At 71.2% G+C, this 55,426-nt stretch carries 55 protein-coding genes (1 of these 55 cut by a window edge); 17 read left to right on the top strand and 38 right to left on the bottom strand.

Annotation, left to right across the window (positions count from 1 at the left end):
• Positions 1-185: 185 nt before the first annotated feature.
• Positions 186-1,397, top strand: coding sequence for a TerD family protein (locus tag AC068Z_RS29425; RefSeq protein WP_478562975.1), 1,212 nt, complete (start codon positions 186-188; stop codon positions 1,395-1,397).
• Between the two features lie 61 nt (positions 1,398-1,458).
• Here the strand turns inward: AC068Z_RS29425 and AC068Z_RS29430 are convergent, their stop codons facing one another.
• The 8 genes from AC068Z_RS29430 to AC068Z_RS29465 all read right to left on the bottom strand — a co-directional run bounded on the left by AC068Z_RS29430 (position 1,459) and on the right by AC068Z_RS29465 (position 11,097).
• Positions 1,459-2,475 (bottom strand): 1-aminocyclopropane-1-carboxylate deaminase, encoded by a 1,017-nt coding sequence (locus tag AC068Z_RS29430; RefSeq protein WP_478562105.1) that lies wholly within the window; start codon positions 2,473-2,475, stop codon positions 1,459-1,461.
• A gap of 19 nt (positions 2,476-2,494) precedes the next feature.
• A complete protein-coding gene (locus tag AC068Z_RS29435) occupies positions 2,495-3,139 on the bottom strand; it encodes a GntR family transcriptional regulator (protein WP_478562108.1) in 645 nt (214 codons plus the stop codon).
• Between the two features lie 114 nt (positions 3,140-3,253).
• Complete coding sequence (locus AC068Z_RS29440; RefSeq protein ID WP_478562111.1) at positions 3,254-4,837, bottom strand: TROVE domain-containing protein; 1,584 nt, start codon at positions 4,835-4,837, stop codon at positions 3,254-3,256.
• Between the two features lie 351 nt (positions 4,838-5,188).
• A complete protein-coding gene (locus AC068Z_RS29445; RefSeq protein ID WP_478562114.1) occupies positions 5,189-6,637 on the bottom strand; it encodes an alkaline phosphatase PhoX in 1,449 nt (482 codons plus the stop codon).
• A 160-nt stretch (positions 6,638-6,797) separates the two neighbouring features.
• Positions 6,798-7,280, bottom strand: coding sequence for a Pycsar system effector family protein (locus AC068Z_RS29450; RefSeq protein ID WP_478562117.1), 483 nt, complete (start codon positions 7,278-7,280; stop codon positions 6,798-6,800).
• 139 nt (positions 7,281-7,419) lie between these two features.
• A complete protein-coding gene (locus tag AC068Z_RS29455) occupies positions 7,420-8,778 on the bottom strand; it encodes a serine/threonine-protein kinase (RefSeq protein ID WP_478562120.1) in 1,359 nt (452 codons plus the stop codon).
• Positions 8,779-8,894: 116 nt separating this feature from the next.
• A complete protein-coding gene (locus AC068Z_RS29460) occupies positions 8,895-9,566 on the bottom strand; it encodes a Crp/Fnr family transcriptional regulator (RefSeq protein WP_478562123.1) in 672 nt (223 codons plus the stop codon).
• Between the two features lie 109 nt (positions 9,567-9,675).
• Positions 9,676-11,097 (bottom strand): hypothetical protein, encoded by a 1,422-nt coding sequence (locus AC068Z_RS29465; protein WP_478562126.1) that lies wholly within the window; start codon positions 11,095-11,097, stop codon positions 9,676-9,678.
• Positions 11,098-11,451: 354 nt separating this feature from the next.
• Here AC068Z_RS29465 and AC068Z_RS29470 point away from each other — a divergent pair, with 354 nt between their 5' ends.
• Positions 11,452-13,281, top strand: coding sequence for an endonuclease/exonuclease/phosphatase family protein (locus AC068Z_RS29470; protein ID WP_478562129.1), 1,830 nt, complete (start codon positions 11,452-11,454; stop codon positions 13,279-13,281).
• Positions 13,282-13,292: 11 nt separating this feature from the next.
• On the opposite strand, the gene AC068Z_RS29475 is transcribed toward AC068Z_RS29470, so the two are convergent.
• The 7 genes from AC068Z_RS29475 to AC068Z_RS29505 form a co-directional block, all read right to left on the bottom strand.
• The gene (locus AC068Z_RS29475; protein ID WP_478562132.1) at positions 13,293-14,033 is read right to left on the bottom strand and encodes an SRPBCC family protein; all 741 of its coding nucleotides are present in this window, start codon (positions 14,031-14,033) and stop codon (positions 13,293-13,295) included.
• A gap of 3 nt (positions 14,034-14,036) precedes the next feature.
• Complete coding sequence (locus AC068Z_RS29480) at positions 14,037-14,633, bottom strand: ArsR/SmtB family transcription factor (protein ID WP_478562135.1); 597 nt, start codon at positions 14,631-14,633, stop codon at positions 14,037-14,039.
• Between the two features lie 63 nt (positions 14,634-14,696).
• Entirely contained in the window at positions 14,697-15,377 is a 681-nt protein-coding gene (locus AC068Z_RS29485; RefSeq protein WP_478562138.1) for an antibiotic biosynthesis monooxygenase, read from the bottom strand.
• 159 nt (positions 15,378-15,536) lie between these two features.
• Entirely contained in the window at positions 15,537-15,962 is a 426-nt protein-coding gene (locus tag AC068Z_RS29490; RefSeq protein WP_478562141.1) for a DUF3618 domain-containing protein, read from the bottom strand.
• On the bottom strand, positions 15,959-16,378 hold the full coding sequence (locus tag AC068Z_RS29495; RefSeq protein ID WP_478562144.1) for a phage holin family protein: 420 nt from the start codon (positions 16,376-16,378) through the stop codon (positions 15,959-15,961). Before AC068Z_RS29495 ends, AC068Z_RS29490 begins: the two co-directional genes overlap by 4 nt.
• Before the next feature lie 52 nt (positions 16,379-16,430).
• Positions 16,431-17,132 (bottom strand): hypothetical protein, encoded by a 702-nt coding sequence (locus AC068Z_RS29500; protein ID WP_478562147.1) that lies wholly within the window; start codon positions 17,130-17,132, stop codon positions 16,431-16,433.
• Positions 17,129-17,266: a hypothetical protein gene (locus AC068Z_RS29505; RefSeq protein ID WP_478562149.1), complete on the bottom strand. Its 138-nt coding sequence runs from the start codon at positions 17,264-17,266 to the stop codon at positions 17,129-17,131. The genes AC068Z_RS29500 and AC068Z_RS29505 overlap by 4 nt, the downstream gene beginning before the upstream one ends.
• 166 nt (positions 17,267-17,432) lie before the next feature.
• Here AC068Z_RS29505 and dapA point away from each other — a divergent pair, with 166 nt between their 5' ends.
• The gene (dapA, locus tag AC068Z_RS29510; RefSeq protein ID WP_478562152.1) at positions 17,433-18,326 is read left to right on the top strand and encodes a 4-hydroxy-tetrahydrodipicolinate synthase; all 894 of its coding nucleotides are present in this window, start codon (positions 17,433-17,435) and stop codon (positions 18,324-18,326) included.
• On the opposite strand, the gene AC068Z_RS29515 is transcribed toward dapA, so the two are convergent.
• Both AC068Z_RS29515 and AC068Z_RS29520 read right to left on the bottom strand, forming a co-directional pair.
• Positions 18,327-19,541 carry a WD40 repeat domain-containing protein gene (locus AC068Z_RS29515; protein ID WP_478562155.1) on the bottom strand — a complete coding sequence of 405 codons (1,215 nt, stop codon included), beginning with the start codon at positions 19,539-19,541 and terminating at the stop codon, positions 18,327-18,329.
• Positions 19,538-20,083 (bottom strand): SigE family RNA polymerase sigma factor, encoded by a 546-nt coding sequence (locus AC068Z_RS29520; RefSeq protein ID WP_478562978.1) that lies wholly within the window; start codon positions 20,081-20,083, stop codon positions 19,538-19,540. Before AC068Z_RS29520 ends, AC068Z_RS29515 begins: the two co-directional genes overlap by 4 nt.
• Positions 20,084-20,219: 136 nt before the next feature.
• Between AC068Z_RS29520 and AC068Z_RS29525 the strand changes: the two genes are divergently transcribed.
• Complete coding sequence (locus AC068Z_RS29525; protein ID WP_478562157.1) at positions 20,220-20,723, top strand: HAD domain-containing protein; 504 nt, start codon at positions 20,220-20,222, stop codon at positions 20,721-20,723.
• Between the two features lie 98 nt (positions 20,724-20,821).
• Here AC068Z_RS29525 and dapD read toward each other — a convergent pair whose 3' ends face one another.
• The 5 genes from dapD to AC068Z_RS29550 form a co-directional block, all read right to left on the bottom strand.
• Positions 20,822-21,811 carry a 2,3,4,5-tetrahydropyridine-2,6-dicarboxylate N-succinyltransferase gene (gene dapD, locus AC068Z_RS29530; protein WP_478562160.1) on the bottom strand — a complete coding sequence of 330 codons (990 nt, stop codon included), beginning with the start codon at positions 21,809-21,811 and terminating at the stop codon, positions 20,822-20,824.
• A gap of 82 nt (positions 21,812-21,893) precedes the next feature.
• Positions 21,894-22,805 (bottom strand): CU044_5270 family protein, encoded by a 912-nt coding sequence (locus tag AC068Z_RS29535; RefSeq protein WP_478562163.1) that lies wholly within the window; start codon positions 22,803-22,805, stop codon positions 21,894-21,896.
• 2 nt (positions 22,806-22,807) lie between these two features.
• Positions 22,808-23,398, bottom strand: coding sequence for an RNA polymerase sigma factor (locus AC068Z_RS29540; RefSeq protein WP_478562166.1), 591 nt, complete (start codon positions 23,396-23,398; stop codon positions 22,808-22,810).
• A gap of 104 nt (positions 23,399-23,502) precedes the next feature.
• A complete protein-coding gene (locus tag AC068Z_RS29545; RefSeq protein ID WP_478562169.1) occupies positions 23,503-24,042 on the bottom strand; it encodes a TetR/AcrR family transcriptional regulator in 540 nt (179 codons plus the stop codon).
• On the bottom strand, positions 24,042-24,362 hold the full coding sequence (locus tag AC068Z_RS29550; protein ID WP_478562171.1) for a DMT family transporter: 321 nt from the start codon (positions 24,360-24,362) through the stop codon (positions 24,042-24,044). Before AC068Z_RS29550 ends, AC068Z_RS29545 begins: the two co-directional genes overlap by 1 nt.
• 208 nt (positions 24,363-24,570) lie before the next feature.
• Between AC068Z_RS29550 and AC068Z_RS29555 the strand changes: the two genes are divergently transcribed.
• A complete protein-coding gene (locus AC068Z_RS29555; RefSeq protein WP_478562174.1) occupies positions 24,571-25,344 on the top strand; it encodes an AbfB domain-containing protein in 774 nt (257 codons plus the stop codon).
• Between the two features lie 70 nt (positions 25,345-25,414).
• Here AC068Z_RS29555 and AC068Z_RS29560 read toward each other — a convergent pair whose 3' ends face one another.
• From AC068Z_RS29560 to AC068Z_RS29595, 8 genes are all read right to left on the bottom strand, one after another.
• Entirely contained in the window at positions 25,415-25,747 is a 333-nt protein-coding gene (locus AC068Z_RS29560; RefSeq protein ID WP_412487170.1) for a metal-sulfur cluster assembly factor, read from the bottom strand.
• A complete protein-coding gene (gene sufU, locus AC068Z_RS29565; RefSeq protein WP_478562179.1) occupies positions 25,744-26,211 on the bottom strand; it encodes a Fe-S cluster assembly sulfur transfer protein SufU in 468 nt (155 codons plus the stop codon). Before sufU ends, AC068Z_RS29560 begins: the two co-directional genes overlap by 4 nt.
• 19 nt (positions 26,212-26,230) lie before the next feature.
• The gene (locus AC068Z_RS29570) at positions 26,231-27,487 is read right to left on the bottom strand and encodes a cysteine desulfurase (protein ID WP_478562182.1); all 1,257 of its coding nucleotides are present in this window, start codon (positions 27,485-27,487) and stop codon (positions 26,231-26,233) included.
• Positions 27,484-28,248, bottom strand: coding sequence for a Fe-S cluster assembly ATPase SufC (sufC, locus tag AC068Z_RS29575; RefSeq protein WP_478562185.1), 765 nt, complete (start codon positions 28,246-28,248; stop codon positions 27,484-27,486). The genes AC068Z_RS29570 and sufC overlap by 4 nt, the downstream gene beginning before the upstream one ends.
• Before the next feature lie 7 nt (positions 28,249-28,255).
• Entirely contained in the window at positions 28,256-28,576 is a 321-nt protein-coding gene (locus AC068Z_RS29580; RefSeq protein WP_359693280.1) for a non-heme iron oxygenase ferredoxin subunit, read from the bottom strand.
• Positions 28,573-29,760 (bottom strand): Fe-S cluster assembly protein SufD, encoded by a 1,188-nt coding sequence (sufD, locus tag AC068Z_RS29585; RefSeq protein ID WP_478562190.1) that lies wholly within the window; start codon positions 29,758-29,760, stop codon positions 28,573-28,575. The genes AC068Z_RS29580 and sufD overlap by 4 nt, the downstream gene beginning before the upstream one ends.
• A gap of 61 nt (positions 29,761-29,821) precedes the next feature.
• Positions 29,822-31,243, bottom strand: coding sequence for a Fe-S cluster assembly protein SufB (gene sufB, locus AC068Z_RS29590; RefSeq protein WP_478562193.1), 1,422 nt, complete (start codon positions 31,241-31,243; stop codon positions 29,822-29,824).
• Positions 31,240-31,950, bottom strand: coding sequence for a helix-turn-helix transcriptional regulator (locus AC068Z_RS29595; RefSeq protein ID WP_478562196.1), 711 nt, complete (start codon positions 31,948-31,950; stop codon positions 31,240-31,242). The genes sufB and AC068Z_RS29595 overlap by 4 nt, the downstream gene beginning before the upstream one ends.
• 173 nt (positions 31,951-32,123) lie before the next feature.
• Between AC068Z_RS29595 and AC068Z_RS29600 the strand changes: the two genes are divergently transcribed.
• Genes AC068Z_RS29600 through AC068Z_RS29615 form a run of 4 tightly spaced genes read left to right on the top strand, consistent with a single transcriptional unit; the run spans position 32,124 to position 35,698 of the window.
• Complete coding sequence (locus AC068Z_RS29600) at positions 32,124-32,921, top strand: AAC(3) family N-acetyltransferase (protein WP_478562199.1); 798 nt, start codon at positions 32,124-32,126, stop codon at positions 32,919-32,921.
• A 45-nt stretch (positions 32,922-32,966) separates the two neighbouring features.
• A complete protein-coding gene (locus AC068Z_RS29605) occupies positions 32,967-33,890 on the top strand; it encodes an ABC transporter ATP-binding protein (protein ID WP_478562202.1) in 924 nt (307 codons plus the stop codon).
• The gene (locus AC068Z_RS29610) at positions 33,887-34,654 is read left to right on the top strand and encodes an ABC transporter permease (RefSeq protein ID WP_478562205.1); all 768 of its coding nucleotides are present in this window, start codon (positions 33,887-33,889) and stop codon (positions 34,652-34,654) included. Before AC068Z_RS29605 ends, AC068Z_RS29610 begins: the two co-directional genes overlap by 4 nt.
• Positions 34,655-34,708: 54 nt before the next feature.
• Complete coding sequence (locus AC068Z_RS29615) at positions 34,709-35,698, top strand: COX15/CtaA family protein (RefSeq protein ID WP_478562981.1); 990 nt, start codon at positions 34,709-34,711, stop codon at positions 35,696-35,698.
• A 7-nt stretch (positions 35,699-35,705) separates the two neighbouring features.
• Here AC068Z_RS29615 and AC068Z_RS29620 read toward each other — a convergent pair whose 3' ends face one another.
• The 3 genes from AC068Z_RS29620 to AC068Z_RS29630 all read right to left on the bottom strand — a co-directional run bounded on the left by AC068Z_RS29620 (position 35,706) and on the right by AC068Z_RS29630 (position 38,264).
• Positions 35,706-36,812, bottom strand: coding sequence for an amidohydrolase family protein (locus tag AC068Z_RS29620; RefSeq protein ID WP_478562208.1), 1,107 nt, complete (start codon positions 36,810-36,812; stop codon positions 35,706-35,708).
• A gap of 70 nt (positions 36,813-36,882) precedes the next feature.
• Positions 36,883-37,215 carry a hypothetical protein gene (locus AC068Z_RS29625; RefSeq protein ID WP_478562211.1) on the bottom strand — a complete coding sequence of 111 codons (333 nt, stop codon included), beginning with the start codon at positions 37,213-37,215 and terminating at the stop codon, positions 36,883-36,885.
• A gap of 80 nt (positions 37,216-37,295) precedes the next feature.
• Positions 37,296-38,264 (bottom strand): heme o synthase, encoded by a 969-nt coding sequence (locus tag AC068Z_RS29630; protein ID WP_478562214.1) that lies wholly within the window; start codon positions 38,262-38,264, stop codon positions 37,296-37,298.
• 341 nt (positions 38,265-38,605) lie between these two features.
• On the opposite strand from AC068Z_RS29630, the gene tkt reads away from it, so the two are divergent.
• Genes tkt through pgl form a run of 5 tightly spaced genes read left to right on the top strand, consistent with a single transcriptional unit; the run spans position 38,606 to position 45,197 of the window.
• Positions 38,606-40,693, top strand: a complete 2,088-nt coding sequence (gene tkt, locus AC068Z_RS29635; RefSeq protein ID WP_478562216.1) for a transketolase — start codon at positions 38,606-38,608, stop codon at positions 40,691-40,693.
• A 33-nt stretch (positions 40,694-40,726) separates the two neighbouring features.
• Complete coding sequence (tal, locus tag AC068Z_RS29640) at positions 40,727-41,845, top strand: transaldolase (RefSeq protein ID WP_478562219.1); 1,119 nt, start codon at positions 40,727-40,729, stop codon at positions 41,843-41,845.
• Positions 41,846-41,848: 3 nt separating this feature from the next.
• Positions 41,849-43,372, top strand: coding sequence for a glucose-6-phosphate dehydrogenase (gene zwf / locus AC068Z_RS29645; protein WP_478562222.1), 1,524 nt, complete (start codon positions 41,849-41,851; stop codon positions 43,370-43,372).
• Entirely contained in the window at positions 43,369-44,418 is a 1,050-nt protein-coding gene (opcA, locus tag AC068Z_RS29650) for a glucose-6-phosphate dehydrogenase assembly protein OpcA (protein ID WP_478562225.1), read from the top strand. Before zwf ends, opcA begins: the two co-directional genes overlap by 4 nt.
• Positions 44,415-45,197 carry a 6-phosphogluconolactonase gene (gene pgl / locus AC068Z_RS29655; RefSeq protein ID WP_478562228.1) on the top strand — a complete coding sequence of 261 codons (783 nt, stop codon included), beginning with the start codon at positions 44,415-44,417 and terminating at the stop codon, positions 45,195-45,197. Before opcA ends, pgl begins: the two co-directional genes overlap by 4 nt.
• Positions 45,198-45,257: 60 nt before the next feature.
• Here pgl and AC068Z_RS29660 read toward each other — a convergent pair whose 3' ends face one another.
• The 5 genes from AC068Z_RS29660 to AC068Z_RS29680 all read right to left on the bottom strand — a co-directional run bounded on the left by AC068Z_RS29660 (position 45,258) and on the right by AC068Z_RS29680 (position 51,781).
• Positions 45,258-46,097: a carbohydrate ABC transporter permease gene (locus AC068Z_RS29660; protein ID WP_478562231.1), complete on the bottom strand. Its 840-nt coding sequence runs from the start codon at positions 46,095-46,097 to the stop codon at positions 45,258-45,260.
• Complete coding sequence (locus tag AC068Z_RS29665) at positions 46,094-47,455, bottom strand: carbohydrate ABC transporter permease (protein WP_478562234.1); 1,362 nt, start codon at positions 47,453-47,455, stop codon at positions 46,094-46,096. Before AC068Z_RS29665 ends, AC068Z_RS29660 begins: the two co-directional genes overlap by 4 nt.
• A 6-nt stretch (positions 47,456-47,461) precedes the next feature.
• Positions 47,462-48,787 carry an ABC transporter substrate-binding protein gene (locus tag AC068Z_RS29670; protein ID WP_478562237.1) on the bottom strand — a complete coding sequence of 442 codons (1,326 nt, stop codon included), beginning with the start codon at positions 48,785-48,787 and terminating at the stop codon, positions 47,462-47,464.
• Between the two features lie 38 nt (positions 48,788-48,825).
• Positions 48,826-50,427 (bottom strand): glycoside hydrolase family 13 protein, encoded by a 1,602-nt coding sequence (locus AC068Z_RS29675; RefSeq protein WP_478562240.1) that lies wholly within the window; start codon positions 50,425-50,427, stop codon positions 48,826-48,828.
• 91 nt (positions 50,428-50,518) lie between these two features.
• The gene (locus AC068Z_RS29680) at positions 50,519-51,781 is read right to left on the bottom strand and encodes an ABC transporter substrate-binding protein (protein ID WP_478562243.1); all 1,263 of its coding nucleotides are present in this window, start codon (positions 51,779-51,781) and stop codon (positions 50,519-50,521) included.
• A gap of 138 nt (positions 51,782-51,919) precedes the next feature.
• Between AC068Z_RS29680 and AC068Z_RS29685 the strand changes: the two genes are divergently transcribed.
• The 3 genes from AC068Z_RS29685 to AC068Z_RS29695 form a co-directional block, all read left to right on the top strand.
• Positions 51,920-52,435, top strand: a complete 516-nt coding sequence (locus AC068Z_RS29685; protein WP_451724824.1) for a PadR family transcriptional regulator — start codon at positions 51,920-51,922, stop codon at positions 52,433-52,435.
• Positions 52,432-53,184, top strand: coding sequence for an ABC transporter ATP-binding protein (locus AC068Z_RS29690; protein WP_478562247.1), 753 nt, complete (start codon positions 52,432-52,434; stop codon positions 53,182-53,184). The genes AC068Z_RS29685 and AC068Z_RS29690 overlap by 4 nt, the downstream gene beginning before the upstream one ends.
• 183 nt (positions 53,185-53,367) lie before the next feature.
• Positions 53,368-55,426, top strand: the 5' portion of a protein-coding gene (locus AC068Z_RS29695; protein ID WP_478562250.1) for an ABC transporter permease. Its footprint extends 242 nt past the window's final position; the window shows 2,059 of its 2,301 coding nt (coding positions 1-2,059); the start codon lies at positions 53,368-53,370; its stop codon lies off the right edge, out of view.

The raw sequence follows: 55,426 nt of genomic DNA on the forward strand, positions 1-55,426 counted from the left end.
CCAAAAAAAACACTCTTCCCCCCCCCCCCCCTCTTCCTATCTCGCCGTGGGGGAACTCCCGGCACTGGGGGGCGGCAGCCGCCAGGGGGGGGCGGGGGCGGCGCCCCGGACCCCCCATCCCCCGATCGGTCCCCTGGTAAGGGAACGGTAAAGCGGCCCCGCTCGTTCAATGGGGCATGACAGCTATGACCCCCGGCTCGAACATCCCTCTCTCCACCGCGCGCGTGACGGTGGACGTCGCCGCCCCGGTGCGGCTCGACGTATCGGGCCTGCTGCTCACCGCCGACGGCAAGGTGCGCTCGGACGACGACTTCATCTTCTACAACCAGCCGAACGGCCCGGGTGTCACCTACCGCTCGGGCGGCGGCTCCGCCCCCGACGCGATCATGGTCGACACCACCACCGTGCCCCCCGGCATCGAGAAGATCGTCGTCACCGCCAGCCCGGACGCCCCCGGCCAGACCTTCCAGGGCATCGAACCCACGGCGACCATTCGCAACGCCGACGACAACAGCGTCCTGGCCACCTTCACCCCGCCCCAGCTCGGCACCGAGACCGCCCTGGTCATCGTCGAGATCTACCTCCGCAACGGCGCCTGGAAGGCCCGAGCGGTCGGCCAGGGCTACGCCAACGGCCTCGCCGGCATCGCCACCGACTTCGGCGTGACGGTCGAGGAGCCGGCCCCGGCCCCGGCGAGCGCCCCCGTCGCCCCGCCCCAGCCCACCATGCAGCCCCCGGTCGCCCCGCCCGCCCAGCCCGCCCCGCAGATGGCGACCCCGCCGCCCCCGGCCGCGCCCCCCGCTCCCGCCCCGGGCGCCGGAAAGATCAACCTCGACAAGGGCCGGGTCAGCCTCCAGAAGAACCAGACGGTCTCCCTCATCAAGGGCGGCCGCCCGCTGCTCTCCTCGGTCAAGATGGGTCTCGGCTGGGAGCCGGCGTACCGCGGCAAGGACATCGACCTGGACGCGTCGGTCATCGCCTACGGCCCGCAGCGCAACCACATCGACAGCTGCTACTTCGGCAAGCTGCAGATCGTGAACGGCGCGATCCGGCACTCCGGCGACAACCTCACCGGCGAGGGCGGCGGCGACGACGAGGTCATCACCGTGGACCTGGGCCGCCTCCCGCAGGACGTCACCGGCCTGGTCTTCACCGTGAACTCCTTCTCCGGCCAGAAGTTCACCGAGGTCGCCAAGGCCTACTGCCGCCTCATGGACGGCACGACCGGCGAGGAGCTGGTCCGCTTCGACCTCACCTCCGCCGAACCCCAGACCGGCGTCATGATGGCCAAGCTCATCCGCCAGTTCTCCGGCGAGTGGGAGATGACGGCCATGGGCGACTTCGTGAAGTCCCGCACGGTCCGCGGCATGGTCAAGCCCGCGGCCCAGGCGCTCTAGCGACCTTCCGGGCGCCCCTCGGCAGCGGGGGCGCCCGGCACCGGGGCGCCCGGCGCCTGTGTCAGAACAGCGCGCTGTACGCGTTCAGGGCCGGCTGCCCTCCCAAGTGGGCGTACAGCACCGTCGCGTCGCGCCCGATCTCGCCGCGCTCGACCATGTCGATCAGCCCGGCCATCGACTTCCCCTCGTACACCGGATCCGTGACCATCCCCTCGGTCCGTGCCGCGAGCCGCATCGCCGCCAGGGTCGTCTCGTCGGGGATGCCGTACGTGCCCGCGTGATACCGCTCGTCCAGTTCGACGTCCGCCAGGGCCGGTTCCTCGCGTACGCCGATCAGGCGGCCGGTGCCCTGGGCGATCCGCGCGATCTGCTCCCGGGTCCGGGCGGGCGCGGCCGAGGCGTCCACGCCGATGACGCGCCGGGTCCGTCCACCGGCCTCCTCCAGCGCGCGGAACCCGGCGATCATGCCGGCCTGGGTCGACCCGGTGACCGAGCACACCACCACGGTGTCGAAGAAAACCCCCAACTCGCGCTCCTGCTCGGCGACTTCGTAGGCCCAGCCCGCGAAGCCGAGACCGCCGAGCGGATGGTCGGAGGCGCCGGCGGGAATGGCGTACGGCCTGCCGCCCGTCTCCTCGACCTCCTTCAGCGCCAGCTCCCAGCTCTCCTTGAAGCCGATCCCGAATCCGGCCCGCACCAGGCGCACCTCGGCTCCGGCCAGCCGGCTGAGCAGGATGTTGCCGACCTTGTCGTAGACCGAGTCCGGCCAGTCCACCCAACTCTCCTGCACCAGGACGCACTTGAGCCCGGCGCGGGCCGCCACCGCGGCGACCTGGCGGGTGTGGTTGGACTGCACTCCGCCGATCGAGACGAGGGTGTCGCAGCCCTTGGCCAGCGCGTCGGCGACCAGGTACTCCAGCTTCCGCGTCTTGTTCCCGCCGTACGCGATCCCGGAGTTGCAGTCCTCCCGCTTGGCCCACAGCGAGGCACCGCCGAGGTGGGCGGTGAGGCGCTCCAGCGGGTGCACCGGTGAGGGTCCGAAGAGCAGGGGGTAGCGCTCGTAGGAAGCAAGGGACATAGGGTCCTCCCTGATCGACTCAGTCGGCGGCCAGCTCCTCCAGCCCCCGCCAGATCTCCGCCGTGACCCGGACCGCCCGGTCCACGTCGCCGGCGGCACACGCCTCGATCAGCCGCTCGTGCAGTCCCGCCGAGCGGCAGCTCCCGCCCTCACCGAAGCGCTGCCGTTCCAGACGGCGGATGAGCGGGGTGTAGCGGGCGACGGTGGCGGCGGCCGCGCGATTGCCGCTCACCCGCACCAGCACGTCGTGCAGCGCGTCGTCGGACCGCAGGGCGAGGTCCACGTCCCCCACCGTGACGGCGGTGGCGAAGCGGGCGTTGGCGGCGCGCATGACCTCCACGTCCGCGGCCGTCAGCCGGGGCACGGCGACCCGCGTCACCAGCTCGTGCATGGCCCCCACGACGGCCGCCGCGTCCCGTACGTCGGCGGCGACGACCGGGGTCACCCGGGTGTAGCTCTGCGGCTTGCTCTCCAGCAGCCCCTCGTCCACCAGCCGCGCGAAGGCCTCCCGGACCGGCGCGCGGGACAGCCCGAGGCGCTCGGCCAGCTCCGCGTCCCGCACCACCGCGCCCGGCTCGATCTCGCCGGTCACGATGGCGTCCCTGATGGCTGCGTAGGCGCGGTCCCTGAGCAGGGTGCGGCCCACCGGTCGGATGGCCTCCACGAACTGAAATGTTAGATGTCAGTTCTGCCGATGAACAGAGTGCGGGCCACTTGGGAGACAGCGAAGTGGCCCGCACCCCCGTGAAGTGCGGGCCACGCTCATGCGGCTCGGGGCTCAGGCAGCCCAGGGCCAGTCCGCGTCCCGGGCGGCCTCGAGCAGCGGCACCATCCGGAAGCCGGCGTCCGAGAGGCCGCCGAACGTGTGCCGGTTCCCCTCGCCCGACGGGCCGTGGCCCGCGCGGTAGCCGGCGAGGTTCCAGGTGTAGACCGGGATGTGCGCCGGTACCTGCTCGGTCGGGCCGCCGTGGCGGTTGTGCGCGTACTGCTCGTCCGTGACGATCAGCACCCGGTCGTGCTTGCGGTAGTGCCGGCGCACCGCGTCCGTGGTGTCGGTGCCGCCCAGGTCCCCGAAGCGCTCCAGGATCTTCAGCACGGACTCGCCCTTGCGGTACTTCACCCGGTTGCTCGACGTACCGAACTCGACGAGATCCGCGTCCGCCGCCCGCAGAGCGAGCGCCGTGCCGAAGATCGCCGCCGCGTCGGCCCGGTTGAGCTCGGAGCGGTCCGAGAGCCGCGAGTAGAACATCGAGCCCGAGCGGTCGACGAGTACCAGGGTCCGCCCGGCCAGCGCGGGCACCTGGGCCAGCGAGTGGCCGAGCGCCTGCTCCAGCGGGTACGACCAGCGCAGCGACGGCGCGTGCCGGTACGCGGCGAGGTAGCGGAAGGGGAACTGCCGCGACCGTACGACCTCCGCCGGGTCGCTGATCCGGGCGGCGACCCGGGCCGCCACCTCGTCCGAGACACCGGCCTCGTCGAAGTTGCGCAGGTTCCGCACCAGCGCCATCGGGCCCATCGACGGGATGACGGCCTCCCAGGCCGCCTTGTCCATCGGGCCCTGGAGCCAGCCGGCCAGCGCCTCCCACGTCATCCCGGCCGCCGCGAGCCGCTCGGCGCCGCCGTCCGAGGTCAGGACCGCGCGCCGGTCCGCCACGGGCAGCGCCATCAGCTCGCGGTGCGCGACCAGCGTCCGGCTGGACGCGGGCGGCACCGCGGTGTCGGGGTTGTGCCGGCGGTCGAGGGCGTACTGGAACAGCTCGCCCTGCCACGCCTTCGCCGGGTCCGGCGCCGCGTGCACGAGGTTGAGGATGTCGCCGAAGCGGTAACCCCTGGACGCGGTGTCGTACTTCAGCAGCGACTTGCCGCTGTACAGACGTCGTACGGCGTCGGCGATGCCCCGCTTCACGGGCTTGGGGACGTTGCGGCCGTACCGTGCCGTCCAGTACGCGAGCAGCTCGCCGGGCTCGTCGGGCCGCTGCAGCACCGAGTCGACGACCTGCCGGTTCGAGGGTCCCTCGGTCGCGCCGGCCTCCAGGCGTGCCTTCACGTACTCGGCGGCGCCCACGACGGCGGCGGTGCGGAGGTTGCCCTCGCCGCGCAGCCAGCCGAGCAGGCCCGCCGTCCACTCCGGGTCGGTGACGGCCAGCTCCCGGACCAGGGTCTGGAACCGGTCGTCGCGGTCGGCGCCGGACTCGTAGAAGGTCTGCTGCGAGACGAAGTTGGAGACAGCGAGCAGGAAGAGCTCGGAGCGCGCGTCGCGCTCCCGGCCGCGGCCGCCCTCGTACGTCCGCAGCACGCGGCCGGTCGAGGTCACTCGCGAAATCGGCTGAGCCTTCGCGGTCCGGATGTTGAAGCGGGACATGCTGAAATCCCCCCGAATTCATGTCTGTTGTTTCGGAGGAAGGCACAGCGAATGGTGGATGCCCGAGATCAGAAGTCGGCGACGGAACAGTCAGATGCTCTACCCGATTGAGCTACATCGACCCGAAGTCGATGACGGGACTCGAACCCGCAACCCTCCGATCCCATGAAGTAACCGTTGCCTGCGCACCGGGCACCCACCATGAGCTGCGCCTCCCGAGATCAAGTCGGCGGCGGCATGGATTCTTTGAGAGAGAAGTAGCCGCTGCCATCGCACCGGGAGGTGCGTGACGTCGTGATCTCACTGTAGGAGGGGCAGCTTCGGTGGGGCGAGCCATTTAATTCCGGGGAATTACCGTCCCTGGCGCTTCCACGGACCCGTGATGGCGAGCATGATGCCCGGGTCCTGGATGTTGGCGTACAGGGTGCGGCCCTTGGGCGAGAAGGTGACGCCGGTGAACTCGCTGTACTCGGGCTCCTCCTCGGTGCCGATGTTCAGCTCGTTGCGGGCGATCGGGTAGGTGCGGCCGCGGTCGGTGGCGCCGAAGAGGTGCTGGACGCCCTCGCCGTCCTCGGCGATGATCAGGCCGCCGTACGGGGAGACGGTGATGTTGTCCGGGCCGTCGAAGGCGCCGTCCTCGCCCGGGTCGGCGTTCACGCCGAGGAGGACCTTCAGGGTCAGGGTGCGGCGCTTGGGGTCGTAGAACCAGACCTGGCCGTCGTGCGGCCGGCCGGGGCTCTCGGACCGGGCGTAGGAGGAGACGATGTACGCGCCGCCGTCGCCCCACCACATGCCCTCGAGCTTGCGGCAGCGGGTGATCTGGCCGGCGGTGAACTGCTTGCGCACGGACGTGGTCCTCGCGTCACGGTCCGGGACGTCGATCCAGTCCACGCCGTAGACCGTGCCGATCTTGGTGGCGCGGGAGAGGTCGTCCACGAACTGGCCGCCGGAGTCGAAGCACTTGAAGGCCTGGAGCTTGCCCGCGTCGTCGGCGAGGGTGCGGAACCTGCCGCGGCCGTGCTCGTAACCCGCGGGCGGGGTCCAGCGGAACAGCAGGCCGTTGGGGTTGGAGGCGTCCTCGGTCAGATAGGCGTGGCCGCGCTTGGGGTCGATGACGACGGCCTCGTGGGCGTAGCGGCCGAGTGCCTTGATCGGCTTGGGGTTCTTGTTGGCGCGCCGGTCGATCGGGTCGACCTCGAAGACGTAGCCGTGGTCCTTGGTCATGCCCCGGGTGCCGGCCTTGTCCTCGGTCTCCTCGCAGGTGAGCCAGGTGTCCCAAGGGGTGCTGCCGCCGGCGCAGTTGGTGGAGGTGCCGGCGATGCCCACCCATTCGGCGACCTTGCCGCCGGGGCGCACCTCGACGACCGTGCAGCCGCCCGCGGCGGCCGGGTCGTAGACCAGGCCCTCGGCGAGCGGGACGGGGTGGTCCGCGTCGGCGTAGGCGCCACCGATCTCGTGGTTGTTGACCAGCAGGGTGGTGCCGCGCGGGCCCGCGAAGGCGGCGGTGCCGTCGTGGTTGGAGGGCGTGGACTCGCCCGACTCCAGCGTCGTCCTGCCGGTGTGGGTGATGACGCGGTACGAGAACCCGGCGGGCAGCGCGAGGATGCCGTCCGGGTCGGGGAGCAGGGGCCCGTACCCGATGCCGATGTGCCGGCTCGCCTCGTCCGCGCCCTCGGTGACAGGCTCGGTGGAGGCGAGGGCGTTCGGGGCGGTGGCGAGGGCGCCGACACTGCCCGCCAGTGCCACACCGGCTCCGGTGATCGCGGATGTTCTGGCGAAGTCCCTGCGGGTGAGCGACATGCTGTCTCCTGTGACGGTGGGTGTGCCGTGGAGGGTGGCGGACCTCGGTTCGGCGTCACCGTCCCGCCCCCAGCTGAACGGCAGTTGAACTCCGGGCGGCCGCACCGGACCGGGTTCCTGCCATCCGGCCGGAGCCGCACCGCAGCCGACGACCGCTGCCTCACATGCCCAGCACCGCCACCGCGACCCCGCAGCACAGCATCACGCCCGTCCAGGGCATGGCCCGCAGCAGATGGCGGTTCTTGGCGTGCGCGATGACGCCCAGCAGGCGTGCCATGTCCCAGAGTTGGGCGCACAGCTCGTGCGGGTCGGCGGCCGGCGGGATGTCCAGGCCCATGAAGCCGAACGGGCTGAGCGGCAGCGGCACGCGCAGCCGGGGCCGCATGGCCCGGGCGAGGTGGTAGCCGGAGACCACGAAGGTGACGGCGAACAGGGCCAGGGCGGCGTCCGTCAGGGGCCCTTGCCGGTGCCGGTCGCCGTTGCCGAGCGTGGTCACCACGGCGACCACACCCCCGGTGTGCACCACCAGCATGCTGTTGATCTTCGCGTCGGCCTCCTGGACGTAGCCCTGGAAGGCCGACAGCGCCCCCAGACCCGCGGCCACGGCGATCTCCATCGCCCGCCCACCCCCGTACTCCGACATCGACGCCCCCTGCCCGGCTTCCGTGTCACCAGGGTGCGGCGCCCGGGATGGTGAAGCGGTGTCGCCCGTCAGGTGACGGGGAGGCTCCGGGGCGCGGGGGTGGACAGAGGCGCGCGTTCGGGAGCGGCCTGGGGGCTGGTCACCGTGCCGTCCACTCCTGTATCCGGTCCCCCGGCCGGCAGGCCGCCGGCACCGGCGCACCGCCCTCGACGCCGGCCGTGAGGCAGTCGTCCGGCCGTGCCCCGTTGTGGAGCCGGAAGGAGCCCTCGCCGCCGGGCACGGGTACGGCCCACCACTCCTGGGCGGCCACGTCCGCGTACGCGCCGAGCGACACGCGCCCGGTGGCCGGGTCGAGGGTGAGCGCCTGCTCGTCGCCCGTGGTCAGCCGCAGCCGTCCGCCGCCCACCGGGCTCCACCGCCAGTTCCGCCCGGCGCCGTCCCGGTCGTCCACCAGCCTCACCCCCGTGGCATCGGCGGCGAGGACACCGCCGTGACCCACATTGCCGACGACCCCCCGCTCGTCCTCGGCGGCCGTGGACGGCACCGGCAGTGCGGGCCGCCCGATCTCCGAGCGGGAGGTCGCGGGGCCAGGACGGTCGGGAGTGGGCGACGCCGTCTCCGCCGCCCAGACCGAGGCGTCGACGGTCCCGGAATCGCCGGGCGGCCGGCTGAAGGACAGCGTGCCGACGAGCGCGGCCACCGTGAGGGCCGCCATGGCCGGGGCGACCAGGGAGGTCAGCACCAGCCTCGGCGTCCACTTGACGGCCCGCAGGATGCGGCGGCTCCGGGGTGCAACGGTTCTGCCGACCCGGCGCCGCAACCTGGCGAACAGTGAGGAGTTGACCGCCCGGCGCACCTCTTCCGCGGTGCGGCCGGGGGCGGTGATGTAGGCGTTCCGCTTCTTCTTGTGCTTGTCGAGCACCTCGACGGGCTGAAAGCCGGCCGGATCGACACCGGCCGCCCAGCCTCCGCCCACGGTCTGGTCGTACACGTACTGACTGACGATGACGACGAGCTGCTGTTCGGCGAACTCCCGCTGGATCCACTTGGCCTGCCGGCTGTCGACCAGCCGCTTCGTCTCGACCGCCCCCTCCCCCGCGGTGCCGAGCGCGCTGTCCGCCGCGAGGGCGGTGGCGACCGCCAGGCGGACCCGGAGCAGCATCGCGGGTTCCCGGCCGACGTTCTGCTTGGCCAGGGTGTCCTGGAAGGCCGCGACGAACTTGGAGACCACGAGGCTCATCCGCCGGCTGGGCCACAGGACCAGGAAACCGTCTCCGTCCTTCTGGAAGCCTTTCCACTCCGCGCGCAGCACATCGGGCATCTGTGCGAGCGCCTCCACGTACGCCCCGTAGAGCGCCGCCTGCGCCTTGACCATCTCTGGGCCGGCGAAGCTGCTGTAGTCGCCCAGATCGGCGCGTACGAATACGGCATCGAAGACATCGTCGCCGTCTGGATCTGACCCGAATCCGTCACCGGAACCGGACGCGTTGCCTTGCAAGTGCGTGTGACCTCTCCTGACGGAGGACGAAGTCCCATGAGGTGGTGACAGCAGGTGAATATCACACCCGAACGAAGGGTCGCCACCTGCTTCCCGCCCCCCTCACACCCCTGCCTTCACTCCTCTTCGGCCACCGCCCGAAGCCCCGTCAGATCCGTGACGATCAGGCGCCGGTGGTGAGCGTCCACGAGATCACGCAGCTCCCGCAGGGCCCGGTACGCGGTGCTCTCCGAGACCCCGATCAGCTCGCCCCACTCCATGTGCTTGAGGTCCATCGGAAGGATTACCTCACGACCGCGCACCGACTGCCCGAAGTCGTCGGCCATCTCCACCAGGACCCGGGCGAGCCGGACCGTGGGACTACGGCGGTGGAAGTCGACCCGTCGCCGGGTCGCGGCGGCCAGCTTCCGGCTGACGGACTCCTGCAGCCGCAGCAGCACCTCGGGGTGCTCGGCCTTGACCCGTTCGAAGTCCGCCCACCCGAGCCGAAGCGCGGTGACGGGCTCACTCCCGCAAGCGATGACGGAGGCACTGCGGGGCGCCCCGCTCATCCCGGCGAGTTCCCCCACCAGATCCCCGGACATCCGTACGGCGACGAGGGTCCACCCTCCGCCGGCGAGGGAGGCGATGACCTTGACGTAGGAGGAGAGCAGGGCGAAGACGTCGGATCCTGGTTCGCCCTCGGCGACAAGAAGGGAGCCACGGGGAAAGGTGAGGACCTCCCCCCGCTCGGCAAGGGCCCGTCGGGCCGCGGGAGTCAGTCCCCCGAGGAAACTGGAGGCCCGCACTCCGACTCCCTGAAGGGTCGCGGGGCTGTATCGATCTGCGGCTCCGCCGCGTGGGCGCGACCAGCCTCAAACAACCCGCAGCCGCCAACGCACCCCACACCCCACCCCCTCAGCCCTGCGACCGGGCCTTGAAGGCCGCCTTCCGCGCCTCCTTGGCGATCCGCTTGTCCGGATGCAGCCGCCCCATCGCCTCCAACACCTCCGCGGTGGCCGGATGTTCGACCCGCCAAGCGGCCGCGAAGAACCCACTGTGCTGCTGAGCCAGCCCCTCCACAAGGGCCTGGAGCTCGTCGGAGTTGCCCTCGGCCGCGAGCTGCGCGGCAACCGTGTCGATGGTCAGCCAGAACACCATCGCCTCGGACGGCGTGGGCACGTCCGAGAACCCGCGCTCGGTCAGCCACACCCGGGCGAGCCCGCCCAACTCGGCGTCGTCGAGCACCTCCCGCAGCGCGGGTTCGGCCTCCGCCCCGACCAGCGACAGAGCCTGCTGACACCGCAGCCTGCGCAGCGGCCCCCCGGCATCGGAGCCCCGGGCGGCGGCCAGCAACTCCCGTGCCGCGGGCAGGGACTGGCGTGCCGTCAGCCACTGTTCCGTCTCGGCCTGCGCGGCACCCGGCGGATAGGAGGCCGTGCCGTCCAGCAACGCGTCGGCCCCCTTGTCCGCGAGCTCACCGACGGCGGGCGCCGCGAACCCCGCCTCCAGCAGCCGCGCCCGCAGGCCGTACAGGCCGAGCGGGGTCAGCCGCACCATGCCGTACCGGGACACGTCCGTCTCGTCGACCGGCGCGGCGGGTTCCTCGTCGGCGTCCGCCATCAGCGCCTCGTCGACCGGCTGGTACTCGACGAGACCGACCGGCGCCAGCATCCGGAACTGGTCGTCCAGACGCATCATCGCGTCGGAGACCTGCTCCAGGACGTCGTTGGTGGGCTCCCCCATGTCGCTGGGCACGATCACCGAGGCGGCGAGCGCGGGCAGCGGCACCGGGGCCGCGCCGGGCCCGTCCTCGCCGACGGTCAGCAGGTACAGGTTCCCGAGCACGCCGTCGAGGAAGTCCGCCTCGGCCTCGGGGTCCCAGTCGAGCTGGGAGAGATCGATCTCGCCGCCTTCGCCCATGGCGTCGACGAGGTCGTCGAGGTCGGGTACGGAGGCGTCCGCGAGCACCGTCTCCAGGGCCGACAGCCACACCGCGAGCACGTCGTGCGGGGCGCCACCGGTGAGCACGGCCAGGTCCTCGCCCGCGGTGACGGTGCCCTCCTCCTCGTCGGCGATCTCGACGAGCCCCGCGTCGACGGCGACCCGCCAGGCCTCGCTCGCGTGGGCGGCGGCCTCGTCCCCGGTCAGGCCGAGGAGTTCGGCGGCCGCGGGGAGCTGTTCCTCCGCGAGCCCGCCGCCGGCGTCGACCCGGGTGTCGGGTCCGGCCCAGCGGGCGAGCCGGGCGGCCCGGGAGAGCAGGGGCGTGGACAGCGCGTCCCGCGCCAGCTCCGCTTCGGGATGCAGCCGCACGGGCGGCAGGGAGGAGCTGTCTGACATGGGCTGGTTCTCCTAGGGCGCGTCGTACCACTCAGCCGCTCAGCCTAGACCGCTTTGGCCCCATGCCGCCCGGTTCATCTACCCGTTGGCCTGTGTACATGGCCGAAACCTTGACAAGTGGCCTGACCAGGCAGGAGATTACGCGCGTAGAAATTCATAGGACACCTGTTCACCGAATCTCTACGCGCGTCGCACCAGCCCCATCGGTCGCGGCGCGTTCCGTGTGCCACGGCGGCCCCACCGGTCGCGGCGCCCGGAGTGCCGCAGCGCCCCACCGCGCCCACACGTTCAGCGTCACCGCACCACCGCACCACCCTCGTCCCGGCACCCACGCATGTCCCCGGAGGGATCCCGTTGCCGAGCAAGTCGTCCACGCGCCTCGCCGCGCTCACCGTCGCCGCTGTCTGTTCCGCGGCGTCCACCATCGCCCTGACCACCCCGGCGCACGCCGACTCGGTGCGCATCCATGACATCCAGGGCAGCACCCGCATATCCCCGTACGCCGGCCAGCAGGTCACCGACGTGACCGGCATCGTCACCGGTGTGCGCACCTACGGCTCCTCCCGCGGCTTCTGGATCCAGGACCCGAACCCGGACGCCGACGCGGCCACCAGTGAGGGCGTCTTCGTCTTCACCAGCTCCACGCCCAAGGGCGTCGCCGTCGGCGACCTGGTCACGGTCTCGGGCACGGTCTCCGAGTACGTCCCGGGCGGCACCTCCTCCGGGAACCAGGCGCTGACCGAGATCACCAAGCCGACGACCACCGTCCTCTCCAGCGGCAACGCCGTCCCTGCCGCGACCGTCATCGACGCCAAGTCGGTGCCGAGCGCCTACGTCCCGGCGGGCGACAGCGCCGCGGGGAACTCGGTCAACGGCCTGACCCTGCAGCCGTCGAAGTACGCCCTGGACCTGTACGAGTCCCTGGAGGGCATGAACGTCCAGGTCTCCGACACCCGCGTCGTCGGCGCCACCGACCCCTACACCGAGCTGTGGGTCACGGTGAAGCCGTGGGAGCACCGCAACCGCCGCGGCGGCACGGTGTACGGCTCCTACGCGTCGCAGAACACCGGCCGGCTGCAGATCCAGTCCCTCGGAGCGGTCGCGGACTTCCCGAAGGCGAACGTCGGTGACACCCTCGCCGGTACGACCGCGGGCCCGCTGGACTACAACCAGTTCGGCGGCTACACCCTGGTCGCCGGCCGGCTGGGCACCCTGGAGAGCGCCGGGCTCGAGCGGGAGACCACCGAGAAGCAGAAGAACGGCGAGCTGGCGGTCGCCACGTACAACGTCGAGAACCTCGACCCGGCCGACGCCACGTTCGAGGAGCACGCCTCCGCGATCGTGAACAACCTGAAGTCGCCCGACATCGTGTCCCTGGAGGAGATCCAGGACAACAACGGCGCGAAGAACGACGGCACGGTCGCCGCCGACCAGACGATGCAGAAGCTGATCGACGCGATCGTCGCGGCGGGCGGTCCCCGCTACGACTGGCGCTCGATCGACCCGGCGAACAACACCGACGGCGGCGAGCCGGGCGGCAACATCCGCCAGGCCTTCCTGTTCAACCCGGAGCGGGTCTCCTTCACGGACCGCGCGGGCGGCGACGCCACGACGGCCGTCGGGGTCACCGAGGTGCGGGGCAAGGCCGCGCTGACGGTCTCGCCCGGCCGTATCGACCCGGCGAACTCGGCGTTCGCCAACAGCCGCAAGCCGCTGGCGGGCGAGTTCGTCTTCCGTGGCCGCACGGTCATCGTGATCGCCAACCACTTCAACTCCAAGGGTGGCGACCAGGGTCTGACCTCGCAGTACCAGCCGGTCCCGCGCAGCTCGGAGACCCAGCGGCACCAGCAGGCGACCGTGGTGAACGCCTTCGTCAAGGACATCCTCGACACCCAGAAGAACGCGGACGTCGTCACGCTGGGCGACATCAACGACTTCGAGTTCTCCGAGACCACCAAGATCCTGGAGGACGACGGCGCCCTGTGGTCGGCGGTCAAGTCGCTGCCGCGCGGCGAGCGTTACTCCTACGTCTACCAGGGCAACAGCCAGGTCCTGGACCAGATCCTGGTGAGCCCGTCGATCCGGCGCGGCTGTGACTTCGAGTACGACAGCGTGCACATCAACGCGGAGTTCAACGACCAGATCAGCGACCACGACCCGCAGGTGCTGCGCTTCAAGCCGTAACTCCGGCTCGGTCAGGGCTGGTTGAACACGCCGTTCAGCCAGCCCTGCCACTCGCTCTCGCACTGCGCGATCTCGGCCTCCGCGCCCTGCGCGAAGTTGTGCAGGGAGATGCCGACCGGGTAGCCCCAGTGGTTGCGCCCGAAGATCCGGGTGAGCGCGCGGTCCGTGCGCAGCCCGATGAAGTAGGGGTTGCGGAAGTCGACGACGGCGTCGAAGGTGTCGGGCCCGTGGACCGTCACCTCGGCGCCGGCGGTGACGCCCTCCTCCAGCCCCAGCGCCCGGGCGACGACTTCCAGCGCGTCGGCGGCCTTGGACGCCTTCGGCCCGTCGAAGGTGGCGAAGGCGGCCTGGCGGGGCGCGAAGTGGGTCAGGTACTCGCGCAGGGTGTGCAGGTAGAAGTCGGTGTGCTTGGCGGCGCCGTCGTACTGGTTGTCCCAGTCGTCGACGAAGATCCCGCTGTGCACGTACCGCACCCAGGCCCGCTTGCCGTCGTCGCGCGGCTCGACGGTGTAGTCGAGCTGGTTGACGGTCTGCTCGGAAATGCCCTCGACGTCCTCGACGCGGTTGGTGTAGCGGTGCGGCGGGTCCCAGGCGGTGACCGTGGACCCGAAGGGCCCCTTGCCGCCCTCCCGGGGCTCCGGCGGCTCCATGGGCCACAGGTACCCGCTGGTCCCGGCCGTGACCGCGGTCCACACCTCCGCCGGGGTGGCGTCGACCTCGAACTCCCGGACGATCTCGAATTCCTTGGACATGATCTACTCCAACTCGGTCCGCTTGAGGGTGGGGTGGACGGCCACGACGATCCGGTGGTCCCGGCCGCCCTCGGCGTCCGACGCGTCGTACTTCTGGATCAGGCCGGTGACACCGGCCGTCAGCTCCTCGACGAACGCGGCCCGGTCGGCGGCCGAGGCGAAGCGCACCTCGCCGTCCAGCGCGTACGTGGCGAGCCGCTTGCGCGCCTTCGTCGCACCGGTGATCAGCGCGCCGACGTCACGCACCAGCCGGGCACCGAGCGCCAGCAGCCAGCGCGCCGACAGCTGGTCCCGGAACCGCTCCGGGTCCGGCTGCACGGCGGCCAGGGCGAGCGGCGAGATGACGTACGACGCGGCGGTCGCGCGCATCAGCCGCTCGGTGACATTGCCCTTGCGGCGCTCCCCGGCCAGCTCGACCAGGCCGTGCCGCTCCAGCGTCTTCAGGTGGTAGTTCACCTTCTGCCGCGGCAGCCCGACCTTCCCGGCCAGCATGGCGGCCGAGGCAGGCCCAGCCGCCAGCTCGGCCAGCAGCCGGGCCCGTACGGGGTCCAGGGAGACGGCCGCCGCCTCGGGGTCCTCGATCACGGTCACGTCCAACATGTCTCCACCCTCCCACCGAAAACTTTTTTTGTCGAGGAGGGTGGAGTTGTCGGTGGGCCGGGGTCAGGGCACCAGCCCCAGAGCGTGCCGGTACCGGCTGCCGGTGAACCCCTTGATCCCCGGGTAAGTCCGCACGCGGGCCCACTCCGGGGTCTCCGGGGCCTCGATGGCGGCGTCGTAGGACTGATCGTTCTCCCACTCGGCGTAGTTGAGGACGTGGCTGCCGTCGGTGCTGAGGTGGAAATGGGCGGAGATGAGGCCGGGGTCGCCGATGGGGCCGCCCAGGGCGGTGAGGACGGTGTCGACCCAGTCGCCCCGCTTGTCGGCGGCTTCGGGCTCGAAGTCGATCCGGACGGTGACGATCAGACCGGGCACACGGGTGTCACCGGCGGCGCGGAGGCGGCTGCGGTGGAGCCGGTACCGGTCCAGGCGCACCCGCTCGATCCCGGGCACGGCGGTGTCGATCTCGTCGTTGCGCTCCTGCCGGCGCGTCTTGAAGAAAGCCTCGTAGCCCTGCTCGTCGCGCCACTGGGAGTAGTGCATGAGCGTGCTGCCGTCGTGCCCGGCGTAGACGTGGTAGCCGAGCAGGTCGGGGCTGCCCCAGGGCCGCCGCTCCCAGGTGCCTGCGATGGCCTCGACGGTCCGCTCCTGGCGCTCGGGGGTTCCCACCCGCCAGGTGCTGAAGAAGGGCGCCCCGGCCTCGGGCCGGGCGGGGTCGGGGTGGACATCGGTACGGCGGGTCATGGCCGGCCTCCAGTACGTCGGTGATCGGTACGGGGACCAGCCTCCGACCTCAAGCTTGGTTGAGGTCAAGTGGCGCAAACGCGGGGCATGTTGGGCCGCGCACGACGACGGGCGGCGCGGCTCCGGTCACCCCCGGAACCGCGCCGCCCGTACTCCGCCTCAGTGCCTGCCGCGGCGCCTCATCGCCTGTACGGCGATCACCGCGCCCACCACCGCGCCGGCCACCAGGACCGGCCGCGGGTGCCGCAGTCCGTTCTGCACCGCGCTCCGGACAGGAAGGGGCACCCGGTGCTCCACGGCGTGCCCCGCCCGGGTCGCCTGGTCGTGCACGGTGTGCCCGGCCCGGGTCGCCGTGTCCTGTGCGCTGTGCCCGGCCTGGACGGCGCTGCTGCGCAGCTGCACCGTCAGCGCGCCGGCCCGGTCCCTCAGGTCGGCGGCGCGGGCCTTGGCGCGGCCCTTCACGTCCGCCTTCTCGGCCAGCTCCTGGACGGTGCCGCCGAGTTGCTTCCTGGTCTGCTGTATCTGCCGGCGCAGCTCGTCGGGGCCCTTGGCCCCGGTCACGTCCGGTACTGACTTGTCCGTCATCGGTGTGCCCTTTCCCTGATCTCCTCGACATCGGCCCTGACGCTGTCGAGGGTCTCCTCGGGCGTGGGCGGTGCGGCGCGCCTGAGCTGGGTACGACCGGTCGCGCCCAGCACGCCCGCGACGGCGAACAGCACCGCCGTCACGATCAGCGCCGCCGCCCAGACGGACAGCGTCAGCGAGAGAGCGGCGACGGCCGTACCCGCCAGGGCGAGCACGCCGGCGTAGGCGACGGCGCCGGCCGCGCCCAGCAGTCCGCTCCCGCGCCCGGCGCGCCGGGCCTTCTCGGCCAGCTCCTCCTTGGCGAGGGCCATTTCCTGTCGTACGAGCAGGGACAGCTGCTCGGTCGCCTGCCCGACGAGTTCACCCACGGAGTGCCGCTCGTCGCGTGCGGGCCCGGGGGCCGTGGTCCCGGTCACGGTGTCCGCCTCCTCTCGGCTCGGAACACGCGGGTACCCCGAACGGCCTCCGCTATCCCTGTCCTTCGCCACCCCGCCCGCGCTCACCGAGCGCCGCCAGCTGCGTCTGGAACCAGTCGAGGCGGGCCTGCCACAGGGCGGCCTCGGCGGCCAGTTCGGGCACACCGAGGTCAGCCCCGGAGGAGAGTTCGGGCACCTGGGGTCCCGCCACCGCGGCCCCCGCCCCGGCGATCACCCGCACCCCCTCCCCGGCGAGCCGGGCGAACGAGGCGAGCGAGACCGACGTACGGCCGCGCAGGCAGCCCGCGCAGGAGGGCCCGAGCCCTCGCCAACCGGGCCGCCCCCACCCCGCGTCGGCCAGCGCCACGGCGACCGCGCCGCAGCCGCACGGCCCCACCGTCACCACGCGCACCCGCTGCCGGGCGTAGCGGAAGCCCAACTCGAAGCGGAGGTACCGCCCCAGCACCGAGACCTCCAGCAACACGGCCGCCCGATGCTCGGCCGTGCACAGCAGCGCCTCGGCGGCCGTGCGGTCGTGCACACAGTGGAAGCCGCAGTCGCACCGCCGGTGCGGCGAGCGGTGCCGGAAGCCGTACACGCAGGACGCGTCGGCCAGCACCCCGTACGGCAGCGCCCCACCGAGCGACACCCCGGTGAAGCCGGCCCGGGAACCGTCGTGCGCCAGGACCGCGTGGGCGATCTTGTATCCGGTCGGCGGCTCCGCAGGGCGTTCCTCCGGAAGCCGCAGCCTCATCGGGCGGCCGGGACCTCTTCGGGGGCCCGCGCTTCCTTGATCTCCTCGATCGTCTCGGGCTGTTCGAGCTCTTCCTCGTGGACCCGGGGCCGCTCCTCCGCGACTCCGGTGGCGAGTGCCTTGCCGAGCTTCATGACGCCTCCAGGACCAGGGGTCGTTGACCGTCCGGCCCATAGTGACCCATGGCACCCCACTTTGGACATAGGGCCTTTCCACAGCCCAGACCTCACAGCAACGCTTAGCGATATCTCGTAGGAAATTTAAGTGGAGCTTCAGAGTGGCCCTGTCGAGACTACTGTCATGACGACCACGCGCTCCCCCTTCGGCCGCGCCCTCTGCGCCATGATCACGCCCTTCACCGAGGAGGGCGCGCTCGATCTCGACGGCGCGCAGCGGCTCGCGGACCGGCTGGTGTCCGACGGCTGCGAGGGCCTGGTGCTCTCCGGCACCACGGGCGAGTCGCCGACCACCACGGACGAGGAGAAGGCCCGCCTCGTCCAGGCGGTGAAGGAGGCGGTCGGCGCGCGGGCGTCGGTGCTCGCCGGAGTCGGCACCTTCGACACCCGGCACACCGTCGAACTGTCGCTGGCGGCCGAAAAGGCGGGCGCGGACGGCCTGTTGGTGGTGGCGCCCTACTACAGCAGGCCGCCACAGGACGCGCTGGAGGCGCACTTCCGCGAGATCGCCGACGCCTCGGGCCTGCCGATCGCGGTCTACGACATCCCGGGCCGCACCGGTGTCCGCATCGAGGCCGACACCATGCTCCGGCTCGCCGAACACCCGAGGATCGTGGCGGTGAAGGACTGCTCCTACGACTTCCTCGCCGCCCAGAAGGTCATCGGAGCCACGGAGTTGGCGTACTACGCGGGCTGCGACGAACACAACCTCGCGCTGTACGCGGTCGGCGGCGCGGGATACATCAGCACGGTGTCCAACGCGGCCGCGGCCCCCCTGCGCGCGGTCCTCGACGCGTTCGACGCGGGCGACACGGCGCGGGCGGCCCGCATTCAGCGGCGGGCCACCCCGCTCATCGAGGCGATGATGTCGGCGGGCCTGCCCGGCACGGTCACCGCCAAGGCCCTGCTGAACGAACTCGGCCTGCCCGCGGGCCCGGTCCGCGCACCGCTGCGGCCCGCCGGCCGCGAGGCGACCGACGGGCTGCTGAGGGCGTACAACACCCTGGCGGAGAACTGATCAGCGCCGGGCGAAGACCGGCTCCCAGCTCCACTGGACGTCGTTCCCCTGCACCCGTGGCCCGCTCAGCCAGCGCACCTTGTCGCTGCCGAGGGTGACCAGCGCGAGCCGCGGCTCGTAGGCCTCCCGGCCCGCGGTCCGCTCCCAGGCGATGAGCCGCCGGTCGTCCGCCCAGGCGATCAGCTCGGCGCCGCGCACCTTGGTGATCTCCTCGCCGGTACGGGGATCACGGATCGAGGAGTACGACGTGTCCGGCCGCTCCTTGCTCAGACCCCAGGCGGCGAGCGTGCCGTCCGGGGAGAGCCGGGCGTCGACGTCGGAGCGCAGGTGCCGCTCGTCCGCGGGTGCGGCGACCTTCCGGCCCGTCAGATCGTGGAACTGCTGCATCCCGGCGCGCCCGCCGACGATCTGGGAGTACACCAGCCGTCCGTCGCGGCTGAACTCGAAGTCCGCGCGCGCACTGACCCGCCGGTCACCAGGGGCACTCCCCCAGGTCCCCGGGCTCTCCACGGCCGGGTCCAGGACGAGGAACCCGGTCCGGCTGGACTCCCCGGCACCCACGCCCCAGGACACCTCGCCGTCCTCGCCGACGGCCCGATGCTTCGCCAGATCGGGATTCTCGTCGTACGTCGTCGCGACGAGCTTTGTCCCGTCCGCCGAGTACGCGAGCGCGCCCACCCCACGTCCGACCGGGATCCACCGCTCGACCTCCCCCGTCGCGAGGTCGAGCAGCCCGATCCGCCGGGCGGGCAGCGAACGCTCCAGCACGGCGGCGGTCCGCAGCCCGGGAGCGACGGCGACGTAGGACCACCGGTCGTCCTTCTCGTACCTGCCGCTCTCCGGATCGAGCAGCCAGTACGTCCGCACGAGCAGCCCGTGATCGCCCTCGTCCCGCACCTTGAGGGTGTAGTAGGCGGCCATCGCGACCTCGCCCGCCGCGATCAGCTCGCGCGGCGGCGACTGGTTCGGATGCGCGTGGGTCCCTCCGCCGTCGAGCAGGCCCGCGGGCCGGACGTCGTCCCCGCCCGAGTCGAGCTGCGGCACACCCACCGCGAGCGCCACGACCGCGACGGTGGCCGCCACGGCGGCGGCGATCCTACGGCCGCGTCGGCGCCGGCGTACGGCCAGCACCCGGTCGGCGAGACCGGGCCGCGCCGGTCCCTGCGCCTCGGCGGTCTCCCGCAGGGCGTCACGCACGAGTTCCTCGACGTTCACGGACGTACCTCCACGGGGGTCAGCTCGTTCAGTCGCTCCGGAACCCTGAGCCCGGCCAGCTCGGGCGCGAGGGCGCGCAGCCGGGCGAGGGAGCGATGGGTGGTGGACCGCACGGTCCCGACGGAACAGCCGAGGATCCGGGCCACTTCGGCCTCGGGCAGGTCCTCGAAGTAGCGCAGCACGAGCACGGTGCGCTGGCGCGGGGTGAGCCGGGCGAGGGCGCCGCGGATGAGCAGCCGCAGCTCCGCGGCGGCGGAGTCGTCGGGCCGGGCGCCGACGTCGGGCGGCTCGGCGACGCTGACCTCCCTCCGCCGCCACTTCAGCCGCCAGCGGCTGACCTGCTGCCGGTACAGCACCTGCCGTACGTAGGCCTCGGGTTCGTCGATCCGGTGCCACCGCCCGGCCGCCTTGAGCAGCGCGCTCTGCAGCAGGTCCTCACCGGCGTGCCGGTCCCCGCCGCTGAGCAGCACGGCGGTCCTCAGCAGCGCGGACGACCGGTTCTCCACGAACCGGCGGAAACTGTCCTGCGCCTCGCCATCCATCGTCACCTTCGCTTCCCCGGACGGACCCCCTGTCCGCCCCCTCCACGGGGAATGACGCGCGCGCCCACGCCTGGCTATGCCGACGGCTCAGAAATATTTCCGGACTCGCCCCCGCCCGCTCCCGTACGGTGACGCCGTGACCCGCCCCCTGCTGTTCCTGGACGTCGACGGCCCCCTGAACCCCTGGGCCGCCCAGCCCGAACGCCGCCCCGAGGGCTGCACGACGATCAGAGTGGCCCTGCACCCCGGCAGGCCCCTCCGCGTCTGGCTGAACCCCTCCCACGGCGAGGCCCTGCTGTCCCTCGGCTACGAGCTCTGCTGGGCCACGACCTGGATGGACGCCGCGAACCGCTGGATCGCCCCGGTCATCGGACTCCCCCAACTCCCCTACGTCGACTTCGGCGAGGGCCTGTTCGCGGAACGCCCCGACGGCGTCCACTGGAAGACGGCGGCGATCGTGGAGTACGCGGCAGGCCGCCCGTTCGCCTGGGTGGACGACGAACAGAGCGAGGCGGACGGGAGGTATGTGCGGGAACACCATCCGGCCCCCGCACTGCTGCACCACGTGAACCCGAGGATCGGTTTGCGGGACCCGGATTTCAGAGCACTGAAGAAGTTCGCGGCAAGTTTCGCTACTTAGGGGCGCGGGGCTGTGTCGACATGCGGCTCCGCCGCGTGTGCGCGACAAGCCCCCACCGGCCCGCAGCTCCCACCTACCCAACCGCCCCTTCAGCGCAGCTAGTTGTGGCTGTGCAGAATCTCGTTCAGCCCGCCCCACACCGCGTTGTTCGGCCGAGCCTCCACCGTGCCGGTGACCGAGTTCCGCCGGAACAGGATGTTCGACGCGCCCGACAGCTCACGAGCCTTCACGATCTGCCCGTCCGGCATCGTGACGCGCGTACCCGCGGTGACGTACAGCCCCGCCTCCACCACGCACTCGTCGCCCAGCGCGATGCCCACACCGGCCTCCGCGCCGATCAGGCACCGCTCGCCGACCGAGATGATCACGTTGCCGCCACCGGACAGCGTGCCCATGGTCGACGCGCCGCCACCGATGTCCGAGCCGTCGCCGATGACGACACCCGCGGAGATCCGGCCCTCGACCATCGACGTACCGAGCGTGCCGGCGTTGAAGTTGACGAAGCCCTCGTGCATGACCGTCGTGCCCTCGGCGAGGTGCGCACCGAGGCGGACCCGGTCGGCGTCGGCGATGCGCACACCCTTCGGCGCCACGTAGTCCGTCATGCGCGGGAACTTGTCGATCGAGGTCACCTGGAGGTGCAGGCCCTCCGCGCGGGCGTTGAGGCGGACCTTCTCGATGTCGTCGACCGCGACCGGGCCGAGCGAGGTCCAGGCGACGTTGGCGAGGAAGCCGAACATGCCCTCCAGGCTCTGGCCGTGCGGCTTGACCAGGCGGTGGGAGAGAAGGTGCAGGCGCAGGTAGACGTCGTGGGCGTCGATCGGCTTCCCGTCGAGGGCGGAGATGACCGTGCGCACCGCCACCACCTCCACGCCCCGGCGGGCGTCCGGGCCGATCGCCTTCGCGGCGCCCTCACCGAGCAGCTCCACGGCACGCTCGGCGGACAGCCGCTCCGTGCCGGACGGGCCGGGCTCGGCGGACAGCTCGGGCGCGGGGAACCAGGTGTCGAGGACGGTGCCGTCGGCGGCGATCGTGGCGAGGCCGGCGGCAACGGCGCCGGTGGTGCGAGGTGCAGTCGTGTCGGTCATGAGGGCAACCTAACTTCTCAGGGCCCGCCGGAGCGAACCGATGCGCCCGGCATCTCACGTGCCGGGCGCATCGGAGGCCAGGTCAGGGCCGCTCGTCCCGCTGGTCCACGACCGCCGTCCGCAGCAGGGCGAGGCTGATGACGGCGTCGCCCTTCTTCCACTCCGTGTCGTCCTTGCCGCTCACCCAGCGGTGCCCGCTGTAGAGGTGGGTGGCCGGGTCGATGAGCGTCTCGTCCCGGTCCTGGCCCGGGCGGGAGCTCTTGAGGTACAGGGCGATCGCGTCCCGCCCGGCCGCGTCCTCGACGTTCGCGGCCCGTACCCCGGGGATCGTGGCCAGCGCCCGGTAGACCTTGGCGAGGTCCTCGGGTTCGTAGACGTACGCGCGGCTGATGAGCGCGGTGAGCGCCCGGTACTCGTGCTCGACGCGGCTCTCGTAGTCGTCGGTGGCGGAGTAGAAGGCGCGCGCCTTGGACCGTACCCGTGCCGGGTCGTCCGGCAGGCTCCTGAGGAACTCGGCCTGCTCCCTGGGCGAGTGGTCGTCGCCCGCCTTGCCGTCCTCCATGGCCGGATCGGCGTACTTCGTCCAGCGTTCCTCGGTCCGCGGACCGGGCCGTTCGTCGTCGGACAGGTTGGTCTCGACGGTCTTCGTGTAGATCCACTGACCGTCGTGGGCACTGACCCCACCGCCCGCGGCAATCGCGTCCGCCGCGTCGTCGAGCAGGTCCTTCGCGCTGCCCAGCTCGACGGTGTAGCCCGGCCGGCTGCCCGGCTGCGTCTCCCCGGAGCCGCCCGCCACCTGTGTGCCGACCACCGCGGCCACGGTGATCGCGGCCGCCGCGCCGACCGCCGCCAGCCGCCAGTCGGCCCGCAGCCGGCGCACCCGGCCGCCGCGGCCGGCCTCGGCCAGCAGCTTGTCCCGGCCGGTGATCAGGTCGGCCCGCCGCGCCCGGGGCGCCTCGGCCCGCAGCTCGCGGACCGCCGTCATCTCGTCCATCGTCAGACCACCTCCGTGGCGTCGAGCGTGAATGCGGGATCGGCGCCGAGCGCCGTACGGACCTTGCGGCGGGCGCGGTTGAGCCGGGAGCGGACGGTGCCGACGGGGATGCCGAGTGCCTCGGCGACCTCCTGATAGGTCAGGTCGGCCCAGGCGACGAGCAGCAGCACATGCCGGTCGCCGGCGGAGAGCCCTGCCAGCGCTCCGGCGAGCGGGGCGTTCGCGGACTGTGCGGCGAGCCGGTCGTCGGCCCGTTCGGACCAGGACTCGGCCACCGGGTCGTGGCCGGTGCGGGCCAGCGCGCGCAGGGCCCGCACCTCGGTACGGCGCTGCCTGCCGACGAGGTTGCCCGCGATGCCGTAGAGCCAGGGGCGGGCGTTGGGCCGAGCGGTGTCGTAGCGGGACCGGGTGCGGAACGCGATGAGGAAGGTCTCGGCGGTGATGTCGTCCGCCGCGCCGCTGCCGAGGCGACGGGCGACGTAACGGTGGATGTCGGGGGCGTATCTGTCGTAGAGCCGGGCGAAGAGTTCCGGCTCCTCCAGAGACTGGAGAACGACCTCGGCGTCCTCGCGCGGTGGTGGCGGTCCGGTCACGGGCCCTCCGGGGCAGGGGATCTGGCTGAGCATGACACCCGCTGTTACCCGCAGGGGCGGTGAGGGTTCACGCCTTTGCCGGACGTCCGCCGCCGGCGGGCGGCTCAGGCGCCGATGACCCGGCCCAGCATCTCGCGCGCGTAACTCTCCTCGTACGGCGCCCCGGTGAGCAGCACCTGGAGGCAGATCCCGTCCATCAGGGCCACCAGCGCCCGGGCCGTGACCGGATCCGTGCGGCGGCCGAGCAGCTCCGCCAGATCCTCCGCCCACTCGGCGGCGACCGGACGCAGGGCGGGGCGGCGCAGTGCGGCCAGGTACAGCTCGTACTCCAGTTCCACACCCGTGCGGTCGCCCGCGAGCCACTCGCCCATCCAGCCGGCCAGTTCGTCCGCGAGGTCGGCCGTCGGGTCGGACAGGGCCCCGCGCGCCGCGATGACCTTGGCGAAGCCCTCGTTCGCCTGGCGCAGGGCGGCGACCATCAGCTCGTCCAGGGTCGCGAAGTGGTACGTCGTCGAGCCGAGCGGGACATCGGCCTCGGCCGCGGCCGAACGGTGGGTCAGCCCGGCGAGCCCTTTCGCGCCCACGACCCTGATCGCCGCGTCGATGATCCGCTGCCGTCGCTCCGGGTCGTAGCGCCGGGCCATCAGTGCGCCCCTCCCAGGTTCAGGACCACGACCCCCGCGACGATCAGCAGGATCCCCGTGACCTTGGTGAGGGTCAGCGCCTCGCCGAAGGCCACGAGGCCGATGACGGCGATGCTCGCGGTGCCTACGCCGGCCCAGATCGCGTAGGCGGCGCCGATGCCGACGGTCTTCAGGGTCTGGGCGAGCAGGGTGAAGGAGACGACGTACCCGAGTGCCGTCAGCAGCGACGGCCAGAGCCTGCTGAAGCCGTCGCTGTACTTCATGGCGGTGGTCGCGGCCACCTCGGCGGCGATGGCGCCGGCGAGCGTCAGGTATCCCATGTGTACAAGCGTACACAGCGATGCGTACGCGCGTACACAAGAGCTGACGCACAGCGGACCGGCGCGGGCCGCAGTGCGGAAAGCGCTCACTTCGATGTGGTGAAACGCCCGCCCCCACCGCCACACGCTCCACTACTGTTTCAGCGTTCACACAACGGGCCATCGCACACCGCGGCCGTGACCCCACAGCGCCGCCGAAGGAAAGCGCATGCCACACGACAAGTCCCGGCCCCCTCAGGAGCGTTCCTGGGAGAGCGGCTGGGCACCCGACACCTCCCGGACTCCGGGCACTCGCCGCCTCTGGCTGGCCGGAGCCCTGGCGCTGGCCACCGTCGCCGCGTGCGTGACGGCGACAGCCATGACCCGCAGGGCGCCTGACGAACCGTCACGCGCCGCGACGGAGTCGACGAGCGCCGCCCCACCGGGCCTGATCTCCTTCGCCGACCCGTCCGCCGGCGATACGCCGACCAAGCCACCGCCGGCGAAGGCCGCGAAGCGCCCCTCCGCGCACCCGGCGAAGACCGGCGCGACCCCAACGGCCACCCCTGAGCAGACAGCGTCCGCGTCACCGAGCCCCACGCAGCCGCCCGTCACCCCTTGGCGCTCGGTCCGCTCGGTCAACTACCCGGACCGCCACTGGCAGGTGGACGACGGCCTGGTCGTCCTCGGCGCCCATCCCACGCCCCTGAAGCCGCTCAAGGGCCTGGCCGAGCCGTCCTGTTACTCCTTCGCCACGGCGGACGGCCGCTATCTCCGCCACCGCGACTTCGTCCTGCGCGCCGAACCGCACGACGGTTCCCCGCTCTTCGCCCAGGACGCCACCTTCTGCCCCCGCACCGCGTCCCACCCCGGCGCGATCATGCTGGAGTCGGTGAACTACCCGGGCCGCTATCTGCGGCACGAGAACTTCCGCCTCCGCCTGGACCCGCTCCAGTCGAGCGAGCTCTACCGCGCGGACTCGGCGTTCCGGCTGGTGACCTGAAGGGGCTGAGAAACGCCGGAAGCGGCGACGCCCTCAGGGCGTCGCCGCTTCCACGGGCTGCGGGTACGTCTCAGACGTTGAACCCGAGCGCCCGAAGCTGCTCGCGGCCGTCGTCCGTGATCTTGTCCGGACCCCACGGCGGCATCCAGACCCAGTTGATGCGCAGCTCGCTGACGAGGCCGTCCGTGGCGGACTTGGCCTGGTCCTCGATGACATCGGTCAGCGGACAGGCCGCCGAGGTCAGCGTCATGTCGATGGTCGCGATGTTCGCGTCGTCGATGTGGATGCCGTAGATCAGGCCGAGGTTGACGACGTCGATGCCCAGCTCGGGGTCGACGACGTCGTACAGCGCCTCGCGGATCTCCTCTTCCGAGGCGGGCTTCATCTCAACGGTCTCGCTCATGCGGTCTTCCTTTCGGCGTCGGCTCCGCCCAGGGCCTGGGCCGTCGCGTCCTTCCACGCCATCCAGCTCAGGAGAGCGCACTTCACCCGCGCCGGGTACTTGGAGACTCCCGCGAACGCGACCGCGTCCTCCAGGACCTCCTCCATGGCGTCGTCGGGCTCGATCCTGCCCTTGGACTGCATCAGCTCCAGGAAGGTCTCCTGGACCTTCTGCGCGTCGGCCAGCTCCTTGCCGACCAGCAGCTCGTTCAGCACGGAGGCCGAGGCCTGGCTGATCGAGCAGCCCTGGCCCTCGTAGCTGACGTCCTTGATCGTCGTGCCGTCGTACTTCACCCGGAGGGTGATCTCGTCACCGCACGTCGGGTTGACGTGGTGCACCTCGGCGTCGCCATCCCGCAAGCCCCGACCGTGCGGGTTCTTGTAGTGGTCCAGGATGACTTCCTGGTACATCGAGTCAAGCTTCATGCGATCGCTCGCCAACCCCTCAGCCGAAGAAGTTCCGGACGTGCTCCAGGCCGTCCACCAGTGCGTCGATCTCGGCCGGCGTGGAGTACAGATAGAACGACGCTCGCGTGGTCGCAGGAATTCCGTACCGCAGGCAGACCGGACGGGCGCAGTGGTGGCCCACCCGGACCGCGATGCCCTGCTCGTCCAGCACCTGGCCGACATCGTGCGGGTGGATGTCGCCGAGCGTGAAGGAGATCGCCGCGCCCCGGTCCTCGGCCGTGGTGGGGCCGATGATCCGCAGGTCAGGGACCTCCTGGAGGCGCCGCACGGCGTACTCGGTGAGCGCGTGCTCATGGGCGAGGATCTTGTCCATGCCGATCGAGTTCAGGTAGTCGATCGCCGCGCCCAGACCGACCGCCTGCGCGATCGGCGGGGTGCCCGCCTCGAACTTGTGCGGGGCGGGGGCGTACGTCGACGAGTGCATCGACACCGTCTCGATCATCTCGCCGCCGCCGAGGAACGGAGGCAGGTCCTCCAGCAGCTCCTGGCGGCCCCAGAGGACGCCGATGCCGGTCGGACCGCACATCTTGTGGCCGGTGAAGGCCACGAAGTCGGCCTGCAGGGCCTGCACGTCCAGCGGCATGTGCGGGGCGGCCTGGGAGGCGTCGATGCAGACGAGCGCACCGACCTCCTGGGCCCGGCGGATGATCGTCTCGACCGGGTTGACCGTGCCGAGGATGTTCGACACCAGCACGAAGGAGACGATCTTCGTCTTCTCGGTGATGATCTCGTCGATGTTCGACAGGTCGAGACGGCCGTCGTCGGTGAGACCGAACCACTTCAGCTTCGCGCCCGTGCGCTGCGCGAGCAGCTGCCACGGCACGATGTTGGAGTGGTGCTCCATCTCGGTGATGACTATCTCGGTCTCGTGGTCCACGCGGTAGGGCTCATCGGCCCAGCCCAGCATGTTGGCCACGAGGTTGAGGGACTCCGAGGCGTTCTTGGTGAAGATCACCTCGTCGCGGCTGGGCGCGTTGATGAACTCCGCGACCTTGTCCCGCGCGCCCTCGTACAGCGCCGTGGCCTCCTCGGCGAGCACATGCACACCGCGGTGGACGTTGGCGTTGTAGCGCTCGTAGTACTCGCTCAGGGCGTCCAGCACCTGGCGCGGCTTCTGCGAGGTCGCCGCGTTGTCCAGGTACACGAGCTTCTTGCCGTCGTGGAGCACCCGATCGAGGATCGGGAAGTCCTTGCGGAGCGCCTCTGCGTCGAGGAGGCCCGGCAGCTGTGTCACTCGGATGCGCCACCCTTCGTGTAAGCCTCGTAGCCCTCGTTCTCCAGCTTGTCGGCGAGCTCGGCGCCGCCGGACTCGACGATGCGGCCGCCGGAGAAGACGTGGACGTGGTCCGGCTTGATGTAGCGCAGGATGCGCGTGTAGTGCGTGATCAGCAGCGTGCCGACCTCACCGGTCTCGCGGACGCGGTTGACGCCCTCGGAGACGATGCGCAGGGCGTCGACGTCCAGACCGGAGTCGGTCTCGTCGAGGATCGCGACCTTCGGCTTGAGCAGCTCCAGCTGAAGGATCTCGTGGCGCTTCTTCTCACCGCCGGAGAAGCCCTCGTTGACGTTGCGCTCGGCGAAGGAGGGGTCCATGTTGAGGCGCTCCATGGCCTCCTTGACCTCCTTCACCCAGGTGCGCAGCTTGGGGGCCTCGCCGCGGATCGCGGTGGCGGAGGTGCGCAGGAAGTTCGACACGGAGACACCGGGGACCTCGACCGGGTACTGCATCGCCAGGAACAGGCCGGCGCGGGCCCGCTCGTCGACGGACATCTCCAGGACGTCCTCGCCGTCGAGGGTGACGGTGCCGCCGGTGATCGTGTACTTCGGGTGACCGGCGAGGGAGTAGGCGAGGGTCGACTTGCCGGAGCCGTTGGGGCCCATGATGGCGTGCGTCTCGCCCTGCTTCACGGTGAGGTCGACGCCCTTGAGGATCTCCTTCTCGGCGTTGTCGGCCTCGACGGTGACGCGCAGGTCTCGGATTTCAAGCGTAGCCATGGGTGCCTCAGGACTCCTGGTTGAGGGAGACGAGCACGTCGTCCCCTTCGATCTTTACGGGGTATACGGGGACGGGGCGCGTCGCGGGAAGGCCGGACGGCTTGCCGGTGCGGAGGTCGAACGCGGAGCCGTGCAGCCAGCACTCGATCTGGCAGTCCTCCACCTCGCCCTCGGAGAGCGAGACGTTCGCGTGGGAGCAGATGTCGTGGATGGCGAACACCTCCCCCTCGGTACGGACGACCGAGACCGGCGTGCCGTCGAGTTCCACCCGCTTCGGGGTGTCCTCCTCCAGCTCGCTCAGCCCACAGGCGCGTACGAAGGTGGTCATGCGACCGAAGCCTCCAGCTCCTCCTCGATCTTCGCGATGAGCCGCTCCTCGATGTCGTCGACACCGATCTGCTGGACCAGCTCGGCGAAGAAGCCGCGGACGACGAGGCGGCGGGCCTCGTGCTCCGGGATGCCGCGGGCCATCAGGTAGAAGAGCTGCTCGTCGTCGAAGCGGCCGGTGGCCGAGGCGTGGCCGGCGCCGACGATCTCGCCGGTCTCGATCTCCAGGTTCGGCACCGAGTCGACGCGGGCGCCGTCGGTGAGGACCAGGTTGCGGTTCATCTCGTAGGTGTCGGTGCCCTCGGCCTTGGCCTCGATGAGCACGTCACCGATCCACACCGCGTGCGCCTGCTCGCCCTGGAGCGCGCCCTTGTAGACGACGTTGGACTTGCAGTGCGGGGTGTTGTGGTCGACGAGGAGACGGTGCTCCTGGTGCTGACCGGCGTCGGTGAAGTACAGACCGAGCAGTTCGGCCTCGCCGCCGGTGCCCGCGTAGTTCACGCGCGGGTGCAGCCGCACGACGTCGCCGCCGAAGGTGACGACCACGGACTTGAAGCTCGCGTCCCGGCCGACCAGGGCGTTGTGCTGGGCGACGTGCACGGCCTTCTCGTCCCAGTCCTGGACGGAGACGACGGTCAGCTTGGCGCCGTCGCCCAGGAGGTAGTCGACGTTGGCGGCGAGCACCGCGTCACCGGTGTGGTCGATGACCACGACGGCCTCGGCGAAGGCGCCGAGCTCGATGACCTGGTGGCCGAAGGCGGTACCGCCCTCGCCGTGCACCGCGATGCGGATCGGCTCGGCGAGCACGGTCTCCTTCGGCACGGTCACGACCGAGGCCTTCTCGAAGGCGGAGTACGCCTGGGCCGCGATGCGGTCCACCGGGGTGCCCGCCTTGCCGAGCCGCGCGTCGTCGCGGCCGACGGTCTCGACGACGACACCCTCGGGCGCCTCGACGGTGACCTTCACGCCGTCGCCGGTGGCGGCGGCGGTGCCGTCGTGCAGGCCGCGCAGGCGCTCCAGCGGGGTGAACCGCCACTCCTCCTCACGGCCGTGCGGGACCGGGAAGTCCGCCACGTCGAAGGAGGGGGGCGCGCTCATGCGCGTGGCGACGGTGGACTCGGCGGCCACCGCGATGGCGCCTGCGGTGGTGCTGCTGCCCACCGGGGTGTTCTGAGCCTCAGCCATGGCTGTCGGTCTGCTCTCTTCCTACGTCAGGTTTCGCTGGCTGCTGGTACGGGCGCCGGTGTTAACCGACCGCGCCTTCCATCTGCAGCTCGATCAGCCGGTTGAGCTCGAGGGCGTACTCCATGGGCAGCTCCTTGGCGATCGGCTCGACGAAGCCGCGCACGATCATCGCCATCGCCTCGAACTCGCTGAGCCCGCGGCTCATCAGGTAGAAGAGCTGGTCCTCGGAGACCTTGGAGACGGTCGCCTCGTGACCCATGGACACGTCGTCCTCGCGGACGTCGACGTACGGGTAGGTGTCGGAGCGGGAGATGGTGTCCACGAGCAGCGCGTCGCACAGCACGTTGGACTTCGATCCGGCCGCGCCCTCGCCGATCTCGACCAGACCGCGGTAGGAGGTACGGCCGCCACCACGCGCCACGGACTTCGACACGATGTTGGAGGAGGTGTTCGGCGCCATGTGGACCATCTTGGAACCGGCGTCCTGGTGCTGGCCCTCGCCCGCGAAGGCGATCGACAGGGTCTCGCCCTTGGCGTGCTCGCCCATCAGGTAGACGGCCGGGTACTTCATCGTCACCTTGGAGCCGATGTTGCCGTCGATCCACTCCATGGTCGCGCCCTCGTACGCCACAGCGCGCTTGGTGACCAGGTTGTAGACGTTGTTCGACCAGTTCTGGATGGTCGTGTAACGGCAGCGGGCGTTCTTCTTGACGATGATCTCGACGACCGCGGAGTGCAGCGAGTCCGACTTGTAGATCGGGGCGGTGCAGCCCTCGACGTAGTGCACGTAGGCACCCTCGTCGACGATGATCAGGGTCCGCTCGAACTGGCCCATGTTCTCCGTGTTGATACGGAAGTAGGCCTGGAGCGGGATCTCCACGTGCACGCCCGGCGGGACGTAGATGAAGGAGCCGCCCGACCACACGGCGGTGTTCAGCGAGGCGAACTTGTTGTCGCCGACCGGGATGACGGTGCCGAAGTACTCCTTGAAGAGCTCCGGGTGCTCCTTCAGAGCCGTGTCGGTGTCGAGGAAGATGACGCCCTGCTCCTCCAGGTCCTCGCGGATCTGGTGGTAGACGACCTCGGACTCGTACTGGGCCGCGACACCGGCGACGAGGCGCTGCTTCTCCGCCTCCGGGATGCCGAGCTTGTCGTACGTGTTCTTGATGTCCTCGGGCAGGTCCTCCCAGGACTCCGCCTGCTTCTCCGTGGAGCGTACGAAGTACTTGATGTTGTCGAAGTCGATGCCCGAGAGGTCCGAGCCCCAGTTCGGCATGGGCTTCTTGTCGAACAGGCGCAGGCCCTTGAGGCGGAGCTTGGTCATCCACTCCGGCTCGGACTTCTTCGCGGAGATGTCCCGGACGACGTCCTCGTTCAGACCGCGCTTGGCAGAGGCGCCGGCCTCGTCGGAGTCGGCCCAGCCGTATTCGTACTTGCCCAGGCCCTCGAGTTCGGGGTGAGCAGTCTCCGTAGGGAGAGTCATGCGGGGTTCCTCCCGGCCGTGCTTGCAGATGCGTTGTGGGAAATCTTGGGGATGAACGTCGTGCAGACGCCGTCGCCGTGCGCGATGGTCGCCAGTCGCTGCACGTGGGTTCCGAGCAGCTGGGAGAAGATCTCGGTCTCCGCCTCGCAGAGCTGCGGGAACTTTTCCGCGACATGGGCGACAGGGCAGTGGTGCTGGCACAGCTGTTCGCCGACCGGTGCGCTCCGCGCGGTAGCAGCGTACCCGTCCGCGCTCAAGGCCTTGGCCAGGGCTTCGGTGCGCTCCTCGGGGGCTGCGGCCTCGATGGCCTCGCGGTACGCGGCGGCCTGTTCGGCGATCCGCGCGCGGGCGAACTCGACGACGGCCTCGTCCCCGCCGAACCGCTCCTGGATGAAACGCAGGGCGTCCGCGGCGAGCTTGTCGTACGACTGATCGAAGGCGTCGCGTCCGCAGTCGGTGAGCGCGAAGACCTTGGCGGGCCGCCCGCGCGTCCGCGCGCCGTACACCCGCTGCTCCCGCGCCTCCACCACCTCGTCGGCGACGAGCGCGTCCAGATGCCGTCGTACGGCGGCCTGGGTGAGCCCCAGCCGTCCGGCCAGCTCGGCGACGGTCGACGGGCCGTGATCCAGGATGGACCGCGCGACCCGGTTGCGGGTGGACCGCTCACCGGTCGCGAGCTCCTCATGGGCCTCGCCGACGTTTTTCACAACGCCATTGTTGCGTAATTCCTCAGAGTCGGGCAAGCGCCGTCCGAACCCATGGACGGTGCCCTGCGTCACTTAGGTATACCTAATCTGACCTGCGCAAACGATCTTTGATCGATCAAACGCCGGCACAAATCGCTGGCGCCGCGGGAGCCGGTCCGGGAGACTCCCGAGGCATGTCGACACCCCCTCCGACCGGCCCACTTGTCACTCGGACGACCCTCGCCGAGGGCCTTCGCGAGCTGGGTGTCAAACCCGGCGAAATCCTCCTCGCGCACTCCTCGCTCAGCTCACTCGGCTGGGTCTGCGGAGGGGCCGTGGCGGTCGTCCAAGGTCTTCTCGACGCACTGGGCCAAGAGGGCACCCTCGTGGTTCCCACGCAGTCGGGCGACCTCTCCGACCCGGCCGTCTGGGGAAACCCGCCCGTCCCCGAGGAGTGGTGGGAACCGATCCGGGCGACGATGCCCGCCTACGACCCCCGGGTGACCCCCACGCGCGGGGTCGGCGTGATCCCGGAGACCGTACGGACCTGGCCCGGAGCCCTGCGCAGCGCCCATCCGCAGACCTCCTTCGCCGCCGTCGGCCCGCGCGCGGCGGACATCGTCGACGCTCACGCCACCGACTGCCGGCTCGGCGAGCACAGCCCGCTGGCCCGCCTGGAGGCGCTCCACGCGCGCGTGCTGCTCCTCGGGGCCGGCTACGACGCCTGCACCAGCTTCCACCTCGCCGAGTACCGCATCCCCTCTCCCCTGGTGAAGGTGGGCCGCCCCGGCCCCCTGGGCTGGGAGACCGTCACCGAGGTGTCGATCAGCTCGGACCGATTCGACGAGCTGGGGCACGACTTCGAGCGGGACCGTCCCGTCGTACGAGGGAAGGTGGGCGCCGCCGACGTGCGGCTGTTCCCCGTCGCGGACGCGGTGGCCTACGCGCGGCGGTGGCTGGAGATCCACCGCCCCTCGGCGGAGGAGATCTGAACCCGCCGCTTCGGGTGGACGGGCCGCTACCTAGACTCTTGAGCCATGCGAACTGAGCCCGTGGTCCAAGTGCAGGCCCTGGTGAAGCGGTACGGCACGAAGACCGCGGTGGACGGCCTCGACCTGGTGGCCCGGGCGGGTGTGACCGCCGTACTCGGACCCAACGGCGCGGGCAAGACGACCACGATCGAGACCTGCGAGGGGTACCGCGAGCCCGACTCCGGCACCGTGCGCGTCCTGGGCCTCGACCCGGTGCGCCAGTCCGGTGAGCTGCGGCCCCGGATCGGCGTGATGCTCCAGTCCGGCGGCGTCTACTCGGGCGCCCGGGCCGAGGAGATGCTCCGCCACGTGGCCAGGCTGCACGCCCACCCCCTCGACGTGGACGCCCTCATCGAGCGCCTGGGCCTCGGCGGCTGCGGCCGGACCAGCTACCGGCGCCTCTCCGGCGGCCAGCAGCAGCGGCTCGCGCTCGCCATGGCCGTCGTAGGACGCCCGGAGCTGGTGTTCCTGGACGAGCCGACGGCCGGCCTCGACCCGCAGGCGCGCCGCGCGACCTGGGACCTGGTGCGCGACCTGCGCACGGACGGCGTCTCGGTGATCCTCACCACCCACTACATGGACGAGGCCGAGCAGCTCGCCGACGACGTGGCGATCATCGACGCGGGCCGGGTCATCGCCCAGGGCTCCCCCGAGGAGCTGTGCCGCGGCGGCGCCGAGAACACCCTGCGCTTCACCGGCCGCCCGGGCCTCGACGTCGGTTCCCTGCTCAAGGCCCTCCCCGCGGACTGCACGGCGGCGGAACTGACCCCGGGCTCGTACCGGGTGGCCGGCAAGGTCGACCCGCAACTCCTCGCGACGGTCACCTCCTGGTGCGCCCAGCACGGGGTGATGCCGGAGAGGATCTCGGTGGAACGGCACACCCTCGAAGACGTCTTTCTGGAGCTGACCGGCAAGGAGCTGCGCTCATGACCGTGGGTACGTACGCCCCGAAGCCCGGGGCCGCCCCGCTCCCCCGCATGATCATGGCTCAGGCGGCGCTGGAGACGAAGATGCTCCTGCGCAACGGCGAGCAGCTGCTGCTCACCGTGATCATCCCGACCCTGCTGCTGGTCCTGTTCAGCACGGTGGACGTCGTGGACACCGGCGAAGGCGAGGCCGTCGACTTCCTCGCCCCCGGCATCCTCGCGCTCTCGGTGATGTCCACGGCGTTCACGGGCCAGGCCATCGCCACGGGCTTCGAGCGCCGCTACGGCGTCCTCAAGCGCCTCGCCTCCTCCCCGCTCCCCCGCTGGGGCCTGATGACGGCGAAGACCCTGTCGGTCCTGGTCACCGAGGTTCTCCAGGTGCTGCTGGTGACCGTCATCGCCTTCGCGCTCGGCTGGGACCCGCAGGGCAACCCGCTGGCCGTGGTGCTGCTGCTGGTCCTCGGCACGGCCGCCTTCTCCGGCCTCGGCCTGCTCATGGCGGGCACCCTGAAGGCCGAGGCCACGCTCGCCGCCGCCAACCTGGTCTTCCTGCTGCTGCTGGTGGGCGGCGGGGTCATCGTGCCGCTGGACAAGTTCCCGGACGCGGCACAGGACGTGCTCGGGCTGCTGCCGATCGCCGCGCTGTCGGACGGACTGCGGGACGTGCTGCGCGACGGGGCCGGGATGCCCTGGGCCGACCTGGGGATTCTCGCGGTGTGGTCGGCGGCCGGGCTAGCCGCGGCGGGGAAGTTCTTCCGCTGGGAGTAGCCCCCTCGTGAAAGCGTGCACAAGGTCGGGCCTACGATAGGGCGCGTGCCAAAAGTGACCCTCGCCGACGCCGTAGCGGCCGTGCGCAACCCGCTCGCCTTCATCGCCGCACGCTGGACCCCGGATCCGAAGACGGTCCAGCGCGCGGCCCTCGCCGCCCTCGTCATGTCGGTGGTCATCGTGGTCACCGGCGGCGCCGTGCGGCTCACCGGCTCCGGGCTCGGCTGCCCGACCTGGCCGAAGTGCACCGAGGACTCGATCCACAACACCGCCGCGATGGGCATCCACGGCTACATCGAGTTCGGCAACCGCCTGCTGACGTACGTGCTGTGCGCCGCGGTCGGCTGGGCGATCATCGCCGCGCGCTCCGAGAAGCCGTACCGGCGCAGCCTGACCCGGCTGGGCTGGGCGCAGTTCTGGGTGGTGATGGGCAACGCGATCCTCGGCGGGATCGTCGTGCTGGTCGGTCTGAACCCCTACACGGTCGCCGCGCACTTCCTGCTCTCCTCGGCGCTGATCGCGGTCGCCACGGTGATGTGGCAGCGCACCCGCGAGGGCGACGAGGCGCCGCGCCCACTGGTCGGCACGTCGGTTCAGCAGCTGGTCCGGGTCCTGGTCGCGGCCACGGTCCTCCTGATCGCGGTCGGCACCGTCGTCACCGGCGCGGGCCCGCACGCGGGCGACTCCAGTGAGGTCGAGCGGATGCCGCTGGACTGGGAGAACGTCAGCAAGCTGCACGCGGTCCTGGCCTGGATCGTGGTAACCCTGACCTTCGCCCTGTGGTTCGTCCTCAAGGCGGTCGACGCCCCGCCCGGCCCCCTCTCGCGCACCCGCGACCTGTTCCTGATCCTCCTCGGCCAGGGCGTCATCGGGTACGTCCAGTACTTCACCGACCTCCCCGAGATCCTGGTCGGAGTCCACATGTTCGGCTCCTGCCTGGTGTGGATCGGCACCTTGCGAGTGCTGCTGGCGCTGCGGGAACGGCCGACGGAGGAGGTCGCGGTGCCGGGACCGGCGGCCGAGGCGGCGCTCAGCAAGGCCTGAGCCCGGCTCAGTCCAGCCCGTACACCCGCCGGGCGTTCCCCGCCGCGATCAGGCCGGCCACCCGTTGGGCGTCCGCCAGGGACCACGCGCTCTCCGCGACCCAGGTGCCGAGGACGCGGCCGAGGGCCTCGCGGAAGAGGCGGGCGCCCACGACGTGGAGTTCCGGGAGTTCCTGGCCGCCGCTGGAGAAGAGGATCTTGCCGAAGGGGGCGAGTTCCATGATCTCGGCGAGGACCGTCGCCGCGCGGGCGCCGGTGCGGACCAGGGCGGCGCCGGAGTCGGCGTAGACGTGGGGGAAGACGCCGGCCAGGTGGGCGGCGTGCCGGTGGTACGGATAGCCGTGCAGCAGGATCAGGTCGGTGCCGAGTCCCGCCGTGGCGCGGACGAAGTCGGTCAGCAGGACCGGGTCCGTACGGTCGATGCGCAGTCCCGGCTCCCCGAGTCCCGCGTGCAGTTGGAGCGGCAGCCCCGAGGCGACCGCGCTCCACAGCAGATGCCGCAGCAGCACCGGATCGGTCAGCTCCCCGCCCACCCGTCGCCCGGCGAGCCAGCGCCCGGCCGCGCCGCGCACCTCGCCCGGACCCGGCGGTTCGGGTGCCAGCGCCAGCCCGTGCCGCACGCCCGCGACCGAGGTGAAGGCGACCGCGTGCGTGGCGGCGCCGTGGACCGACTCGGCGAGGTTGGCCAGGAAGGACTCGACGGTTCCGGAGGTGTCGGCGACCTGTTCCGCGAGGAGTTCCAGGCGCACGATCTCATGCGCGTCCGCGGCTCCGGCGCAGGCCAGTTCCTCGGGTCCGGTGAGGTCGCCGGGCAGTCCGGTGTCGACCAGATACGTCGTGATGCCGCTGCCGCGCAGCAGCCGCCGGCCCGCCTCCAGTACGCCGAGTTCCCGGCGCCGGGCGAGATAGCGGGCGGGCGGGCAGTGCGGTTCCAGCCCCAGCAGCGGGGGGCACCAGCGGCGTACGGCGAAACCCGTCTGCGTGTCGAAGAGGGTCGTGCCGGGAGCGGGCGGCCCCTCGGTCCGGGCGAGCCGGGCCTCGAACGTGCCGAGGCCCAGCTCGGTGCGGAGCACTCCGTGGCAGTACTGGTCCACGAGGGACGGCGTTTCGATCATCCGGACTCCCCGCGCTCGCCTTTATGGGGCTTAACGGGTGAACCGGGGTGAGGGGTGCGGGCGGAACGCCTCAGCCGTTCTTCGGGCCGCCGACCTGAATTCCGGCCATCCGCGACCACTCGTACGGCCCGGTCTTCACCTTCGCCGCGAACTCGCCGTCGAACTCTTCGTGAACAGTGATGCCCGCCTTCGCCACCGCCTGTTCGGCGATCCGGTAGGTCGGGGCCACCAGGTCGCCCCAGCCGCCGTCCTCTCCGACGAGGACGATCCGGGCACCGCGCTCGCCGATGTAGGCCACCTGACCCTCGGCGCCGCCGTGTGCCTTGGAGAAGGCGCTGATCTGCTTGGCCAGCTTGGCCACCCGGCGCTCGGCCTTCGCGTCAACCGCTTGCGTGTCTGCCATGGTCAGGATGCTACTCACCGGTAGATCGACTGGCGAGGCCAGGGCACTGTGACGTACGTCAGGCGCACGTCACGCGTACGTCAGCGCAGGAAGGGGTCCACCGCGACCGCGACGAACAGCAGCGAGACATAGGTGATGGACCAGTGGAACAGCCGCATCTCCTTCAGCTTCGCGCCCGTCACCTCGGCCTTCGCCCGGTTCTGCAGGGCGTGCGCCTCCCACAGCCACCAGCCACCGGCCACCAGGGCGACCAGCGTGTAGAACCAGCCCGTGTAGCCGAGCGGGGTCAGCAGCAGCGAGACCGCGACCATGACCCAGCTGTAGAGCACGATCTGCTTGGCGACGACCTTGTTGGAGGCGACGACCGGGAGCATCGGCACGCCCACGCGCGCGTAGTCCTCCCTGACCTTCATGGACAGCGGCCAGTAGTGCGGCGGCGTCCAGAAGAACATGACCAGGAAGAGGATGACGGGCGCCCACGACAGCGAGTTCGTGACCGCGGACCAGCCGATCAGCACCGGCATGCAGCCCGCGATGCCGCCCCAGACGATGTTCTGGGAGGTACGGCGCTTGAGGATCATCGTGTAGACGACGACGTAGAAGAGGAGCGCGCCGAGCGCCAGCCAGGCGCTCAGCCAGTTGACGGTCAGGCCGAACAGCAGCGTCGAGACCACCGCGAGGGTAATGCCGAAGGCCAGGCACTCGCGCGGGCTCACCATGCCGGTGACCAGCGGGCGCTGCGAGGTGCGGTCCATCAGCGCGTCGATGTCGCGGTCGATGTACATGTTCAGCGCGTTGGCGCCGCCCGCGGAGAGGTAGCCGCCGAGGCAGGTCAGCAGCACGAGCCGCAGGTCGGGCACGCCCTGCTGCGCCAGGAACATCACCGGAACGGTGGTGATCAGCAGCAGTTCGATGATCCGCGGCTTGGTCAGCGCCACGAACGCCTTGACCCGGGCCCCGATCGGCCGCCGGCTCGGGCTCTGGCTCGTCCCGATAATCCCCGCTGGACGGGATTCAACGGCCGTCACGCACACCCCTGACAGAGACATCCCAGCGAGCCCGAACCGTGTGAAGTCCCGGTAAAGGCTCGCGCGTACCACGCCACTCTAGACGTTGCCCAGACCCGGACATTCGCGGGGGTGGCCTCGTGTTGGACACCGCCGCTGGAAGAGCCGATCGACACTCGATTGAGCACTCGTTCGAGCGGCTTCGTATTCACTTGCCGAGCGCGGTACGGACCAGTCGGGAGGCGGATCCCGACGACTCCCGGCAGTCTGGAATGACTCGAAAAAACGCACGTACATACGGGGGTAGGCTCGACAACGGCCGGGGCGCTCCGTGCACCGGCGATTCGACATGCGTGACATGTGGAGAGGAGCCCTGACCCAGGGTGAGCACCAAGCCGACCACCACAGACCTCGAGTGGACCGAACTGGACCAGCGGGCCGTGGACACCGCCCGCGTCCTGGCCGCCGACGCCGTACAGAAGGTCGGCAACGGCCATCCCGGTACGGCGATGAGCCTTGCGCCCGCCGCGTACACCCTCTTCCAGAAGGTGATGCGGCACGACCCGGCCGATGCCGACTGGGTCGCCCGGGACCGCTTCGTGCTGTCCGCGGGCCACTCGTCCCTGACCCTCTACACCCAGCTGTACCTGGCCGGCTTCGGCCTGGAGCTGGACGACCTGAAGTCGTTCCGCACCTGGGGCTCGAAGACCCCCGGTCACCCGGAGTACGGCCACACCACGGGCGTGGAGACCACCACGGGCCCGCTCGGCCAGGGTGTCGCCAACGCGGTGGGCATGGCGATGGCCGCCCGCTACGAGCGCGGTCTGTTCGACCCGGAGGCTCCCGCGGGCGAGTCGCCGTTCGACCACCACGTCTTCTGCATCGCCGGTGACGGCTGCCTCCAGGAGGGCATCTCCGCCGAGGCCTCCTCCCTGGCGGGCCACCAGAAGCTCGGCAACCTGCTCCTGCTGTGGGACGACAACCACATCTCGATCGAGGGCGACACCGAGACGGCCGTCTCCGAAGAGGTCACCAAGCGGTACGAGGCGTACGGCTGGCATGTGCAGCGCGTCGAGCCCCAGGCCAACGGCGACCTCGACCCGGCCGCCCTCTACGAGGCGATCCAGAAGGCCAAGGCCGTCACGGACAAGCCGTCGTTCATCGCGATGCGCTCGATCATCGCCTGGCCGGCCCCGAACGCCCAGAACACCGAGGCCGCGCACGGCTCGGCGCTCGGCGACGACGAGGTCGCGGCCACCAAGCGCGTCCTCGGCTTCGACCCGGAGCAGAGCTTCGAGGTCGCCGACGAGGTCATCGCCCACACCCGCCAGGCGCTGGAGCGCGGCCGTCAGGCCAAGGCGGAGTGGGAGAAGTCCTTCCAGGAGTGGCGCAACAACAACCCGGAGCGCGCCGCCGAGTTCGACCGCATCAGCAAGGGCGAGCTGCCCGCGGGCTGGGAGTCGGCGATCCCGGTGTTCGAGCCCGGCAAGGGTGTCGCCACCCGTGCCGCGTCCGGCAAGGTGCTCCAGGCGCTCGGCCCGGTCGTCCCGGAGCTGTGGGGCGGCTCGGCCGACCTCGCCGGCTCCAACAACACGACGATCGACAAGACCTCCTCGTTCCTCCCGGCGGAGAACCCGCTGCCCGAGGCGAACCCGTACGGCCGCACGATCCACTTCGGCATCCGCGAGCACTCCATGGCCGCGGAGATGAACGGCATCACGCTGCACGGCAACACCCGCGTCTACGGCGGCACCTTCCTGGTGTTCTCCGACTACATGCGCAACGCCGTCCGTCTGTCGGCGCTGATGCACCTGCCGGTGACGTACGTGTGGACGCACGACTCCATCGGTCTGGGTGAGGACGGCCCGACGCACCAGCCGGTCGAGCACCTCGCCTCGCTGCGCGCCATCCCGGGTCTGAACGTGGTCCGCCCGGCGGACGCCAACGAGACCGCCATCGCCTGGCGAGAGATCCTCAAGCGGTACACGAAGGTCTTCGGCAAGGGTCAGCCGCACGGCCTGGCGCTGACCCGTCAGGGCGTGCCGACGTACGAGCCCAACGAGGACGCCGCCAAGGGCGGTTACGTCCTCTTCGAGGCGTCGGGCGGCTCCCCCGAGGTGATCCTGATCGCCACCGGTTCCGAGGTGCACGTCGCCGTCGCCGCCCGCGAGCAGCTCGAGGCGGACGGGGTGCCCACGCGCGTCGTGTCCATGCCGTCGGTGGAGTGGTTCGAGGAGCAGGACCAGGGGTACCGGGACAGCGTCCTGCCGCCCGCGGTCAAGGCGCGCGTCGCCGTGGAGGCGGGCATCGGGCTCACCTGGCACAAGTACGTCGGGGACGCCGGCCGCATCGTTTCGCTGGAGCACTTCGGCGCTTCGGCCGACGGCAAGGTGCTTTTCCAGGAGTACGGCTTCACCGCGGAGAACGTGGCCGCGAAGGCGCGGGAATCCCTCGCCGCCGCCCAGCGCTGACGCTCACATACGACACGTAGGAGATGTAATTCCATGACAGACGCACTCAAGCGCCTCTCCGAGGAAGGCGTCGCGATCTGGCTGGACGACCTGTCGCGCAAGCGGATCACGTCCGGCAACCTCGCCGAGCTGATCGACCAGCAGCACGTCGTGGGCGTCACCACCAACCCGACCATCTTCCAGAAGGCGATCTCGTCGGGCGACGGTTACGAGCAGCAGCTCTCCGACCTCGCCGCCCGCAAGGTCACCGTCGAAGAGGCGGTCCGCATGATCACCACGGCGGACGTCCGCGACGCCGCCGACATCCTGCACCCGGTCTTCGAGGCCACCGGCGGCCAGGACGGCCGCGTGTCGATCGAGGTCGACCCGCGCCTGGCCCACAACACCAAGGCGACCGTCGCCGAGGCCAAGCAGCTGGCCTGGCTGGTCGACCGTCCCAACACGCTGATCAAGATCCCGGCCACCAAGGCGGGCCTGCCGGCCATCACCGAGGTGATCGGCAACGGCATCAGCGTCAACGTCACGCTGATCTTCTCCCTCGAGCGCTACCGCGAGGTCATGGACGCCTACCAGGCGGGCCTGGAGAAGGCCAAGGAGAAGGGCCTCGACCTCTCTCTGATCCACTCCGTGGCGTCCTTCTTCGTGTCCCGGGTGGACACCGAGATCGACAAGCGGATCGACGCGCTCGGCACCGACGAGGCCAAGGCCGCCCGCGGCAAGGCCGGCGTCGCCAACGCCCGCCTCGCCTACCAGGCGTACGAGGAGGTCTTCGGCACCGACCGCTGGGCCGCGCTGGAGAAGGCGGGCGCCAACAAGCAGCGTCCGCTGTGGGCCTCCACCGGCGTGAAGGACCCGGCCTACAAGCCGACCCTGTACGTCGACGAGCTGGTCGCGCCGAACACGGTGAACACCATGCCGGAGGCCACCCTGCAGGCCACCGAGGAGGGTGGCGAGATCCGCGGCAACGCCGTCGCCGGCACCTACGAGCAGGCGCGCGCCGAGCTCGACGCCGTCGAGAAGCTCGGCATCTCGTACGACGACGTCGTACAGCTGCTGGAGGAAGAGGGCGTCGAGAAGTTCGAGGCGTCCTGGAACGACCTGCTCAAGTCGACCGAGGCGGAGCTGGAGCGCCTCGCACCCTCGGAGGGCTAAACCTTGTCGAGCAGCAATCCGCTGCGTGACCCCGCCGACCGACGGCTCCCGCGTATCGCGGGGCCGTCGGGCCTGGTCATCTTCGGCGTCACGGGCGATTTGTCACGAAAGAAGCTCATGCCCGCCGTGTACGACCTCGCGAACCGGGGTCTGCTGCCGCCGGGTTTCTCGCTGGTCGGCTTCGCCCGGCGTGAGTGGCAGAACGAGGACTTCGCGCAAGAGGTCCACGACGCGGTCAAGGAGCACGCCCGGACCCCCTTCCGCGAGGAGGTCTGGCACCAGCTCATCCAGGGCATGCGGTTCGTCCAGGGCACCTTCGACGACGACGAGGCCTTCGAGCGGCTGCGCGACACCATCGAGGAGCTGGACAAGGCACAGGGCACGGGCGGCAACTTCGCCTTCTACCTGTCCGTGCCGCCGCGCTCCTTCCCGGTGGTCATCCAGCAGCTGAAGAAGCACGGCCTCGCCGACCAGACGGGCGGCTCCTGGCGGCGCGCGGTCATCGAGAAGCCCTTCGGCCACGACCTGAAGTCGGCCGAGGAGCTCAACAAGGTCGTGCACGAGGTCTTCGCCCCGGACCAGGTCTTCCGCATCGACCACTACCTGGGCAAGGAGACCGTCCAGAACATCCTGGCGCTGCGCTTCGCCAACACGATGTTCGAACCGATCTGGAACCGGTCCTTCGTGGACCACGTCCAGATCACGATGGCCGAGGACATCGGCATCGGCGGCCGGGCCGGCTACTACGACGGCATCGGCGCCGCCCGTGACGTCATCCAGAACCACCTCCTCCAGCTGATGGCGCTGACGGCCATGGAGGAACCCGCCTCCTTCGACGCGGACGCGCTGGCCGCGGAGAAGACCAAGGTGCTCGGTGCCGTACGGCTGCCGAAGGACCTGGGCCGGGACACCGTGTTCGCGCAGTACGCGGCCGGCTGGCAGGGCGGCGAGAAGGCGGTCGGCTACCTCCAGGAGGAGGGCATCGACCCCCAGTCGAAGACCGACACCTACGCCGCGATCAAGCTGTCGGTGGACAACCGCCGCTGGGCGGGCGTCCCCTTCTACCTGCGTACCGGAAAGCGGCTCGGCCGCCGGGTCACCGAGATCGCGGTGGTCCTGCAGCGGGCGCCGCACTCCCCCTTCGACCACACGGCGACGGAGGAGCTGGGCAAGAACGCGATCGTGATCCGCGTCCAGCCGGACGAGGGCGTCACGGTCCGCTTCGGCTCCAAGGTGCCCGGCACCTCCATGGAGATCCGGGACGTGTCCATGGACTTCGCCTACGGCGAGTCCTTCACGGAGTCCAGCCCGGAGGCGTACGAGCGCCTCATCCTGGACGTCCTGCTCGGCGACTCGAACCTCTTCCCGCGCACCGAGGAGGTCGAGCTGTCCTGGAAGATCCTCGACCCGATCGAGGTGTACTGGGACAAGCACGGCACACCGGCGCAGTACCCGGCCGGTACCTGGGGTCCCGTCGAGGCGGACGACATGCTCGAGCGAGACGGACGGAGCTGGCGCCGGCCATGAAGACAGACCTCACGGACACCACGGCCAGCAAGATAAACAAGGCCCTCGTCCAGGGGCGCCGGGCGATCGGCACCCCTGCCGTGGGCATGGTGCTCACGCTGGTCATCGTGACGGACGAGGAGAACGCGTACGACGCGCTCAAGGCCGCGAACGACGCCTCGCGCGAGCACCCCTCGCGCACGCTCGTGGTCATCAAGCGCGTCTCGCGCTCCCCCCGCGACCGCACGAAGTCCCGCCTCGACGCCGAGGTGCGGGTGGGCGCGGACGCGGGCACGGGCGAGACGATCGTGCTGCGGCTGTACGGCGATGTCGTCGACCACGCCCAGTCGGTCGTCCTCCCGCTGCTGCTGCCGGACGCGCCGGTCGTGGTCTGGTGGCCGGTGAACGCGCCGCTGGACCCGGCGAGCGACCCGCTGGGCGCCCTCGCCCAGCGCCGGGTGACGGACACCTACGCCGCCGAGCAGCCGGTACGGGAGCTGTCGGCCCGCGCCGACACCTACACCCCCGGCGACACGGACCTGTCCTGGACCCGGATCACGCCGTGGCGCTCGATGCTGGCGGCGGCTCTGGACCAGGTGGTCTGCGAGGTGCGGGGCGTCGAGGTGGAGGGCGAGGAGTTCAACCCGAGCTGTGAGCTGCTGGCGATGTGGCTCGCGGACCGGCTCGACGTCCCCGTGAAGCGGTCGCTGTCGTCGGGCCCCGGTCTGACGGCGGTACGGATGACCACCGACTGCGGCCCGATCGTCCTGGACCGGGCGGACGGATCGCTGGCGACCCTGTCCATCGAGGGCCAGCCCGACCGCGCGGTGGCGCTCAAGCGCCGCGAGACGGCCGAGCTGATCGCGGAGGAACTGCGCCGCCTCGACCCGGACGACACCTACGCCTCGGCGCTGCGGTTCGGCGTGGAGCGGCTGAACCCGGTCGTCGAGGAGCCGGCGGCCGAGGAGGAGGCCGTCGCCGTGGCGACTCCGGTCGAGGAGGCCGCCAAGGCCCCAGCGAAGAAGGCCGCCAAAAAGGCCCCGGCGAAGAAGGCGGCGGCCAAGTGAGCACTCCGCAGCTGGTCGTCCACCGGGACAAGGAGCTGATGGCGCAGGCCGCGGCGGCCCGGCTGATCACGAAGATCGTGGACGCGCAGGCCTCCCGGGGCGCCGCGTCCGTGGTCCTCACCGGCGGCCGCAACGGCAACGGCCTGCTGGCCGCGCTGGCCGCCGCACCGGCCCGGGACGCCGTCGACTGGGGGCGCCTGGATTTGTGGTGGGGCGACGAGCGGTTCCTGCCCGAGGGTGACCCGGAGCGCAATGTCACGCAGGCCCGCGAGGCCCTGCTGGACGCGGTGCCCCTGGACCCCAAGCGGGTGCACGCCATGCCCGCGTCGGACGGCCCGCTCGGCGCCGACGCGGACGCGGCCGCTGCCGCCTACGCCGAGGAGCTGGCCCTCGCGGCCGGCCCCGAGAACCACGGCGCGGTGCCGACCTTCGACGTCCTGATGCTGGGCGTCGGCCCGGACACCCATGTGGCGTCCCTCTTCCCGGAGTTGCCGGCGGTACGCGAGACGGAACGGACGGTGGTGGGCGTCCACGGCGCCCCCAAGCCGCCGCCCACCCGGATCACCCTGACCCTCCCGGCGATCCGGGCGGCCAGGGAGGTCTGGCTCCTGGCCGCGGGCGAGGACAAGGCCCAGGCGGCGGCCATCGCCCTGTCCGGCGCGGGCGAGATCCAGGCCCCGGCGGCGGGCGCCCGGGGCCGACAGCGCACCCTGTGGCTCCTGGACGCGGCGGCGGCCTCCCAACTGCCCCGCTCGCTGTATCCGCCGGCGTCGGCGTAACGCCTTCGGGCTTCACTGGATCCCCCGTGGATCCAGTGAAGCCCCGCGCTTGTTCCGCCCCTACTTGACCGACCCCGCCATCACCCCCTGCACGAAGTGCCGCTGGAAGGCGAAGAAGACGGCCACCGGCACGATGAGGGAGACGAAGGCGCCGGGCGCCAGGACGTCGATGTTGCTGCCGAACTGTCGTATCTGGGACTGGAGTTCCACGGTCAGGGGCTGGGACGTGCTGTCCGCGAAGAGGAGGGCGACCAGCATGTCGTTCCAGACCCAGAGGAACTGGAAGATGGCCAGCGACGCGATCGCGGGGCGGCCCACCGGCAGGATCAGCCGGGTGAAGATCCGCCACTCCCCGCCGCCGTCCATCCGTGCCGCCTCCAGCATCTCCTTCGGCAGTTCGGCGAAGTAGTTGCGCAGCAGGAACACCGCGAACGGCAGTCCGTACGCGACGTGGAACAGCACCACGCCCGGGATCGTGCCGAACAGCCCCAGCTGGCCGAAGAGTTTGGCCACCGGGAGCAGCCCGACCTGGATCGGGACCACCAGCAGCGCCACGACGACCAGGAAGATCGCGTCCCGGCCGGGGAACTCCAGCCAGGCGAAGGCGTATCCGGCCAGCGCCGCCAGGACGACGACCAGCACGGTCGTCGGTACCGAGATCAGCACCGTGTTCCAGAACGCCTGGGTGATCCCCGCGTTCTGCAGCAGCGCCGAGTAGTTGTCGAACGACAGCTGGCCTGGGCTGGTGAACACCGTCCACCAGCCGCCCCGCGCGGTGTCCTCGGCCGACCGCAGCGAGGACATGAGCAGTCCGGCCAGCGGCGTCAGCCACACCAGCCCGACGACGACGAGGAACGCCTGCACGAACCCGTTGCCCAATTGACGCCTGACGGCCTTCATCGCTGACTCCTCTTGAAACGCCGGACGTTGAAGACCATCGCCGGGATGACCAGCAGCAGGAGCAGGACCCCTAGCGCGCTGCCGAGCCCCTGGTTGTTGCCGCCGCCGAACGACACGAGCCACATCTGGGTCGCGAGCACGGTGGCGTCCTCCTGCACCGGACCCGGCGCGATGATGTAGACGAGGTCGAAGACCTTCATCACGTTGATCACGAGCGTCACGAACACCACCGTCAGCACCGGCGCCAGCAGCGGCACCGTGATCTTCCGGAAGATCTGCCACTCGTTCGCGCCGTCCATCCGCGCCGCCTCCAGCGCGTCCCGCGGCAGGGTGGCGAGCCCGGCGCCGATCAGCACCATCGCGAACCCGGTCCAGATCCACAGGTAGGCCCCGATGATCGCCGGCGTCACCAGCACCGGCCCGAGCCACGAGATCCCCTCGTAGGGCGCGGCGAAGTTCGACGCGGGCAGCCGTAGGCCGTAGGCGCCTTCGTCCAGGTCGCGGAAGCTGAAGGAGCCGTCGGCGGCCGTGGTCGTGGTGGCCGCCGTACGCCCGTCGCGCACCGCCTCCACCGTGATCTCCGGCAGTCCGCTCTCGCGCCGGTCGACCTTGCCCTGCTCCCCTCCCCCACCGGGGGTGAAGTCCAGGTAGACGACTCCGCGCAGTTCACCGGGGGCGGCCTCGCGGGCGGCGGCCGGGTAGGCGGGTCCGGCATCCGCGGGCAGTTCCTTGGCCGGGACGCCGACCAGGCCGAGCGCCACGGAGTCACCCGGCGAGGCGCTCGCGCTGGTCCGGTACGAGCCGTCCGGCTCCTTGCCGAGCCCCTGGCCGTCACGGGCCCGGGCGGTGGGGTACGCCGAGGTGCCCTTGACGGCGTCGTGCACCGCGACCGCGGCCGCGTTCAGGACGCCCTTGTCCGGGTCCTCGTCGTAGGCGAGCCGGAAGATGATGCCCGCGGCGAGGAAGGACACCGCCATCGGCATGAACAGCAGCAGCTTGAACGCGGTGGCCCAGCGGACCTTCTCCACCAGCACGGCCAGGATCAGGCCGAGCCCGGTCAGCAGGGCCGGGGCCACCACCACCCAGATCGCGGTGTTGCGAACGGCCTTGAGGGTGGCCGGGTCGCGGAACATCTCGGAGTAGTTCTCGCCGCCGACGAACCGGGTGCCGGAGGCGTCGAAGAAGCTGCGGCCGACGGAGAACAGCACCGGGTAGACGACGAGCGCGCCGAGCAGCAGCAGCGCGGGGAGGACGAAGAGGAGGGCGACGAGCCGCCCGCGCCGCCGCATGCGCCGGGCCCGCTCGGGCAGCGGCACGGGCGGCGGGGGGCTCGTCTCCTTCACGAGGGTCGCGGTCATGGCGCGTCAGCCCTTGTACGCCTTGGCCGCGGCGGCCTCCAGCTTCGCCGCGGTCGCCTTCGGGTCGGCGGGGTCGCGCAGGAAGTCCTGGAGGATCTTCCACTCGCCGGTGCCCTTGGTGCCGCCGAAGGCCGCGGGCGCCTGGTCGGACATGTCGAAGCGGACCGAATCCCCGGCGGCGATCAGGGACTTGGCGGTGGCGCGGGTGACGCCGTCGCTGTAGGCGGCGGGGTCGACCTTCTTGTTCGGGGACAGGAACCCGCCCGCCTCGGCCCACACCGCGGCGGCCTCCGGCGTCGCCAGGAACTCCACGAGCGCCTGCGCGGCCTTCTGGTTCTTCCCGTCCTTCAGTACGACGGCGGCGTCACCACCGCTGACGACGGGCGCGGTGCCGCCGTCGACCGCCGGGAAGGGGAAGAAGTTGGCGTCGTCGCCGATCGACCGGCCGAACTGGTCCTTGGCGACCCCGGCCACGAAGTCCCCCTCGTAGACCATGCCGGCCTCCGCCTCGGGCCCGAAGACCTTCTCCACCGAGCCGGGGAAGTCGGTGTTCAGGGCGCCGTCCCGGCCGCCCGCTATGAGCTGCTCGTCCTCGAAGAGCGTGCCGAGCGTGGTGAGCGCCTCGACGACGCTGGCGTCGGTCCACTTCAGCTCGTGCGCGGCGAGGGCGTCGTACTTCTCGGGTCCGGCCTGGGAGAGATAGACGTTCTCGAACCAGTCGGTGAGCGTCCAGCCGTCCTGTCCGGCCACGGAGAAGGCGGCGAGCCCGGAGTCGGAGACCGTCCGGCCGGCCTTCAGCATCGCGTCGAAGGTGCGCGGCGGCTCCACCCCGGCCTGTTCGAGCGCCTCGGGGCTGTACCAGACGGTCGACTTGTGGGCGGCCTTGAAGTAGAGGCCGTAGAAGGTGCCGTCGACGCTGCCGTACGTCTTCCAGACCTCGGCGAAGTCGGCGTCGACGGACTCCTCGGTGGTCTTGGACAGCGGCTTGAGCCAGCCCTGTTCGGCGAACTGCTTGAGCACGCCGACCTGAGGGACCATGACGACGTCGGGGGCGTTGCCGCCCTCGATCTTGCTGCTGACGACGGTGGAGACGTTGTCGCCGGTGGAGACGAACTGCGTCTTGGCGCCGGTCTTCTCGGTGAAGGCGTCCAGCACCTTCTGGAAGTTCTTCTGTTCGCTGCCGGACCAGACTCCGGCCACGGTGACCGTCTGGCCGCCGAGCGCCTGGTCGCCGCCGCCGGCCGAGACCGGGCCGCCGCCGCAGGCGGTGGCGCCGAGCGCGAGGGCGAGGGCGGTGCAGCTCATGAGCAGGGTGGAGCGTCGTCGCATCATCGTTGATGTCCCTTCAGAGGTGGGGAATTGACGGAGGTTCAGAGCCACCAGGCGGCCGTCGCGCCGGGCAGTACCCCGGCCGGACAGGGGCCGCTGGAGAGGAGCGGGGCACCGGCGACCGGCGCGGGCGCCGGTGCCGTACCGAAGTTCACGGCGCAGACGAGGCCGTCGCCGCGGGTGAAGGCGAGGACGTCGGGCGTGCTGTCCAGCCAGCGCAGCTCGCCCTCGCCCAACTGGGGCAGCGAGGCGCGTAGTTGGAGGCCGTCGCGGTACAGGTGCCAGAAGGAGCGGGTGTCGGCGAGGGCCCGGTCGGTGGCGTGCTCGGCGAACCAGTCCGGCTGCGGCAGCCAGGGCTTGGCGCCCTCGACCCCGGAGGTGAAGCCGAACGGCGAGGCCTGCCCCGACCAGGGCAGCGGCACCCGGCAGCCGTCCCGGATCCGGGCCCGGCTGCCGGTGCGCCGGAAGATCGGGTCGGTGAGCACGTCGTCGGGGAGGTCCACGACCTCGGCCAGCCCCAGCTCCTCGCCCTGGTAGATGTACGCGGCCCCGGGCAGCGCCAGCATCAGCAGCGCGGCGGCACGGGCGCGGGCGGCGCCGAGGCCACTGCCCTCGGTGGCGGGTTCGCCGTAGCGGGTGACCGTGCGGACCTGGTCGTGGTTGTTGAGGACCCAGGTGACCGTCGAACCCGTGCCGGCTATGTCCTGCATGGCCTCGGAGATGACCTTGCGGAAGGCGTCGGCGGCCCAGGGGGCGCCGAGCAGGTCGAAGAAGAAGGCCTGGTGGAGTTCGTCGGGGCGGACGTAGAGGGCGTGTTCGCGGGCGGTCGGCACGGAGACCTCGCCGACGAGGAGCCGTTCGCGGCCGTCGCGTGCGGTGTACTCCTCGCAGGTCGCGCGCCACGCGCGCCACACCTCGTGCACCTCGGGCTGGTTCCAGGCGAGCGGGTTGACCGAGTCGCGGGTGCGGGCGTCGGCCTCCGGGTCGTCGGAGTCGGGCAGCTCCGGGTGCTTGTAGAGCCCGGCGGCGACGTCGATGCGGAAGCCGTCGACGCCCCGGTCGAGCCAGAAGCGGAGCGTGCGGTCGAAGTCGGCGCCGACCGACGGGTCCCGCCAGTTCCAGTCGGGCTGCTCGGGCGTGAACATGTGCAGGTACCACTGGCCGTCCTCGACCCGGCTCCAGGCCGGGCCGCCGAACATGGCGTGCCAGTTGTTGGGCGGCTCGGCGCCCTCGGGCCCCCGGCCGTCGGCGAAGTGGAAGCGCGCGCGGGCCGCGCTGCCGGGCGCCGCGGCGAGCGCCTCGCGGAACGCCGGGTGCTCGCTGGAGCAGTGGTTCGGGACGATGTCCAGCAGGACCTTGACGCCGAGCCGCCGGGCGGCCGCCATCAGCAGGTCGAACTCGGCGAGGTCGCCGAAGAGGGGGTCGACGTCGCGGTAGTCGGCGACGTCGTACCCGTGATCGTGCTGGGGCGAGGGGTAGAAGGGGCTCAGCCAGATCCCGTCGACCCCGAGCTTCTTCAGATACGGCAACCCGGCGCGCACGCCCGCGAGATCGCCGACGCCGTCCCCGGTGCTGTCCAGGAAGCTGCGGACGTACACCTGGTAGATCACCGCGTCCCGCCACCAGCGGTACTTACTCAACATGTATGCATGTTAGGTATCGAGCCCGGAGAGGTGTCAACGAAAAAGGGCCCCGTAGGGCCCGAATGAGATGTGCGCGTTACCTAACAAGTAACTATCGAGAAACCTCTGCCAGCTCGCGTGCCAGTCGCCGTACCGCCGCCGCGGGCGTCGTGCGCCCGGTCATCGCGTCCCGGACGACGGCCTGCACCACCAGGCTGACCTGGTCGTAGCGCGGGCTCTTGGGGCGCGGGGCGGCCGTCAGCACGCTCTCGCGCAGGGTCGGGAGGTAGGGGAACTCCCTGATGAGCCCGGGATCCTCGTAGAGATCGGCCCGCACCGGCGGCAGCGCGCCCCGCGTGAGGACCAGGCGCTGGACGCGCTCACTGGTCAGGTACGCCATCAGACGCGCGGCGGAGTCGGGGTGCCGGGCGTGCGTGGAGACCGCCAGGTTGGAGCCGCCGAGCACACTGGTCCCCGGCCCGTCCGGGCCCGGCAGCGGCACCGCGCCTATCCTCCCGGCGACCGGCGACCCCTCGGCGGAGGCGACGGCATAGGCGTAGGGCCAGTTGCGCAGGAACAGCAGGCGGCCGTCCTGGAAGGCCTGCTTGGACTCCTCCTCCTTGTAGGCCAGCGCCCGTTCGGGGATCCACCCCTCGCGCACCCCGCGCGCCAGGAACCCGATGCCCTCGCGCGCGGCGGCCGAGTCGACGGTGACGCGCTCGCCCTCGCCGCCGAGGATGGAACCGCCCGCCGAGTACACGGCCTCGGCCGCGTTGACGGTCAGCCCCTCGTACGGCAGGAACTGGCCCGCGTATCCGTCGAGCCCGTGCTTCGGCGCGACGGTCTTCGCCAGGTGCTCCAACTCGGCCCAGGTGCGCGGCGGTTCGACGCCCTCCTCGGCGAGGACGTCCTTGCGGTAGAGGAGCAGACCGGCGTTGGTGACGTACGGGACGGCGTACAGCCGACCGTCGTAGGTCGCCGTGTCGACGACCGGGCGCAGGAAGGAGTCCAGCGGGAAGCGGTCGCGTGGCAGCGGCCGTATCCAGCCGGCGGCCGCGAACTCGGAGGTCCAGTTGACGTCGATGTTGAGGAGGTCGAACCGGCCGCGGTCGTCGCCCCGCAGGTCGGTCGCCATCTGGGCGTGCGTCTCGTCCGCGGAGTCCGGCAGTTCGACGAGGGTGACCCGCTCGCCGGGATGCGTACGGTTCCAGCCCTCCAGCAGGGGGCCGAGATAGCCGGTGAGGTCACCGGCGGTGGCGAGGGTGAGCGGACCGCGGTCCGGCGCCCGCCCCTCTCCGACCCCCGAGGCCGCGTATCCGGTCAGGACGATCAACAGAACGAGGAGTCCCCTACCGGCGGCGTGTATCCACCGCATAGGTTCCTCCCTGTACACCGGCACGGGCGTCGTCGCCCGGGTCAGAGGCCATGTATACCTGTTAGGTATGCGCGATACTAGGGTCTGTCGCACATTACGCCACCCGCACCTGGCGAGGACCCGAGGAGGACAGCACGAGTGCGCCTGCCCCTCCTGGCACTCCTCGCGCGCGGCCCCGCCCACGGCTACGAGCTCAAGCAGGACCTTGAGCAACTGCTGGGCTCGGCGTACCCTCAGCCGAACGTCGGCCAGATCTATGTCACCCTCGGCCGCCTCGAGAAGACGGGACTGATCGAGGGCGAGGACGTCGAGCAGTCGAGCCGGCCCAACAAGAAGGTCTACCACCTCACCGAGGCCGGGCGAGAGGCGCTGAGCGTCTGGTTCGAGGACACCGAGGACGAGCCCCGGGTGCGGGACGAGTTCTTCATGAAGCTGGCCCTCGCCCCCCGGACCGGGCTCGCCGACCAGATCACCCTCATCAACAAACAGCGGCGCCAGTACCTCACCACCATGCGCAACCTCTCGAAGCTGGCCGCCGCCGAAGACCGCGACAACCGCATCGCCCATCTGCTGATCGAGGGCGCGATGCTGCATCTCCAGGCCGACCTCGACTGGCTGGAGCGCTGCCAGGAAGAGCTGGAGGAGCTGGAATGAGCGACGGTCCCGCTCCCGTGCTGCACGCCGAGGGCCTGGTCAAGACGCATCATGGCGAAGGCGCCCCGGCGCATGCCGTGCGCGGGGTCGAGCTGTCCGTCCAGGGCGGTGAGTTCGTCGCGATCACCGGCCCGTCCGGCGCCGGGAAGTCGACGCTGCTGCATCTGCTGGGCGGACTGCAACGGCCCGACGGCGGCAGCATCCGGCTGGACGGCGTGCCCACGGACACCTGGAACGAGGCCCGCTGGGCCGTGGAGCGCAGGAAGCGGATCGGCATCGTCTTCCAGTTCTTCAACCTGGTGTCGAACCTGTCCGTCGCCGACAACGTCGAGCTGCCCGCGCTCCTCGCCGGGATCCCGCCGAAGAAGGCCCGCGCCGAGCGCGTGGAACTGCTGGCCGAGCTGGGTCTCGCGGGCAAGGAGCGCAGCATGCCGGGCGAGCTGTCCGGCGGTGAGCAGCAGCGCGTCGCGCTGGCCCGGGCCCTGGTCAACCATCCGCCGCTGCTGCTCGCCGACGAGCCCGCGGGCAGCCTGGACAGCAAGGGCACCCGCGAGGTGATGCGGCTGCTGTCCCGCTTCCACCAGCGCGGCCAGACGATCCTGCTGGTCACCCACGACGCCCGCCTGGCCTCCGCCGCGGACCGGGTGATCAGCTTCTTCGACGGCCGCATAGCCGACGACGCCACCCTGACCGACACCGCCCCACCGCGCCGCTCGGGCATATCGGGCGTACTGGAGCTCAGGGACTGAGATGGCCGGGTACGGAAGCTGGGGCGCGGGGGCCGGGACAGGCGCGTACGAGAGCCTGCGCTCAGGCACTGAGACGGGCGCGTACGAGAGCCTGCGCTCAGGCACTGAGACGGGCGCGTGCGAAAACCCGCGCTCAGGGGCCGTCCTGCGGATGTACGACGATCTCCGGGGGGCCTGAGCCGTATGCGAGCGACCCTGCGCTGGGCGCAGTCCGATCTGCGCGCGCACCGCGGTGAGGCGCTGTTCCTCGTCCTCGCCACCGCGGGCGTCGTCGTCTCCCTGCTGCTGGCGACGGCCCTGTTCGGCTACGCCACCAACCCCTGGCAGCGCGTCTTCACCCAGTCACGCGGCGCCCACGTCTGGCTGCACACCTCCGAGAGCACCGACGCCGGGAAGCTGACCTCGCTGGACGGCGTCACCTCCGTCGCCGGGCCCTACCCCACCGCCTCCGCCACCCTCGCCTCCCGTGGCGCCCGCGCCGCCGTCGAACTGCGCGGCACCCCCGAGCAGCCCGCCGTCGGCCGCCCGCTGCTCACCTCGGGACACTGGCTGGACCCGGCGACCCCCGACGGCGTCGTCCTGGAATCCCGCCTCGCCCACACCCTGCTCGCCGCCCCCGGAGACACCCTCACGCTCCCCGGCACGGCCCGCACCCTGACCGTCCTCGGCGTCGCCGACAGCGCCGAACCCCGCTACCGTCCCGGCGGACGCCCCGGCCTCGTCTGGGCCCTGCCCTCCGCCGTGCGCGACCCGTCCGGCCAGGTCACCGGCCTGCGCCTGACCGACCCCGAGGACACCGGCTACGCCGTCCAGCGCGCCGTCACCGTGCTCGGCGCCGGCGCGGTCAGCGAGGTCACCACCTGGCAGCAGGCCCGCGCCGAGGAACAGGGCGACAACCGGCTGCTCGGCCAGGTCCTCGGCCTCTTCGGCCTGGGCGCCCTGGTCGCGGCCGGACTCGCGGTGCACGGCGCGATCGGCACCCGCATCCGCGGCCACCTGCGAGACATCTCGATCCTCAAGGCCATCGGCTTCACGCCGGGCCAGGTCGTCCGCGTCTACCTGCTCCAGCATCTCGCCTACGCCCTCCTGGGCGCCGTCTCCGCCGCCGCGCTCACGGAGGCCCTGGGCAACCGGCTCCCGGGGCGCCTCGGCGACGCGGTCGGGGTGTGGCAGGGGTTGCCCGGGCACGCGGTGGCGCTGTTCGCCGTCCCGGCCTGCGCGGTGCTGTTCATCGCCGCGACCACCGGCCTCGCGGCCTGGCGGGCGGGGCGCGTGCCGCCGGTGCCGGTGCCCCGGCCCACGGCCACGGCGGGCGGCGGCCTGTCGGGGCCGGTCCGGCGGATGCTGGGGGTGCCGCGGATTGGGGGCGTACGGCTGTCCCCCGCACTGGTGCTGGGCTGGCACACCGCGTTCGCCCGCCGCCCGCGCACCCTCGCCACCGTCGCCCGGCTCGCCCTGCCGCTGCTGCTCATCGTCGTCGCGCTCAGCGCCTGGACCACCATCGACCGCTTCCAGAGCAGACCCGAACAGATCGGCCTGCCGACCGCGCTCACCGTCCACACGGACTCCGGCATCGGCGCCCGGGACGCCCGCGCGCTGCTGGAGGACGACCCGCGGGTCGCCGCCGTCTACCCGGGCGTCGAGGTCGCCGCGCTGGTCCCGGGCCAGACCGCCACGATCGCCCTGCGCGGCCTGGGCACCCGCGAGGACCCCTACCCGTACGCCCTGGCCGAGGGCCGCCCGGCGAACGGCCGGGACGAGGCGGTCGCCGGGCAGGGCCTGCTGAACCTGCTGGACGTGCGGGTCGGCGACTGGGTCCGCATGACCGTGGGCGACCAACCGCAGATCCTGCACATCGTCGGCCGCAGCATCGAACCGGAGAACGCCGGCCGGACGATCTCCACGTCCCTGGACACCCTCCGCGAGAACGACCCCGCCCTCACCCCGAGCCGCTACGAACTCCGGCTCGACCCGGGCGCGAACGCCTCCGAGGTGGCGGCCCGGCTGACCGAGGCCGGCCACGGGCACCTGGACATTCACACGGTGCCCAACCCGGCCGACGGCCTCTCTCCCCTGCGCGGAGTGGTGGTCGGCCTGATCACCGTGCTGGCCCTGATCGGCCTGATCGAACTGCTGACGGCGATCGGCGGCCTGGTCCGCGAGGGCGAACGGGACCTGCTGGCCCTGAAGGCGATCGGCCTCTCCCCCCGCCAGATCACCGGCATCACGGTGACGGCGACGG

It is taken from the genome of Streptomyces sp. NPDC043726, assembly GCF_056436565.1.

What these genes read in the sequence shown, in the direction of transcription:
- opcA (WP_478562225.1), top strand. Translation starts at nt 43,369, where the DNA reads ATGAAGACAGACCTCACGGACACCACGGCCAGCAAGATAAACAAGGCC.
- AC068Z_RS29690 (WP_478562247.1), top strand. Translation starts at nt 52,432, where the DNA reads ATGAGCGACGGTCCCGCTCCCGTGCTGCACGCCGAGGGCCTGGTCAAG.
- AC068Z_RS29465 (WP_478562126.1), bottom strand. Translation starts at nt 11,097, where the DNA reads ATGTCAGACAGCTCCTCCCTGCCGCCCGTGCGGCTGCATCCCGAAGCG.
- AC068Z_RS29675 (WP_478562240.1), bottom strand. Translation starts at nt 50,427, where the DNA reads ATGTTGAGTAAGTACCGCTGGTGGCGGGACGCGGTGATCTACCAGGTG.
- AC068Z_RS29670 (WP_478562237.1), bottom strand. Translation starts at nt 48,787, where the DNA reads ATGATGCGACGACGCTCCACCCTGCTCATGAGCTGCACCGCCCTCGCC.
- AC068Z_RS29550 (WP_478562171.1), bottom strand. Translation starts at nt 24,362, where the DNA reads ATGGGATACCTGACGCTCGCCGGCGCCATCGCCGCCGAGGTGGCCGCG.
- sufB (WP_478562193.1), bottom strand. Translation starts at nt 31,243, where the DNA reads ATGACTCTCCCTACGGAGACTGCTCACCCCGAACTCGAGGGCCTGGGC.
- tal (WP_478562219.1), top strand. Translation starts at nt 40,727, where the DNA reads ATGACAGACGCACTCAAGCGCCTCTCCGAGGAAGGCGTCGCGATCTGG.
- sufD (WP_478562190.1), bottom strand. Translation starts at nt 29,760, where the DNA reads ATGGCTGAGGCTCAGAACACCCCGGTGGGCAGCAGCACCACCGCAGGC.
- AC068Z_RS29450 (WP_478562117.1), bottom strand. Translation starts at nt 7,280, where the DNA reads ATGTCGGAGTACGGGGGTGGGCGGGCGATGGAGATCGCCGTGGCCGCG.
- AC068Z_RS29625 (WP_478562211.1), bottom strand. Translation starts at nt 37,215, where the DNA reads ATGGCAGACACGCAAGCGGTTGACGCGAAGGCCGAGCGCCGGGTGGCC.
- AC068Z_RS29475 (WP_478562132.1), bottom strand. Translation starts at nt 14,033, where the DNA reads ATGTCCAAGGAATTCGAGATCGTCCGGGAGTTCGAGGTCGACGCCACC.
- AC068Z_RS29580 (WP_359693280.1), bottom strand. Translation starts at nt 28,576, where the DNA reads ATGACCACCTTCGTACGCGCCTGTGGGCTGAGCGAGCTGGAGGAGGAC.
- AC068Z_RS29605 (WP_478562202.1), top strand. Translation starts at nt 32,967, where the DNA reads ATGCGAACTGAGCCCGTGGTCCAAGTGCAGGCCCTGGTGAAGCGGTAC.
- AC068Z_RS29600 (WP_478562199.1), top strand. Translation starts at nt 32,124, where the DNA reads ATGTCGACACCCCCTCCGACCGGCCCACTTGTCACTCGGACGACCCTC.
- AC068Z_RS29665 (WP_478562234.1), bottom strand. Translation starts at nt 47,455, where the DNA reads ATGACCGCGACCCTCGTGAAGGAGACGAGCCCCCCGCCGCCCGTGCCG.
- AC068Z_RS29505 (WP_478562149.1), bottom strand. Translation starts at nt 17,266, where the DNA reads ATGAAGCTCGGCAAGGCACTCGCCACCGGAGTCGCGGAGGAGCGGCCC.
- AC068Z_RS29680 (WP_478562243.1), bottom strand. Translation starts at nt 51,781, where the DNA reads ATGCGGTGGATACACGCCGCCGGTAGGGGACTCCTCGTTCTGTTGATC.
- sufU (WP_478562179.1), bottom strand. Translation starts at nt 26,211, where the DNA reads ATGAAGCTTGACTCGATGTACCAGGAAGTCATCCTGGACCACTACAAG.
- AC068Z_RS29660 (WP_478562231.1), bottom strand. Translation starts at nt 46,097, where the DNA reads ATGAAGGCCGTCAGGCGTCAATTGGGCAACGGGTTCGTGCAGGCGTTC.
- AC068Z_RS29620 (WP_478562208.1), bottom strand. Translation starts at nt 36,812, where the DNA reads ATGATCGAAACGCCGTCCCTCGTGGACCAGTACTGCCACGGAGTGCTC.
- AC068Z_RS29430 (WP_478562105.1), bottom strand. Translation starts at nt 2,475, where the DNA reads ATGTCCCTTGCTTCCTACGAGCGCTACCCCCTGCTCTTCGGACCCTCA.
- AC068Z_RS29535 (WP_478562163.1), bottom strand. Translation starts at nt 22,805, where the DNA reads ATGGACGAGATGACGGCGGTCCGCGAGCTGCGGGCCGAGGCGCCCCGG.
- AC068Z_RS29445 (WP_478562114.1), bottom strand. Translation starts at nt 6,637, where the DNA reads ATGTCGCTCACCCGCAGGGACTTCGCCAGAACATCCGCGATCACCGGA.
- AC068Z_RS29520 (WP_478562978.1), bottom strand. Translation starts at nt 20,083, where the DNA reads ATGGATGGCGAGGCGCAGGACAGTTTCCGCCGGTTCGTGGAGAACCGG.
- sufC (WP_478562185.1), bottom strand. Translation starts at nt 28,248, where the DNA reads ATGGCTACGCTTGAAATCCGAGACCTGCGCGTCACCGTCGAGGCCGAC.
- AC068Z_RS29630 (WP_478562214.1), bottom strand. Translation starts at nt 38,264, where the DNA reads ATGTCTCTGTCAGGGGTGTGCGTGACGGCCGTTGAATCCCGTCCAGCG.
- AC068Z_RS29545 (WP_478562169.1), bottom strand. Translation starts at nt 24,042, where the DNA reads ATGGCCCGGCGCTACGACCCGGAGCGACGGCAGCGGATCATCGACGCG.
- AC068Z_RS29560 (WP_412487170.1), bottom strand. Translation starts at nt 25,747, where the DNA reads ATGAGCGAGACCGTTGAGATGAAGCCCGCCTCGGAAGAGGAGATCCGC.
- AC068Z_RS29500 (WP_478562147.1), bottom strand. Translation starts at nt 17,132, where the DNA reads ATGAGGCTGCGGCTTCCGGAGGAACGCCCTGCGGAGCCGCCGACCGGA.
- dapD (WP_478562160.1), bottom strand. Translation starts at nt 21,811, where the DNA reads ATGACCGACACGACTGCACCTCGCACCACCGGCGCCGTTGCCGCCGGC.
- AC068Z_RS29440 (WP_478562111.1), bottom strand. Translation starts at nt 4,837, where the DNA reads ATGTCCCGCTTCAACATCCGGACCGCGAAGGCTCAGCCGATTTCGCGA.
- AC068Z_RS29485 (WP_478562138.1), bottom strand. Translation starts at nt 15,377, where the DNA reads ATGACCCGCCGTACCGATGTCCACCCCGACCCCGCCCGGCCCGAGGCC.
- AC068Z_RS29490 (WP_478562141.1), bottom strand. Translation starts at nt 15,962, where the DNA reads ATGACGGACAAGTCAGTACCGGACGTGACCGGGGCCAAGGGCCCCGAC.
- AC068Z_RS29425 (WP_478562975.1), top strand. Translation starts at nt 186, where the DNA reads ATGACCCCCGGCTCGAACATCCCTCTCTCCACCGCGCGCGTGACGGTG.
- AC068Z_RS29480 (WP_478562135.1), bottom strand. Translation starts at nt 14,633, where the DNA reads ATGTTGGACGTGACCGTGATCGAGGACCCCGAGGCGGCGGCCGTCTCC.
- AC068Z_RS29610 (WP_478562205.1), top strand. Translation starts at nt 33,887, where the DNA reads ATGACCGTGGGTACGTACGCCCCGAAGCCCGGGGCCGCCCCGCTCCCC.
- dapA (WP_478562152.1), top strand. Translation starts at nt 17,433, where the DNA reads ATGACGACCACGCGCTCCCCCTTCGGCCGCGCCCTCTGCGCCATGATC.
- AC068Z_RS29555 (WP_478562174.1), top strand. Translation starts at nt 24,571, where the DNA reads ATGCCACACGACAAGTCCCGGCCCCCTCAGGAGCGTTCCTGGGAGAGC.